The organism is Streptomyces sp. NPDC059787, from assembly GCF_042732315.1.
GTDB classification, from domain to species: Bacteria; Actinomycetota; Actinomycetes; order Streptomycetales; family Streptomycetaceae; genus Streptomyces; species Streptomyces atrovirens.
Genome location: NZ_JBHWHX010000009.1, coordinates 115344 through 171637 on the forward strand (window position 1 = coordinate 115344; position 56294 = coordinate 171637).

Sequence of the window (56294 nt, forward strand, 5' to 3'; positions counted from 1 at the left end):
AGGCCGCGGCCCAGGGCGAGGCCGTCGCCGTCGGCTGCGAGGACGGCGTCCTGATCTACAAGGACGGCGAGTTCACCAAGGTCGACGCCCCCGACGACTACGGCCGCATCGGCAACCAGGCGGGCAGCGACACCTCGCCGGTCCTCCTGGGCGACTACAAGACCGACCCCGAGGCCGAACTGGAGCGGCCCACCCGCATCTCCCTCATCGACACCAGGACCGCGAAGCTGCGCCTGGTCGACCTCGGCACCAGCTACTCCTTCCGCTCACTCGGACGCGGACCGCACGGCGAGGCGCTCGTCCTCGGCACGAACGGCACCCTCCACGTCATCGACCCCGGGACCGGCGAGGTGGAGAGGAAGATCCCCGTCGTCGACGCGTGGCAGGAGCCGCTGGACTGGCAGCAGCCCAGGCCCACCCTCTTCGTCCGCGACCACACCGCGTACGTCTCCGAACCGGGCGAGCGGGGACTCCACGCCGTCGACATCGAGACCGGCGAGAAACTGGCGTCGGTGACCCTGCCGAAGAGCACGAACGAACTCTCCGGCGTCACCGCAGGCCACTGACGGCCGACTCGGCAAGGCAGCAGCGCCCCGGCCCGCCGGCCCGATCCGGCACGGCCGGGGCGCCGCTGCCGCGGGCGACCTCGACCCGCTCGCCGAGCCCGCGCTCACGTCCGACATCCGGATCCCGCTCGCAATGTTTCGAAACTACCCGCACGAACACGCGGGTTGACCCTGCCGATCGGTCGTCGCCAGACTCGGACGGCCGATCGTTGAATCGATTCACTTCTGCGAGACCTCTTGTCCGACGAGCAAAGGAGCACCCGTATGGGCAGGGAATCCACCGTTCCCGGCACTCCCCGTGCCGGACGCACCGCGGTCACCGCGACCGGCCGGTCCCGCTTCCGGCTGATCGCCGTCTGTATCGCCGTCCTGTCCCTGGCCGCCACCGCGTTCACCGGTCCCGCCTCCGCCTCCGGCGGCCACCGGCCCGACCGGCCGCTGCGCCAGATGGAGAACCTCGACCGGGCGCCGGTCGCCGTGCGGACCGAGGACGGTGTCTTCGTCGGCTGGCGGATGCTCGGCCTGGACCCGGAGGGCGTCGCCTTCCACGTCTACCGGGACGGCCGCCGCATCACCCGCACCCCGGTCCGCGGCGCGACCAGCCTCACCGACCCGCGCGGCACCGCCGACTCGGTCTACCGGGTCGAGGTCCTGCGCGGCAGCCGGGTCACCGAGCGCACCGACAGGTTCGGCGTCTGGTCCCAGCAGTACCGGGAGATCCCGGTCGACCGGCCCGCCGGCGGTGTCACGCCGGCCGGGCAGTCGTACACCTACCACCTCAACGACGCGAGCGTCGGCGACCTCGACGGCGACGGCCGGTACGAGATCGTCCAGAAGTGGGACCCGAGCAATTCCCAGGACAACTCCCGGAGCGGCTACACCGGGAACGTCTACCTCGACGCATACACCCTGGACGGCGAGCGGCTCTGGCGCATCGACCTGGGCCGCAACATCCGCGCCGGGGCGCACTACACCCAGCTGATGGTCTACGACCTCGACGGCGACGGCCGCTCCGAGGTGACGGTGAAGACGGCCGACGGCACGGTCGACGGCACCGGCGCCGTGATCGGCGACCCGGCGGCCGACCACCGCAACAGCAGCGGCTACGTGCTGACCGGCCCGGAGTACCTGACGGTCTTCGACGGCAGGACCGGTGCCGCCGTCGACACCGTGGACCACGTTCCCGGGCGGGGCGACACCTGCGCCTGGGGCGACTGCTACGGCAACCGTGTCGACCGCTTCCTGGCCGGAGTCGCCTACCTGGACGGCGAGCGCCCCTCGGTCGTCTTCGCTCGCGGCTACTACACCCGCACCACCCTGACCGCCTTCGACTTCGACGGCGAGAAGCTGAAGCAGCGCTGGGCGTTCGACTCCGACGACCTGGGCGCCGAGTACAAGGGCCAGGGCAACCACAACCTGTCGGTCGCGGACGTGGACGGCGACGCGAAGGACGAGATCGTCTACGGCTCGCTCACCGTGGACGACGACGGATCGCCGCTGTACAACACCGAGCTGGGCCACGGCGACTCCCTGCACGTCTCCGACCTCGACCCGAACCGCCCCGGCCTGGAGGTCTTCGCCGCCCACGAGTCGATGGCGGCCTCCGGCAACCGCGGAGCGACGTTCCGGGACGCGGCCACCGGCGAGATCCTCTACGACATGCCCGCGACCAGGGACATCGGACGCGCGGCGGCCGGTGACATCGACCCCGCCCATGCGGGCGCGGAAGCGTGGGCGGTCACCGCGACCGGCGCCTGGAACTCGCGCGAGGGCGAACTGAGGGCGGCCGACGGCACGTTGCTCGGCACGTCCATCCCGTCGGCCAACCACATGATCTGGTGGGACGGCGACCCCCTACGGGAGATCCTCGACCACGACTTCAACGAGTCGACCGACCCGGCGGGCCGGCCGTACGTCGCCAAGTGGGACGCGAGGACCGGCACCCAGAACACCGTCTTCCAGCCCGAGGGCGTGTACACCAACAACTGGACCAAGGGAAACCCCGTGCTCCAGGCAGACCTGTACGGGGACTGGCGCGAAGAGGTGATCTACCGCGCCCAGGACGAGTCGGCGCTGCGGATCTACACCACGACCGCCGAGACGGACCTGCGGCTGCGCACCCTGATGCACGACCCGCAGTACCGCCTCGGGGTGGCCTGGCAGAACGTCGCCTACAACCAGCCGCCGTGGACCGGCTACTTCATCGGACAGGACATGAAGCGGCCGGCCCGGCCGGCCATCCGCTACACCCGCTGACCAGCGTGCGTCACCTGTCGTGACGCACGGCTGAGCGACCGTCCGGCGGCCGGGCCCCCGGCCGCCGGGCCCGGTCCGAGCCCCCGGCCGCGTCGACCGGCGGCCACTTCGGGCACAACCCGTCGTCAGCACGTCGCGTCGGAGAGGAGCCGGCGGGCCGTGGGCCGACATCGGTGACGAGCCTTCTGTCATGACCATTGCCGACAGCAACGCACCTCGCTATGTTAATCGAAAATCACATCTGTGCGACGAGGTCCATCACGCATTGGTCGCGCAACCGGCAAGTCTGCGAAGGCATCTGGAACCATCTGGCCCATCAGGGAAGCAGGTAAGTCAATGGAGAACCTCAGCAGGCGAAAGGCGCTGTCACTAGGTGTCGCACTCGGCCTCGTGGGCGTGGCGAACCCCGTCCGGGCGTGGGCGTCGGAGGGCTCGGTGACGGGGGCCGCCGCGGGAACCGGTCCGGAGTGGATCTGGGACGACGCGGCGGACCCCCTGATGGCTTCGATGCTCGACGACGGACACGTTCCGGCGATCAACACCGCGTGGGCGTCGTGGGTGAACAACGACGACCCGCTGCCCGGCGGCCTGCCGGCCGAATTCGCCGCGTACCTGCGACAGGTGAACCAGCTGCCCTCCTGGGCCGACCCCGTCAAGCTGGCCCGCGCCGCCGACTTCAACCGGCGCAAGGACACGTACCTCTTCATGCTGTACGGCCTCGGCAGCGGCATCATGAGCACCGTGATCCCGCGCGAGGCCAAGAGCGTCTACTGGTCCGCGGGCGGCGCCGACATGCAGGACCGCGCGGCCAAGACGTTCACGTTCGGCTACGACCTGTCCCAGCTGGGAGCCTTCAAGCCGACGGGACAGTTCGTCGTCACCGCCAACAAGACGCGCGTGGTGCACGCCGCGGTACGTCACCTGCTGCCGCAGTCGCCGCACTGGCGGGCGGTCGCCGACGAGACCGTTCCGATCAGCGCCGCCGACATCCTCGTCACCTTCCACAGCCTGGGCACCTACGTGCACCGGAAGCTGCTCGACTGGAGGATCCCGTACCCCGCGGCGGACCAGGAGGCGTTCCTGCACTCGTGGCAGGTCGCCGTCCACCTGCTCGGTGTGCCGTACGAGCACATCCCCAGGACCTGGGCGGCCGCCGAGAAGCAGTCGGCGCAGGTGCTCACCCCGATCCTCACCCCGTCGACCGAGGGCATCGAGCTGGCCGAGGAACTGCTCGGCCTGACCGCGCAGATCGACCTCGGCGTCACACGCGGGTTCCTGAACGAGTTCGTGCGCTACGTCCTCAGCGACGAGGTCGGCGACTGGCTGGGACTGAAGCGCGACTACGCGGCGGCGGCCCTGGTCCGCACCGCGTGGCCGGCGTTCATCCTGTTCCGTGAGGGGCTGTCGCCCGTCATGCCCGGCACCTTCTACATGTTCGACCAGTTCGTGCGCGCCCTGGCCATGCTGTTCCTCAACAAGGGCTCCTCCGGGACCACCACCCCCATCACGATCCCCACCGGGAACAGGCCGGGCTGAGCCGCCGAACCGGTCCCGCCCGTGCCCGCCCCGCGGCAGACGGACCGAGGGGCGGGCACCAGGTGGCTCCCGCACGAGGCGCCTCCCGGCGCGGAGCCTCGCCGCTGCCGGGTTCCGGCGGCCGTTCAGAGACCCAGAGCGCCCACGACCAGAGCGGTCACCGCCGCACGACGGCCGGGGCTGTCCCGCCACCGCAGTCTGCGTCCCGCCTCGACCACCACACCGAACCCCGCGTGCACCAGCACCCGGGCCTGGCGCGGGTCCAGCTCCGGACGGACCAGCCGCAACTGCTGCTCCCAGACGGCGATGTGTTCCCGCTGGGCGAGGAGCAGGGGCCGCCGCAGGTCGGCCGGCAGGCCGGCGAGCTCGGCCTCGGCGACGCTGTTGAGTTCGGTGTACTCGAAGCTGTAGGCCACATACGTCGCCGCCAGCATGACGACGGCGTCGTGCGGGCCGGCCACCTCGTGCAGACTCCGCTCCACACCCTGGGCCAGCAGCCCCGCCGCCTGGAGGCATGCCGCCGCCAGGATGTCGATCTTGCCGGGGTAGTGCCGGTAGAGCGCGGACGGGGTCAGCCCCACCGCCTGAGCGATCTGTCCGTTCGTGACGTTGGCGAATCCGTCCCGGGCGAACAGCGGGACGGAGGCCGCGAGGATCTCCGCGCGCCGTGTGCGCGGCACCGGCCGGGCGGGCAGCTCGACGGGGCGCGTGCCCGGCCGGCCCGCCGCCGGATCGGTCGCGGCCACCCGCAGCGCGGACGCCAGCAGCAGCTCCTCGGCCCGGCGCCCGGCGATGGAGGTGCGGTGCATCGTGATGGACCCGATCGCACCGAGGGCCGCCATGGCCCGCAGTCGCTCGTCGGGCAGCGGGCGCTCGTGCTGCACCGCCTCGTCGACCCGCTCGACGAGACGGCCGAACTTCACCGCGAGACGCCGGCGGTCCTCACGGTCGAGGTACCGGGCCTCCCACCGGTACACGCCGCCCGACGCGCGATGAGCGACGGTGACCCGGGTGACGGCGGTGAGCACGTCCGTCAGGGACGCCCCGGACGGCACCTCGTCGAGCGCGGCGACCAGCCCGTCCACCATGACGTGGGCGCACGCGGCGAACAGCGCGTACTTGTTCGGGAAGTGCCGGTACAGAGCGGTCGCGGTGATCCCCACACCGGCGGCGACCTCCTCCATGGACGCCTTGTGGTAGCCGCGCTCGCTGAAGACCCGCCCGGCCGCGTCGACGATGAGCTGCTTGCGGTTGCGGGGCCGGGTGGCCGCGGCCGGACGGGCGGGCGGGGAGGCGGGAGCCATGCCGATCAGTCAATCACACGCCGTCAGCAGGCCGGGCTCCCTCGGCGCGGACCGGCAGGACGCGAGCGGGCACGCCGTCCGGCACCGCCGTTCCCGGTGCCGGAGCGGCCGGCCGGGTGAAGGTTCAGGCGAAGGTGAGCACCGGCTTGACCACGCTGCCGTCCCCCATGGCGGCCACAGCCGCGCCGATGTCCTCGAACGGGAAGGTGGTGACCAGCCGCTCGACCGGGAAGAGGCCGCGCCTGTGCAGGCCGATCAGCTCGGGGATGAAGCGGCCGGGGTCGGAGTCCCCCTCGATCACCCCGTGGACGCGGACGCCCTTGGCGAGCAGGGCCGTCATGTCGAACGTCACCTCACCGCCGAGGCCGAGGAGGGCGAGTTCGCCGCGCGGGCGCAGCGCGCCGACGGCCCGGCGGGCCATCTCCGGACGGCCGGTGGTCTCGACGACGTGGTGCGCGCCACCGCCGGTGAGGTCGCGCAGCGCCGCCACCAGGCCGTCCCCGGGGGCCAGGGCCGCCTTGGCGCCGAGTCCGGTGGCCAGGACACGGCGGGAGGCGACCGGGTCGACGGCCACCACCGGGTCGCAGCCCACGGCCACCGCGGCCATCAGCGCGCTCAGCCCGACCCCGCCCGCACCCAGGACGACCAGCGAGGAGCCCGGTCCGGGGCGCAGCCGGTTGAGCACGGTGCCCGCGCCCGTCTGGCCGCCGCAGCCCAGCGGCGCGGCGACCGCGGCCGGCAGGCCGGAGGGCACCTTGACCACGCCGCGTTCGTGGACGACGGCGTGCGTGGCGAAGCTGGACTGGCCGAAGAAGCCGGCGTGCAGCGGTGCGCCGTCGAGGGAGAGCGGGGTGGTGCCGTCGTCGCGTCCACCGGAGAAGTTCCGGGCCCGCGCGGCGTGGCAGTAGGCCGGATGGCCCGCCGCGCACTGCTCGCAGGCGCCGCAACTGGCGAAGGTGAGGCAGACATGGTCCCCCGGTACGAGGCCGGTCACCTCCGTGCCCACCGCCTCGACCCGGCCGGCGCCCTCGTGGCCGAAGACCATCGGGGTGAGGTGCCGGGGCCAGGTGTCCCGCATCCCCAGGTCGGTGTGGCAGACGCCGACCGCGGTCATCCGCACCAGCACCTCGTGCGGCCGCGGGTCCTCGAGGTCCGCGTCCCGGACGGTGAACGGGGCGCCCGGCGCCTCGGTGACCGCGGCGCGGACACGCCTCACGAGCCCTCTTCGGTACGGGGAGCCCCGTGCGGGGCATCGGGGGCGCGATGGAGGAAGAAGTAGTAGAAGGGGCCTTCGGCGGGGACGCCCTTGGCGTTCATGATTCCCATCAGTGTGGTGTCGTCCACCCGCTTGAAGTGGTCGAGGACCGGCCGGCCGTCGTAGACCATGGTGGCCGTCGACTCGCCGCGGAACTCGACGGTCCACAGGCTGGCCTCGCCCATGCCGAGCTCGCGGTTGGAGTACAGCTCGCCCTTCTCGTTCCGGCAGATCAGCGGCTTGGCGTCGTGGACGGCGGCGAACGTCTTGCCGTACCAGCCGGCCTTCGCCAGCGTGCCGTTGAGGGGGTGGCCGGTGTCGAACTCGCCGCCCTTCCACTCACCGAGGATCTCCTCGGGGCGGACGGTCGCCAGCACCGCCCAGATCTCGTCGAGTTCGGAAGGGTCGACCGGGCCGTCCTTCTCCCGGAGCTCCTGGAACCGGGCGCGGGCCTCGAGCACGTCCATGTGGGCTGTCCTCTCGTCGGTGCTGGAACCATGGGGGTGGAACGTGGGGATGCGGCCGGTGGGGCCGTACGGCGGTGCCGTGCCGCGTCACCGGGAGGCGCGCGGAGCCGGACCCCGGGAGGCCCGGGTCCGCGCGGGGGAGAAGTGCCGCGGGAGTGCGAGGGCGGGGTCTCCGGTGACCGCGCCGGGGTGGCCCACGGTGCCGAGGCTCAGCAGCACATGGCGTTCGGCGACCTCCTCCGCGGTGAGCGGGCCGTCCTCGCGGAACCAGTTGGCGACCCCCTGGCACATGATGAGCACCGCACGCACCGCGTCGGCCGGGACCGGCGTGGTGAACACGCCACGGGCACGGCCCGCCTCGACCGTGTCCAGCAGCATGTGCTGGAGATAGTCGCGCAGGGCGACGTAGCGGGCCCGGTTCTGCGGCTCCAGGCTGCGGATCTCGGTGTCCAGGAAGGCCAGTTGCTGACGGTGTGCCATGTAGAGCACGATCGACTCGACCATGCCGCAGAACCGCGCCAGCGGATCGTCCCCGGCCTCCCCGGCCGCGGTCCGGCAGCGGTCCAGGACGTCCTTGATGGAGGTCTCGAGGAGCGTGGCCAGCAGCGCCTGCTTGTTCTCGTAGTGGTAGTACAGCGCGGGCACGGTGACGCCGACCCGGCCGGCGATGTCCCGGACCGAAGTGCCGTGGTAGCCGTGCTCGTTGAAGGCCTCCATGGCGTGGACCAGGATCGGGTGCAGGTCGAGCGGCCCGTAGGAGCGCCAGTGCTCCGTCGAGGGCGTGGTGTCCTGGCTCGGCTCGGTGCTCAACGGCTCTCCTCAAGACGGGCGGCGATCGGCGACATCGTACGGCCGTGAGTCCGCGTCATCTCCTTCCGGCAGCTTAGCGATCGATCAGGGAAACGGGGAGACCGGCGTCCGGCTCGATGTCACTTCCCCGGTGCGGGGCCGCAAAAACTCCCGCAGTTCGGGTAGTTGACCGTCCGCCCGCGCTCTCCTACGTTCTTAGCGAACGCTCAGTAAGGTCCCGGTCGAGCGGCGGCGAGCCCGCCGCGCACCGAGAGAGGAACCCATGAGCCAGCACCCTCCCGACCCACCCGGCCGCCGCATGGCGGGCCCGCTGGACGGCGTGCGCGTGGTCGAACTGGCGGGGATCGGCCCCGGTCCGTTCGCCGTGATGCTCCTCGCCGACCTGGGCGCCGACGTGGTGCGCGTGGACCGCCCCGGTCCCTCGCCGCTCGGCGGCGATCCCGCCCGTGACGTGACCAACCGCAACAAGCGCTCCGTCCTGGTCGACCTCAAGTCACCCGAAGGGCCGCGAACGGTAAGGGCGCTGGCGGCGCGCGCCGAGATCCTGGTGGAGGGGTACCGGCCCGGTGTCGCGGAGCGGCTCGGGGTCGGCCCCGAGGAGTGCATGGCCGGCAACCCCGCGCTGGTGTACGGCCGGATGACCGGCTGGGGCCAGCGGGGACCCCTCTCCTCCCTGGCCGGGCACGACATCGGCTACATCGCCACCGCCGGCGCCCTGTCCATGATCGGCACGCCGGACGGGCCACCCGCCGTCCCCGTCAACCTGCTCGGCGACTACGCGGGCGGCTCCCTCTACCTGACCACCGGCGTCCTCGCCGCGCTGCTCACCGCCCGCGCCACCGGCCGCGGCCAGGTGGTGGACGCCGCGATCGTGGACGGCACCGCACACCTCACGGCCATGTTCTGGGGCATGCTCGCCGAGGGCACCTGGCAGGACGCCCGCGGTCGCAACCTGCTCGACGGCGGCTGCCCCCACTACGGCGTCTACGAGACCGCCGACGGCGGCTGGATGGCGGTCGGAGCCCTGGAACCGCAGTTCTACACGGTGTTCGTCTCCCTGCTCGGCCTGGTCGGCGAGGACCTGCCGGACCGCGCCGACCCGCGCAACTGGCCCGAGCTGCGCGCCGTGTTCACCGCCCGGTTCAAGACCGCCACCCGTGCGGAGTGGACGGCTCTCTTCGAAGGCACCGACGCCTGCGTCGCGCCCGTGCTCTCGCTGCACGAGGCGGCCGGTCACGGGCACCTGACCGGACGAGGCACCTACACAAAGGCGTACGGCATCACCCAGCCCGCCCCCGCCCCCCGCTTCTCCGGCACCCCCGGCACCCTCCGCCTCCCCCCGGCCGCCCCCGGCGCGCACACCACCGACGTGGCCCGCGACTGGGACGTACCCGAACTGATCGAGGACCACCGCTGATGGAACTCTCCTCACCCCTGACGTACGCCGGCGACCCGCGCGCCGCCGCGGACCGGGCCGCCGCCCTGGAGTCCGCGGGGCTCGACGCCGTCTGGGTGGCCGAGGCCTACGGCTTCGACTCCCCGACGGTCATGGGATACCTCGCCGCGAAGACCGAGCGGATGCGGATCGGCTCGGCGATCCTCAACGTCTACTCCCGCAGCCCCGCGCTGATCGCCCAGACCGCGGCCGGACTCGACGCCCTCACCGGCGGACGCGCGATCCTCGGCGTCGGCGCCTCCGGACCCCAGGTCGTCGAGGGCTGGCACGGCCGCCGCTACGACCGCCCGCTGGGCCGTACCCGCGAGGTGATCGAGCTGTCCCGGCGGATCTGGCGGCGCGAGGTGATCGAGCACCACGGCATCACCGACCTGCCCCTGCCGGCCGAGAAGGGCGGCACCCTCGGCAAACCGCTGAAACTGCTGAACCACCCGGTCCGCGACACCGTCCCCGTGTACGTCGCCGCGCTCGGCCCGGCCAACGTCCGCATGACCGCCGAACTCGCCGACGGCTGGCTGCCGTTCCTCTACGTCCCCGAACACGCCGCCAAGGTCTGGGGCGGACCGCTCGCCGAGGGCACCGCACGGCGCGACCCCGCGCTCGGCCCGCTCTCGGTCGTGGCGGGCGGCCCGCTGGCCATCGGCGACGACGCCGAGGCCGTCCGTGACCTGATGCGCCCCACCGTCGCCCTCTACGTCGGCGGCATGGGCGCACCCGGCCGCAACTTCTACCACGACCTGGTCTGCTCCTACGGCTACGAGTCCGCCGCCGCCACGATCCAGGAGCACTACCTCGCGGGCCGCAAGAAGGACGCGGAGGCCGCCGTACCGGCCGAACTGCTGGAGCTCCTCTGCCTGGCCGGCCCCGAGGGCCATGTCCGCGACCGCGTCGAGGTGTTCCGCGAGGCGGGCGTCACCATGCTCAATGTCACCCCCGTCGGTCCCGATCCCGCCCGGCTGATCGAGCACGTGAGGAGTTGGCTGTGACCTTGGAACGCGACCTGTACGGCCCCGACCACGAGGCCTTCCGCGAGACCGTCCGCGCCTTCCTCGCCAAGGAGGTGGCCCCGCACCACGAACGCTGGGAGAAGGACGGCGTCGTCGACCGCGAGGTGTGGCGCTCGGCGGGCCGCCAGGGCCTGCTGGGCATGGCCGTCGACGAGGAGTACGGCGGCGGCGGGACCGACGACTTCCGGTACAGCGCCGTCCTCATCGAGGAGTTCGCCCGCGCGGGTGCCTCCGGGCTCGCCCTGAGCCTGCACAACGACATCGTCGGCCCCTATCTGACCCGGCTCGCCACCGAGGAGCAGAAACGCCGCTGGCTGCCCGGATTCGTCTCCGGCGACCTCGTCACCGCCATCGCCATGACGGAACCCGGCGCCGGCTCCGACCTCCAGGGCATCCGCACCACCGCCACCGACCGGGGCGACCACTACCTGCTCAGCGGCACGAAGACCTTCATCTCCAACGGCATCCTCGCCGACCTCGTCGTCGTGGTCGCCCGCACCACTCCCGAGGGCGGCAGCGGCGGGCAGAGCCTGCTCGTCGTCGAGCGCGGCACGGAGGGCTTCGAACGGGGCCGCAACCTCGACAAGATCGGCCAGAAGGCCCAGGACACCGCCGAGTTGTTCTTCGACGACGTACGCGTCCCCAAGGAGAACCTGCTGGGCGAGGAGAACCGGGCCTTCACCCACCTCATGGGCAACCTCGCCCAGGAACGGCTGGCCATCGCGGTCGGCGCCGCCGCCGCGGCCGAGGAGATCCTGGACGTCACCACGCGGTACGTGAAGGAACGCGAGGCGTTCGGGAGGCCGCTGGCCAAGCTGCAGCACATCCGCTTCGAGATCGCCGAGATGGCCACCGAGACCGCGGTCACCCGCACCTTCCTGGACCGCTGCGTCACCGAACACAGCCGGGGCGGACTCGACGCCGTACACGCATCGATGGCCAAGTGGTGGGCCACCGAACTGCAGAAGCGGATCGCCGACCGCTGTCTGCAACTCCACGGCGGATACGGCTACATGACCGAGTACCGGGTCGCCAGGGCGTTCGTCGACGGCCGCATCCAGACCATCTACGGCGGCACCACCGAGATCATGAAGGAGATCATCGGCCGCTCCCTGCTCGCTTGAGCGCCGACCGACCTCCCCGACCACACCCGTGTCGCGTTCGCGGCCTCCTCCAGACCCGACCCGGAAGGCACCCAAGGTGACCACCGAAGCGTACGTGTACGACGCGATCCGCACCCCGCGCGGTCGCGGCAAGGCAGGCGGGGCCCTGCACGGCACCAAGCCGGTCGACCTGGTCGTCGGCCTGATCCACGAGACCCTCCGCCGCTTCCCGGACCTCGACCCGACGGCGATCGACGACATCGTCCTCGGCGTGGTCAGCCCCCTGGGCGACCAGGGCGCGGACATCGCCCGCACCGCCGCCGTCCTCGCGGGTCTGCCGGAGACGGTGGCGGGCGTCCAGGAGAACCGCTTCTGCGCGTCCGGTCTCGAAGCCGTCAACATGGCCGCGGCGAAGGTCCGTTCGGGCTGGGAGGACCTGGTCCTGGCGGGCGGCGTGGAGTCCATGTCGCGGGTCCCGATGGGCAGTGACGGCGGCGCCTGGGCGCTGGACCCGCGGACCAACCACGACACCGGCTTCGTCCCCCAGGGCGTCGGCGCCGACCTGATCGCCACCCTGGAGGGCTTCTCCCGGCACGACGTGGACTCCTACGCCGCGCTCTCCCAGGATCGGGCCGCCGCCGCGTGGAAGGAAGGACGCTTCGACCGCTCCGTCGTCCCCGTGCGGGACCGGGGCGGGCGGCTGGTCCTCGACCGGGACGAGCACATGCGGCCCGGCACGACGGCGGAATCGCTGGGCAGGCTGAAGCCGTCCTTCGCCGACCTCGGCGAACTGGCAGGCTTCGACGCGGTGGCACTGCAGAAGTACCACTGGGTGGAGCGGATCGACCACGTCCACCACGCGGGCAACTCCTCCGGCATCGTCGACGGCGCCGCCCTGGTCGCCATCGGCAGCGAGGAGGCCGGCGGGCGTCACGGCCTGACCCCGCGGGCCCGGATCGTCTCCGCCGCGGTCTCCGGGGCCGACCCCACCATCATGCTCACCGGGCCCGCGCCCGCCTCCCGCAAGGCGCTCGCCAAGGCCGGCCTGACCGTCGACGACATCGACCTGGTCGAGATCAACGAGGCGTTCGCCGCCGTCGTCCTGCGCTACGTCAAGGACATGGGGTTGAGCCCGGACCGGGTCAACGTCAACGGCGGCGCCATCGCCATGGGGCACCCGCTCGGCGCGACCGGCGCGATGATCCTCGGCACCCTCGTCGACGAACTCGAGCGCCAGGACAAGCGGTACGGGCTGGCCACGCTGTGCGTCGGCGGCGGCATGGGCATCGCCACCGTCGTCGAACGCCTCTGAATCCCGGCGACCCGCCACCTCACTCACGGAGACTTCCTCATGACCGAGAGCACCACCATCCGCTGGGAAGAGTCCGACGACCACGTGGTCACCCTCGTCCTCGACGACCCGGACCAGTCCGCCAACACCATGAACGCCGCGTTCATCGACTCGCTGGACATCGTCGCGGCACGGCTGGCGGAACACCGCGAGACCCTCCGGGGCGTCATCGTCACCTCCGCCAAGAAGAGCTTCTTCGCCGGCGGCGACCTGCGCGACCTGATCTCCGTCACTCCCGGGACCGCGGAGGCCTCCTTCGAGGCCGGGATGCGCGTCAAGCGCTCGCTGCGCGTCCTGGAGACACTGGGCAAGCCGGTCGTCGCCGCGATCAACGGCGCGGCGCTGGGCGGCGGTTACGAGATCGCCCTGGCCTGCCACCACCGCGTGCTGCTGGACGGCCCGGCCGCCCGCGTCGGGCTTCCCGAAGTCACCCTGGGACTGCTGCCCGGCGGTGGGGGAGTGACCCGCACGGTCCGTATGTTCGGTGTGGCGGACGCCCTGCGGAAGGTCCTCCTGGAGGGCACCCGGTACGGACCGGCGCGCGCCCTGGAGGCCGGCCTGGTCGACGAGATCGCCGCCGACCCGGACGAACTCCTCGCCAAAGCACGGGCGTTCGTCGACGCCCACCCCGAGTCCACGCAGCGCTGGGACGCCCCCGGGTACCGCATCCCCGGCGGCACCCCCTCGAGTCCGCAGCTGGCGGCCCGACTTCCCGCCCTCCCCGCGATGTTGAGGAAGAAGACGGGTGGCGCCCCCTACCCGGCCCCGCGCAACATCCTCGCGGCGGCCGTGGAGAGCTCCCAGGTGGACGTGGAGACGGCCTTCGTGGTGGAAGCCGGGTACCTGACGGAACTGGTCACCGGGCAGATCACCAAGAACATGATCCAGGCGTACTTCTTCGACCTGGGGGCCGTGAACTCCGGCGCCGGCCGTCCCCGGGGCGTCGAGCCGCGCAGGGTGACCAAGGTGGCCGTGCTCGGCGCGGGCATGATGGGCGCGGGCATCGCCCACTCCTGCGCGCTGGCCGGGATCGACGTCGTGCTGAAGGACGTGTCGGCACAGGCGGCGGCCAAGGGCAAGGGTTACTCGGAGAAGCTGTGCGCCCAGGCCGTGTCGCGCGGTCGCACCACGCGGGAGAAGGCCGACGCCCTGCTGGCCCGCATCACCCCGACCGCCGACGTCCGGGACCTGGCCGGCTGCGACGCGGTGATCGAGGCGGTCTTCGAGGACACCGGCCTCAAGCACAAGGTGTTCCAGGAGATACAGGAGGTCGTCGCGCCCGACGCGCTGCTGTGCTCCAACACCTCCACCCTGCCCATCACCGTCCTCGCCAAGGGGGTGCAGCGGCCGCAGGACTTCGTCGGCCTGCACTTCTTCTCGCCGGTCGACAGGATGCCGCTGGTGGAGATCGTCAAGGGCGAGAAGACGGGGGACGGGGCCCTGGCGCGCGCCTTCGACCTGGTGCGGCAGATCCGCAAGACGCCGATCGTGGTCAACGACTCGCGCGGCTTCTTCACCTCCCGGGTCATCGGCCGCTTCATCGACGAGGGCGTCGCCATGGTCGGCGAGGGCATCGAGCCCGCCTCGGTCGAGCAGGCCGCCGCCCGGGCCGGCTACCCGGCCAAGGTCCTCAGCCTGATGGACGAACTCACCCTCACCCTCCCGCGCAGGATCCGCGAGGAGACCCGCCGTGCGGCCGAGGCGTCGGGCCGCCGCTGGGAGCCGCACCCCGCGGACGCGGTGGTGGACCGCATGATCGACGAGTTCGGCCGCCCCGGACGGTCCGGCGGCGCGGGCTTCTACGACTACGTCGACGGCAGGCGCGCCGGGCTCTGGCCGGGGCTGCGCGAGCACTTCACGGACCCCGTGAAGCAGCCCGCCGACCTGACCGAGATGGTGGAGCGGATGCTCTTCGTCGAGGCGCTGGACTCGGTGCGCTGCCTGGAGGAGGGCGTGCTGACCTCGGTGGCGGACGCCAACATCGGCTCGCTGCTCGGCATCGGCTTCCCGCCGTGGACGGGCGGCGTGCTGCAGTACATCAACGGCTACGACGGCGGCCTGCCCGGCTTCGTGACCCGCGCGCGTGAACTGGCCACGAAGCACGGCGAGCGCTTCGCCCCGCCCGAACTGCTGCTGCGCAAGGCCGAACGGGGCGAGACCTTCACCGATTCCTGACCCGCTCCGAGGACCCGCGACGTTCCGTATCTCCTGAGCACCGGCCGGTTCCGTGGGCGGGGCCGTCCGTCTCCGGCCGGCATCCGCTCCGGGGGCTGTGGCGTCGCGTATCTCCTGAGTACCGGCCGGTTCCGTGGGCGGGGTTCTCCGTCCCCGGCCGACCGGACCCACGGGCGGCCCCCACCTCCCCCCAGCTCCGCCCGACACGCCGGCAGGGGCATTCCAGCGCCCCGGTCTCCCCAGATGTTCCCTTCCGACCCGCAAGGAGGCCCCGATGACATCAGCACCCCGCACCACCGGCGACCTGTCCGACGACCCGGCCGGCCGGACCCTGCCGCAGCTACTGGCCCGAAACGCACGCGAGTACCCGCAACTCCCCGGCCTCTCCTGGCAGTCGGCGGACCCGGACGGCGACGGCGACTGGACGACGCTCCGCTGGGCGGAGATCCACGAGCACACCCGGAGCCTCGCCGCCGGCTACCGGGCCCTCGGCGTCGGCCGAGGCGACCACGTGCTGATGATGATGTCCAACCGGCCCGAACACTGGCTGTCGGACCTGGCGCTGGTCCGCCTCGGCGCGGTCCCGGTCAGTGTCTACGGCACCGCGGCCCCCGAGCAGATCACCCACATCGCCCGCAACTGTCGGGCCCGCCTCGCCGTCGTCGAGGGGGCGGCGCAGGTCGCCGTGTGGGAGCCGTTGCTGGCCGACACCGACACCCCGCTGGAGCGTCTGGTGGTGGCCGAGGCGGGCGCGGAGGGCGGCCACGTCCCGTACGCCGCCCTGCTCCGCGAGCCGGCGCCGGAGCGGTTCGCCAAGGAACTGGACACCGCCCGCCCCGAGGATCCGCTGACCGTCGTCTACACCTCCGGCACCACCGGCGAGCCCAAGGGCGTCGTCCTCACCCACCGCGAGGTGATGTCCAACGCCCTGGCGCTGGACGCCGTGGTGGAGCTTCCCCCGCACGTCGAGCACATCTGCTACCTGCCGTTCGCCCACATCGCCGAGCGGATGCTGGGCATCTACCTGCCCTGCCACCGTGCCTCGCACGTCCACCTCTGCGCCGACCCGACGCGCGTCGGCGAGGTGGTGCGCAAGGTGCGCCCCGCGCAGTTCTTCGGCGTGCCGAGGATCTGGGAGAAACTGTCCGCCGCCGTACGGGCCGTCCTCTCGCTGATGCCGGCCGAGCAACGGACGGTCATCGACCGGGCGTTCGAGGTCGCCCGCGAGCACGTCGGGTACCGCGAGCGGGGCGAGACGCCGCCCGCCGAGCTCGAGGACCGCTATGTCCGCGCCCGCGAGGACGTACTGCTGCCGTTGCTGGCCGCGGGCGGTCTGGACCGGGTGACCTGGGCGGCCAGCGCGTCGGCGCCGATGTCGGTCGACGTGGTGAGGTTCTGGGCCGGTTTCGGCATCGTCATCATGGACGCCTGGGGGCTGACCGAGACCACCGGCGTGGCCACCAGCAACAGCCCGAAGACCGGCTTCCGGATCGGCTCGGTGGGACGCCCGGTGGAGTCCGTGGAGATCCGTACCGCCGAGGACGGCGAGATCCTGGTGCGGGGCTCCTCCGTCTTCTCCGGCTACCTTCGGCCGGACGGCTCGGTGCGGTCCGCCCTGGACGCCGACGGCTGGCTGGCCACCGGCGACATCGGCCGGACCGACGAGGACGGCTACCTCTGGCTCACCGACCGGAAGAAGGAGATGATCATCACCTCCACCGGCAAGAACGTCTCGCCGGCCCTGGTGGAGAACGCGCTCAAGGAACACCCGCTGATCGGCCAGGCGATGGTGCACGGCGACAACCGCTCCTACCTCGTCGCCCTGCTGGTGCTCGACCCGGAGGCCGCCCCCGCCTGGGCCGCGGCCAACGGCGTCCGGGCGGACGGGGGACCGGCCGGGCTGGTGCGGCACCCCGCCGTCCGGGCGGAGGTGGACCGCGCGGTGGCCGCCGCCAACACCCGGCTCAACCGCACCGAGCAGGTCAAGCGGTACGAGCTGCTGGCGGAGGAGTGGGGCCCGGCGACCGGCGAGCTGACTCCGTCGCTGAAGATGCGGCGCCGGGTCATCCGGGACAAGTACGCCGACGCGCTGACCGGGCTCTACGAGGACTGAGCCGGGCCGCGTTCCTTCCGCGACCCCGCGCTTCCCCCGCACGAAGGACGGCCGCCCGCCCCCTGTCCGGGGGCGGGCGGCTTCCGTGTCCGGCCGTCTCAGAGGCCGTAGGTCCTGCCGATGACGTCCCGCTGGATCTCGCTGGTCCCGCCGTAGACCGTGGAGACGACCGCGGCCCGCAGATGGCGCTCCATGTCGAACTCCGTGGTGTAGCCGTAGCCGCCCATCATCTGCATGCCCTCCAGGGCGGCCCGCTTGGCGATCTCGGTCGCCTTCAGCTTGGCCATGGACGCCTCGCGCGGGAACAGCCGGTCCGGCCGCGCGTCGCAGTCCAGCGCCACCTCGCGCACCAGCAGCCGGGTGCACTCGATCTCCGTGGCGAGATCGGCGATCCGGTGCCGCAGCGCCTGGAAGGAACCCACGGGCCGCCCGAACTGCTCGCGTTCGCGGACGTAGGCGACGGTGTCGTCGAAGGCGCGGCGGGCCAGGCCCAGCATGTTCGCGGCCAGGAAGAGCCGCTCGTAGTTCAGGCCGGCCATCAACTGCCGCCATCCGCCGTCCACTTCACCGACGACGGCGTCAGCGGGCAGCCGTACGCCGGTGAGGAAGACGTCGTTGACCTCCCGGCCGCGCATGGTCTCGATGCCCCGCACCTCCACGCCCGCGGTATCGGCGGGCAGATGGAACATGGTCAGACCGCCGTGCTTGTCCTCACCGGTGCGGGCCACCAGCAGAATGCTCTTCGCGCAGTGCGCGTTGGAGATCCAGGTCTTCTGGCCGTCGATCACCCATGTGCCGTCCCCCTCCCGCCGGGCGCGGCAGCGCAGCGCGCCGACGTCGGACCCGGCGCCGGGCTCCGACATGGCGATGGCCAGGACATCGCCGTGCACCGCCCCGGTGAGCACCTCGCGCCGCTGCCGCTCCGTGCCGAACCGCTCGTACGCCTTCGCGGTGATGACGGTGGTGACGAAACCCCCGCACGGGACCATCCCGTACGAGGTCTCCTCCAGGAAGAGGCAGGCGTCGGCCAGTCCGCCGCCGGAGCCGCCGTACTCCTCGGGCAGGCACACCCCGAGCCAGCCCAGCTCGGCGAGCCTTCCGTACAACTCGGGGTGGTGGGCCTCGCGGCCGTCCCCTGCCAGCGCGTCGCGCTGCTCTCGGGTGCCGCACTCGCGCTTGGCGAAATCGCGCACGGCCGCGGCGAAAGCGGCCTGTTCCTCGGTGAGTCGACTGCCCATCAGGTCCTCCGGGATCCGGGTGCCGGTCGGCGGCTCGGTCAGGGTCGGGCACACAAGTGGGTTACAGAGATACGATAGATGTTTCCCAGTATCTCAGGGAAGTGTTCGCCGGTATCGTGAGGAGCACCATGAGAACTGACACGAACGACTCGTGGCTCGCCCGGGCCCTCGACCGGCCGGAGCCGGAGGACCGCATGGCGTTGCGGATCCTCGACGCGGCACTGGAACAGTTCACCCTGCTGGGTCTGCGCCGCTCCTCCGTGGACGACGTCGCCAAGCGGGCCGGGGTCTCCCGGGTCACCGTCTACCGGCGCTTCCAGACCAAGGACAAGCTGGTCGAGGACACCCTGCTGCGCGAGCTCAGCCGGTTCTTCCAGCGGCTGGACGCGGCGGTGGCGGCGCTGCCGACCATGAAGGAGCGGGTCGTCGAGGGGTTCGTGGTGGCCCTGCGCCACACCCGCGCCCATCCGCTCTTCGGCGGCCTGCTGCGTCTCGAACCCGAAGTGGTGCTGCCCTACCTGACCGTGCAGGGCAGCTCCTCGCTCTCCGCCACCGTCGAGTACCTGACGGTCCATCTGCGCCGCGCACAACAGGCCGAGGGCCGCCCCGACGAGGACCCGCGTCCGGTCGCCGAGCTGATGGTGCGGGTCGCCGTGTCCTTCCTGCTCAACCCCGCCAGCTGCATCGAGATGGAGGACGAGGACCAGGCCCGGGCCTTCGCCCGCCGCTACCTGGCCCCGCTGCTGGACGCCTGACCGGCCGGGACCGTCCGCTCGGACGGCCCCGGCCGGCGGGACGCCGCCCGGCCGTTCAGCGGCGCCGGTGCAGTGCCCGCGCCAGCCGCACGGCGCGCTCCCGCGTGGCGGCCGGAACCCCGAAGGAGGTCAGCGCGACCGGCGGGGTGAACCGCTGTACCGTCGTCGACTGCACGGAGGCGAAGGCGCGCAGCCCCTCCTCGCCGTGGATCCGCCCGAAGCCGGAGTCCCGTGAACCGCCGAACGGCAGCGCCGGCACCGCGGCGAAGCCCAGCACCGAGTTCACCGACACCGCCCCCGCGCGCAGCCGCGCCGCGATCGCCGCACCGGCGCGTCCGCCGCGGCAGAACACCGCGGCCCCCAGGGCGTAACGCGAGGCGTTGGCCCGCTCCACCGCCTCGTCCACGTCGGCCACCGGGTTGATCGCCACGACCGGCCCGAAGGTCTCCTCCGCCATCGCCGCCGCGTCCTCCGGAACGCCGGTCAGCACCACCGGCGCGACGTACGGAGCGCGCACCGACTCGGGCCCGCCCAGCAGGGCCCGCGCACCCGCCGCGACCGCACCGGTCACATGCCGCTCGACGACCGTGACCTGGCCCGGCAGCGTCATCGGGCCGTAGGAGGCGTCCGCCCCGGCACCCGGACGCAGCGCCCCGGCCCGCTCGACCACCCGTTCGCACAGCGCCGAGTGGATCTCACGCACCGCGTAGACGCGCTCCACCCCCGCGCAGGTCTGCCCCGCGTTGCTCAGCGCGCCCCACACGATCGCGTCGGCCGCCGCGTCCAGGTCCGCGTCCGCGGTGACGATCACCGCGTCCTTCCCGCCGCACTCGGCGAGGAACGGCGTCAGCGTCTCGGCGCACACCGCCATCACCTTGCGGGCCGTCCCCGGCGAACCGGTGAACGCCAGTTTGTCGACCCCGGACCGGGCCAGGGCGTCCCCGGTGGACGCCGCGCCGGTGACGGTGGTGAGCAGCCCGGCGTGCCCGGGCACGGCGGAGTCGAAGAGCCCGGCCAGCAGGACCCCCGTGCCCGGGGTCAGCTCGGACGGCTTGAAGACCACGGCGTTCCCCGCGGCCAGGGCGTAACCGATGGAGCCCATCGGCGTGTACAGGGGATAGTTCCAGGGGCCGATCACGCCGACCACGCCCAGCGGCCGGTGCACCAGCGAGGCCCGCTGGTGGACGGTGAACAGTCCCGTGCCCACCTTCCGCCGGCGCAGCACGCGTCCGGCGTTGCGGGCGGCCCAGCCCAGGTGCTCCAGCGTGAGGACGACCTCCAGCGCGGCGTCACCGGCCGGCTTGCCGGTCTCCTCGGCGATGGCGCGGGCCACGGCGTCCAGGTCGGTGGCGAGCGCCTTCTTCCAGCGCAGCAGATGGTCACGGCGCCGGGACGCGGGCAGCGCCGCCCAGCCGGCCTGGGCGGTCCGGGCCCGGGCCACGGCGCGGGAGACCTCCTCCGGCCCGTCCACGGGGTGATCGGCGACCGGCTCGCCGGTCGCGGGGGAGTACGTGGTGAAGGTCGCGGCGCGTGGTGCGGTGGCAGGGGTGGTGTCGGTCATCGGGTCTCCTGACGGGGAGCGCGGGAAGCACGGGGGGCGGACGGCCGCGCCGGAACGGGGGCCCCTTCCGGCGGTGTCCCGTCCTGGAGCGGGGCCGGCGGACGGGAGTGCGCCCAGTGCGGACCCAGGTCGTCCAGGGTCCAGCCGAAGGGGTAGGTGCGTGCCTTGGGCTTGCGCGGGAACCGCTCCGGCCGTCCGGGCAGCAGGCGGATCAGCGCGGCCCGGACGCGGAAGCCGCGGTGGACGGCGGCCCGCACCCAGCGCGGCTCCGGGCGGAAGCCGAGCGCCGTCAGCAGCGGTTCGTCCAGGACGCCGAGTACGATCCGGGACGCCGGCCTCCGTAGTGGGGCCGGGTACCAGGAGGCCAGAATGCGCAGGGTGGCCGCGGCGACCCTGCGGTTGGCGGGGTCGTAGGCGTACATCTCCCGCTCGTAGTCGTCGTGGAGCCGCTCGAACGCGGCGTAGGTGCCGGGCACGCCGGAGATGCCCATCATCTCGCCCATCCGCCGGCCCACCAGCGCCAGGCTCTCGGTCTCCTGCTCGGACAGGCGCCGCCAGCCGAACCGGTCGATCCACCGCTTCGGCCCCACCACCGTGGTGGCGAGGACGTAGAGGAAGTCCTCGTTGGGGATCCGGTAACGGCCGTGGATGCGGTTCAGGTGGCGGGCGGCTGCCCGGCCGTGCTCCGAGTCCATCCCCTCGCGGACCATCTCGTACGTGATCAGCACCGTGTCGTCGTACCGCTTCTGACCGGCGCGTTCGAACTCCTGGGTGCGGTCCAGGAGCCGGGAGACGCGCGGGACGCCGAAGTCGCGCAGGAACGCGACCGACGTCCCGTGGAGATAGTCGCGGGGGAACTCGTAGTGGACGATCCACCGGTAGATCTGCTCGAAGTCCCGCTGCGGATCCATCTGCTGGATGCGGCGGAGCCGGCTGTAGCGGCCCATGGGTGATCCCTCCTGTCGGAATCGCGGCCACCGGCTCGCGGCACGAGCGGTCGGATCGCAGAAGCGGACGGTCTCCGCGTCGACCGGCACCCTGCCGTACGGGTGGGGATGACGATGCCGCCGGTGAGCCGGATGACGTGGCTGCGCGGTGCCGTGCGGGTCGTGGGCTGTTCGTGGGCTGTGAGTCGAAGATACTGAAACTATTGACTTGTTTCACAGGGCGTCAATACCCCGGACGCGACGGAGGCACGGGCGTCCGGCCGGACCGCCGCCCCGACGCGGTGTGAGTCCTGGAACACCCGAAGCGGCCGACCGGACACGCGGCTCGTTGTAACCTCCGGAGAACGCCCTTGACCTGCAAGAAGCAGGCAGGGGGCAGACAAAACGGGGATTTCTCCATGCTTCGTACCATGTTCAGGTCCAAGGTCTAGCATTTAGGTGTTTCCGCAGGTCAGCGCCCTGACCGCCGCCTCCTGGTCAGCAAATGGTCAGCAAGCCGGACGGTGTCCGGCTTGCTGACCTGCGCCGCGGCAGTGGCCTACTGCGGGACCCGGCGCCCCCGCGCCTCCCGGCGACGGCCCGCCGCCCCACCCCTACGTCGAGGCCGGCGCGGGCGGGCCGGTCGACAATGGTGGTGACATAGGCATGGGCAGTGCCGACGGATGTGCCGAACCCGGTGGCGATCTGCGTGAGCGTGTCGTGCCGGCGAAGATGGACCAGGGCGACGAGAGCACGCTGGTGGGGCGGGAGCTTGCGGCGGCGGTCACCCTCATGGGTGACGATGAGCACGGTTACCCACTCGACCAGGGCGTGAGGCAGGTCGAGTGCGGCAGGAAGGGGAACCAACGAGGCCCCTGTGCTGATGAGTCGAGACGTCGAACACCTCTCTCAACGGCACAGGAGCCTTGTGCGTCGCGGGAGACCACCTCGTCACCCGACCGGTGGCCGCTCCGAAAACGCTCAGTGATGACCCGATAGCCCTGGGCCAACAGTTGATGTCCTGTTGAATGATTCCCGGGAGGGCTCGACACCGACTTTGGCGAGCACGGAGTCGAATCCGTGATCAGACAGTGCCAGGGCGTATACGAACGGCTTGGAGATCGATTGGATCGTGAACTCGATATCGATGTCACCGGCGCCATATGTCTTTCCGTCAAGCATGGCAAAGGCTGCGCTGAGGTGCTCAGGGTCCGCAGCCACGAGCCCAGGGGTGTGTCCCGCCGGCTCTCCGGACGTATCCGACTTCACATCTGCGAGTGCCTCGGCCGGATAGTCCTTAATTATTGGCCGCATTCGTCCTCCATGCGTAATTGCAATCTTCGCACTGTGGTGTCCGCGCCGCGTCCGCCGTGGTAAGAGGCCGTACCTGTCAGCGCTTCACCGCGTCACATTGCCGATGCATCGGGGAGATGACCTCACGCTTCACCGAGCGTGGCACGCGTGATCACGCCTATGTCGTCAGGTACCGGCTGGCGGAACACACCACCACTCGCGGTGAATTTGTCGCCGTGTACCCGCAGATGGCGAGCGAACATCGGACACAAGGGTACGGCGGTGGCATTTTCGCGAAGCCGTCCCGGCGCCGTGTTCCGACGGGCGGATCGAAACGACGTGGGTGAGAGCGGCGAGTGACTGTCCCGTCGACCGGGACGTCGGCCACGGCCTCCGAGGCCCTTGGCAGGAGACACCAGCCGACGCTCGGGGAGGCCCGCGGAATGCCTGGCCTGCCGGCCGGCCCCCTGACCCCGGACGAGTGGCTCGGCAATGGGCGCGTCCGTCGCGAACTCGGCCGGCGGCCCGCGCACCGGGACGTCCCTGCCGGGCTGGTGCGCGGGCCGCCGTCCCGTGATACGGGGAGCCGTATCCCCTCGCCCGGTCAGTCCGGCTGCTTCTCCATGTGGTCCAGGACGCGCTTGCTGAGCCGGGCGAGTGTGCTGAGCTGGTTCGGGGTCAGGGCCTCGACGAACAGCCGACGGACGTGCTCGACGTGCTGGGGTGCGGCCTCTTCGATCGCCTTGTAACCGGCCGGGGTGGCGACGATGAACGCTCCGCGTCCGTCGTCGGGGCATTCCTCCCTGGACACGAGCCCGCGTTTCGCCATCCGCGTGACCTGATGGGACATCCGGCTCTTTTCCCACTCCACGAGTTTGGCCAGGTCCAAGAGGCGCATCCGTCCGTCGCCCCTTTCGGTGAGGCTGACGAGCACGATGTAGTCGGAGGCTGACATCCCGGAGTCGGCCTGCAGGCGGCGGGACAGTCGTCCGATGAGTTTCTCCTGCATGCGGATGAAGTTGTCCCAGGCGGCCTTCTCTTCCGGATCGAGCCAGCGTGGCGGTGCGTCCATGAGGGCAGTCTAACGAAATTGTTGACAGCTCATCCACTCGCGGTGGCGACGTGACCCCCGGCGAGGCCGTGTCCGTCGTGGCCAAGATGCTTCGGCACGGACCGGGCCTTGGTGCGCGAGCCGGAAGGCGCCGGGAGCGATGCCTGCCGGGCGGGTGGGGAACGTGCCGAAGCCGTCCGGCGCCAAGGCGAGGACGAGCGGCGGGAGCCGCGCCTCCTGCGGGTCGAGTCACGGGACGTGTCGGCGGGTCCTCCCGCATCACGTGCTCGCTCCCTCGTCGACGGTTAAGTTGATACATCAACCTGATGGGGTTAGGTTGATGTCCCGGCTGACGGGATTCTGCCGAGTCGAACGGGATCAAACCCACAAGGAGGACACATGACGGTCGAAGTGAGCGACGCGCCCGAGGCGAAGCGCTACGAGGCCCATGTCGATGGAGAGTCCAAGGTGGCGGGCGTCGCGGAATACATCCGTACGACGGAGCTCATCGCGTTCGTGCACACCGAGGTCGAGGCGGAGTACGAGGGCGCGGGAGTCGGGTCCGCGCTGGTTCGTACGGCCCTTGACGAGGCACGCACCGCGAACCTGCGGGTGCTGGCCACCTGTCCCTTCTTCGCGGGCTGGATCAGCCGGCACCCCGATTACCAGGACCTGCTGTACCAGTCCCGCAGCAAGGTCAGTGACTGAGAAGCCGAGCACGACAGTGACGGAGGCGGGCATGAGTGGCGAATCCGAGCAGAAGACGTACCGGACGGAGGCGATCGCGGTGACCTTCGAGGCCAGGCGCTGCCTCCATGCCGCCGAATGCGTCCATGGCCTGCCCGAAGTGTTCGACCCGACGAAACGGCCGTGGATCCAGCCGGATGAATCCACGGCCGAACGCCTGGCGGAAGTGGTGCGGCGCTGTCCCTCGGGCGCGCTCCGGTACGAACTCGCAGAGGGCGGGACGGAAACCCCCGACCGGCCCACCACGATCATCCGCAGTGCCACCGGGCAGCTGACCGTGCGCGGGGAGCTGAGTGTGGACACGCCACAGGGCGCACGCGCCGAGACCAGGGTCACGCTGTGCGGCTGCGGGCAGAGCCGCCTCCAGCCGTACTGCGACCACGCGGGGTCCTGCGGTCAGTGACGCGGCCGTGCGGTTGTCCGAGTACGGCGCCCCTGACGGTGCTCACGGCTCCGTCCGGCTGATCGTTCAAGAACCCCGACATGACGAAGAGAGTGTGACGGCCATCATGACCACGACCTCCACCGCACTGGACCGTTACATGGGTCTGTCCGACCGGGCGGTCCATGACGAAGCGGCTCTGGACGAAGCGCTGGCACTCTTCGCGGCGGACGCGACTGTCGAGATCGGTCCGGAGCCGGCGCACGGCAGTGAGGCCGTCGCAGCCTTCTACCGTGCCCACTTCGCCGCCCACGCCGAGATGAAGCACTTCTGGAACACCACGGTCCTTGATGACGGCACGCTCAGGGCCGAGTGGGTCTGCGCGGCACGCAAGACGGACGGCGGCCTCATCACCGTCGCCGGGGTGGAACACGCCACGCTCGATGCTCAGGGTCTCATCAGCCGTCTCCGCAACGAGTTCACCCGTCTCCCCGGCTGAGCCGGCCCGGTCGTCGTGGCTCCAGGCGTCCATCAGTCCGAGCGGCCGCGGGTTGATGAGCGGAACGACATTGAGGCCGGCGAGAGTCATGTGGGACAGGTGTGCAGCCCGAGGGGAGAAGGCCGGCGATGCGGAATCCGACAGTGGCCCAGCAGATGGTGGACGTTCTGCGCCAGGCGGGCGTGGCACGGATCTACGGCGTGGTGGGTGACAGCCTGAACTCGGTGGTCGACGCGGTGCGTCGTACCGACGGCATCGAGTGGGTGCATGTACGGAACGAGGAGGCCGCCGCCTTCGCCGCGGGCCGGACAGTGCTCGACGGCGGCGTCGGCAAGATGCTCGACCTGGCCGGCGCCAACCCGCGAAACCTGCCCCGCCCCTGAGGCGGTCCCCGTCCACAACGAGACCGGGACCGGTTTCGTTGTGGACGGCCGCCTCTACTTGTCGTGAAGCGGCGGTACGGGGTGCTTGCTCATGATCGACACACGATTGAACGCGTTGATGGTGACCGCCACCCAGATCGCGGCTGAGATCTGGTCCTCGGAGAGAACCTCCCGGGCGGCCTCGTAGGCGGATGCCTGGGCCGTGGCGTTCACCGGATCGGTTGTGGCCTCGGCCAGGGCCAGGGCGGCGCGCTCCGAGGGAGTGAACAGGCCGGTGTCCCGCCATGCGCTCAGAATTCCGAGTCTCCGCGGTGATTCACCGGTGCGCAGGGCCGCTCCGGTGTGCACGTCGAGGCAGTAGGCGCAGCCGTTGAGTTGCGACACGCGGAGGTTGATCAGTTCCACGGTGGTGCGGTCGAGCCCGGCCTCGGAGGCTGCTGCTCGGACCGCCTCCGAGACCTGCACCAGGGCATGGAAGGCCTTGGGGCTCTGTTTGTCGATGAAGACCCTGCGGGGCGGGGAGATGTGGGTGCGGTCGCTCATGTCGGGGCCTCCTTCGGGCCACGTTCGAAGTGGCCTGTGCTCGTGCGGGTGCTTCGGCCAGCGGCCTGCCCTGTGGCATCATAGTTGATGTGACAACCAAATTATGTGAGAGGTGCTCTCGGTGAGCAACGCGGAAGCCGAACGCCGTCATCACGCCGCGCCGGAACCCGCCGGCCTGCTGACCTCCCCTGTGAAAGGCACACCATGAGCGAACCCTCCATCACCGCGGTCGTCGAGCGTGCGGACGCCGGTCGCCGGTACGAGATCCTGGTCGACGGCCGACGTGCCGGTCTGACCGCCTACCGTGACCTGGGCGTGCGACGTGTCTTCTTCCACACGGAGATCGACGAGACCTTCGCCGGCCAGGGGCTGGCCCCACGGCTGGTCCAGCAGGCACTCGTCGACGTGCGCGCATCCGGAATGCGGATCGTCCCGGTCTGCCCCTACGTCGCCAAGTTCCTCAAGCGACACGATGAGTTCGCGGACATCACGGACCCGGTCACACCCGATGTCCTGCGGTGGCTGAAGACGCAGCTCGGCTGAGCGGACCTGACCTGCCGACTCCTTCCCCTCCCGGCAGAGGGGCCACGACCGGGTCGGCCCCGGCCGGGCAGGCGCAGTGGACGACACGGACGGTTCGTCCGTGTACCGGGCGCACTTCACCCCACCCGCCCCGAACCCCGCCGCTTCGTGGCCCCGGTCCGAGTCCGAGGTGGGCGTACGAGCTGGCAACAACCTTTCACATCAATGGTGTTGCGGAGCGCGGGGGTGTACGCATCTAGTTGACACGTCAAGTTTCGATGTTAATGTAGATGACACATCATCAACTCGACCGGACGGGCCGCCGCCGAGTATGCGAGCCGTCTTCATGCGGAGGCCGAGCCCGCTCGTGACGCGATGTCAGCCGATGCGGCGTGGTGATCGGCCGAATCGGCCTCGGGGTGACCGCGCGGACGCGTACGGCTGTGTTCCGGCATCGATATCGACAGCGTCCGTCCGAGTGCTCCGAACCCACGGATACGAAGACCCGGAGAGGGACCCCATGAGCAACGAGACGAAGTCCGGACTGCAGGCGCTGCTGACGCCCGAGGAGAGCGTCGTCGTCCTGATCGACCACCAGCCGTTCCAGTTCGCCAACCTGCACAGCCACGAACCCACGATGATCGTGAACAACGCTGTCGGCCTGGCCAAGACCGCCAGGCTGTTCGACGTGCCGACCATCCTGACGACCGTACTGGAGGAGCGTGGCGGCCACCTCATCAAAGGGCTCCAGGATGTGTTCCCGGAGCAGAAGCCGATCGACCGCACGTGGGTCAACACCTGGCAGGACGAGCGCGTCGTCGACGCCGTCAAGGCGACCGGCCGCAAGAAGCTGATCATCGCCGGCCTCTGGACGGAGGTCTGTGTCGCGATGCCGGCGATACAGGCGGCGGGTGAGGGCTTCGAGGTCTTCGTCGTCACCGACGCCTCGGGCGGTGCCTCGAAGGAGTCTCATGAGATGGCCGTACGGCGCATGGTCCAGGCGGGAGTGGTACCGATCACCTGGCTGGCCGTGATGAGTGAGTGGCAGCGCGACTACGCGCGTGAGAAGACGCTCCCGGCCCTGACCGAGGTCCTGCTCCAGCACGGGGGCGCCACCGGCGTCGCCTTCGGCTGGGAGACGCAGCTGCTCGCCACGGGACGCGCCGGAAACGACGCCTGACACGGCTGAGGAGCAGGCGCCCGTCACTATCGGGTACCGCCTGTCGCTGACCGGCCCCCTCGTGGACAACGGCCGGTCAGCCCGCCTCGCCCGTGAGAGCCGGCGCGAGGATGTCGAAGCTCGCGGTGGACCGCCCGGCCGTCCGGCCGAGTTCGTCCGGTCACCGGTGGCCGCACCCGTTCCCGGATCAGCCCCGACCAGTGGGATCAGGATCCGGGCCGAGTGCTGACTCCGGAGTCGAACCGGCTGATGGACATGTCCTCCCGAGAGATCCGCATGCCCCTCGACGAGGTCGTGGCAGTCCTGCAGGACCTGAACGAGTTCGTCGTTTCCCTCGACCGACTCGGATCCCGCCAGGCATCCGGAACCGCCGACGAGTACACCGTCGGCACATTCGTCGCCGACCGGGATGTCGCTCGGCGATTGGCCCGCGCCCGACGCGTCATCGGTGTCGCGCTGGATGCGCAACTGAGCGAGGAGGACGACGCCGAGATCGACGCCCGGTGCGACCAGGGCCGCTTCCACGGCACGGACAGAGCCACCGGTCCCTCCACCGGCCGGTCCGGCTGAGACGGCGAGCGCATCGGACGATCAGCCGTCAGCCCCCACGGCGCCACGAGTCCGACCTCGGTGGAGACACGGTTTCGGACGCACGGATGACGACCGACGGGTCCGGCCCGGGCCCTTGTCCGTGCGGTGCCGCTGACGGACGGGGCTTCCTGCCCAGTCGCTCACGGTCGGGGGTTCGTGCGGCGCCACCGGGGACGGGCGTCGCTGCCGCGGCGTCCTGCGACAGAGGCACAGCGGGGGCACACGCGCCGGACGCGGTCCGCCGCGCCTCCGGATTCGGGGAAGGTGTCCTGCCAGACCACATGCGAAAAACGGATCAGTTCCGAGCGGCTCAGGGACAACCCGCAAACGGTCTGGTTCAGGCCCGGCTCCCAGGCGTGCACCTCGCCCGCGGGCAGCCGGCGGCGGCCCTCCTCCCGGTCCGTCCACTGTCCGGTGGCGGCTACGGCGTACTGCTTCACGCGCGTCATGGTGTTCCCTCCTGACCGTCCGTGGTACCCGAACCGCCGGGCGTCACCCGTGCCGTGGTCGTGTCCCGCAGCGGCGAGTCCGCCCCGTCTCTCGGCCCCGCGACGGCCTGTGGCCGGTTCCGGCTGTCCCGCCCCGGCCCCGCCGGCACGCGGTCGTCCGCCGTGCGGACGAGCCGGGTCAGCTCCCGCCCCGGCGGGCCGCCGTGCGGATCGCCAGTTCGGCCGCTGCCAGACCGTCGATCGGGGCCGGGCCCTCGAGCCCCGGCACACACACCACCTCGCCGGTGTCCAGCGCGGCCAGTGACGCGTCGACGACTTGGTCCACGGGCATGCCGCCGTCCTCGTGCACGGACTGGTTCCGCCCCGGGACGGGCTTGTCGCCACGCGACCGATGGAACTCGGTGGCGGTCAGCCCGGGGCACAGCACCTGGATCCGCAGCGGGGTGCCGGCCAGTTCGGCGGCGAGCGTGCGGGTGAAGGTGACCACGTAGCCCTTGGTGCCGCCGTACACCGCGCGTTCGGGCAGCGGATGCGGCGGCAGCGCGCCCGCGAAGGCCAGCTGTGAGGCCACGTTGACCAGGGTGCCGCGCCCGCGTTCCAGCATGGCCGGGACCGCGGCCCGCGTGAGCGCGGTGACGGCGAGGACGTTGAGGTCGAGGATCTTCGTCATGAGCTCCGGTTCGAGTCCGGCGAACGGACCGTAGCCGTTGATCCCCGCGTTGTTGAGGAGGAATCCGATGTCGTCGCCCGCCGCACGCCGCGTCACCCGTGCCAGGTCGTCGGGTTCGGACAGATCGGCCACGAGGGTCTCCACCACGGTGCCCGTCGCCTCGCGCAGTCGCTGCGCGAGGTCGTCGAGCCGCCGCGCCCTTCTGGCCACGAGGACGGTGTCCCACCCATGGGAGGCCAGCCGTCCGGCATAGGCCGCGCCGATGCCGGAGGAGGCTCCCGTCACCAGGGCCGTGCCACGTCGTGTGCTCACTGGTGTACCGCCTTCTGTGCCGACGGTCCGCGGATGTCGTGATCGGTGACAGGTGTCCCGGGCGAAAGCCCCGTACACGAATGAAACCGAAGGCCACGCACGAGTACCCGCCGCACCGGGTGCCGGAACACGGCACCTGAAGGAAACTCCTGACGGGCAAGGGCGTCCTCGGCGCCGGCGCCGGACGCGGTCCGGAGACGGACACGCCCGGGAGGCCCTCGCCGACGGCCGACGGCCGACGGCCGCTTCGGACACATCTACGCTCCGGTCGACAACGCCGGGAACTCCTTCGCCGGCCACTTCGCAGATGCGCCGACGGACCGAGACGAACCTCCGGAGCGGCGCGCCGACCACACCGTCGAGCTCCCCTCCCTCGCAGGTCCTGTCGCCTGTAAGTCCGACGTGGAGGACCGGGCGGAATCCCTGCGCTTCGGTGACGAGCCGACGGTGCCCCGCCCTCCCGTGTGCCCCCGGAGCGTCATGCGCCGTCGGTGCGCGAGCGCCGAGCGGCGCGGTGCCGCAGGCGTAGCGGCAGCGCGTACCAGCACAGGCCGAACCACAGCATGACCGCGCCGACGAGTACTTCGGCGAGGACGCCGGGGACCACGAAACGGAGGATCAGCAGGAGTGTGCAGCCGATGGTCAGCGCGAGGAGGACCATGCCGCACATCATCAAGCGGCAGGCGGCCTCGACCACCTCGTCCTTCATGCGCTGTCCGGACAGGAAGCGGTGGATGGAGACGGGCGCTATGAGAGATCCGGTGGCCGCGGCGCCGAGCACCACGGTGGTGACGTAGATGGCGTGGTCCAGTGTCCCCAACTCCCGGAACAGCGGGGTGAAGGCCACACTGAGCAGGAACCCGAAGAGGATCTGCACGCCGGTCTGGGTGACCCGCGTCTCCTGCAGGATCTCGTTCCAGCGGCGGTTGACCCGCTCACGCGGTGTTTCCGGCGCTTCGGCACCGGCTTTCGGACCGTGGCTGTCGTGGCGCGCGCAGCAGGCGGTTTCCTCCCCAGCCGTCTCGACCGGCTGCTCCGTCATGGTCATGGCATCCTCCATATGTCCAGGCGGCTCGTCTGCCCCGTCCTCACTCCCTTCATGCAGGTCATGGGCGCGGAAGGGCTGATCCGGTGCGGCGGGCGGCGGAAGCGCCGGGTACGACCGACGGCTCCGTGTGAAAAGGGCCAAGAGCGTCTGCCGGGGCGCGGCACAGGAGCGTGCCGTAGGCGCCGGCCGATGCCACGGACCGTGGACGTCCGGCCCGTCCTGGAAGAAGAAGCGGGACTCCTCCGGATTTCGTCCCGGTGCTCGCGGCAGCCACCCGTTGTCGCGCCGCCCGGCGCCGTCCGGATCGTGAACGTCAACCACGTCGTGGCCGACCACGTCCACCGGGTGCGCCGGCAGATCCACTCGAACACGCACAAGCCGGCGAACAGGAGTCCGTCACTCCCGGACCACACCAGCCCCGCGAACTGCGGAATCAGGATGAAACGGTCCCACTGGTCGTTCGCGGTGTTCGCCGTACCTGTCCAGTACCTGAGCGGCGAGCGTCGTCCAGGACGTCACGCAGTGCCCAGTAGGCGGGTTTCACCTCGTACGTCGCGTCCCAGGGAAGAGCGTTTCCCGGACTCGGGGGATAGTGCCGCAGGTCAGCCGTGGAGCCGTACTTGTCGGTGAAACCCCAGGTCGAGAACGAGGTGCAGTTGGGTTCTTCGCCGCAGACTGCGAGTTTCCCCGCCAACTGGCGGGCCTGGACGTCCTCTTCGTCCTCGTCGACGAGGACGTCCGCCTCCGAGACCCGGGCCTTCAGGCCGAGCCCGGCCAAAGCCCGGACCTTGCGTCGGAAGACCTCGGGGTCGGTACGGTCACCGACGGCGTATTCGTGGTCCTGGAAACCGACGCCATCGATCGGAACGCCCCGCTCCTTCAACCGGATCAGCAGCGCGTAGAGGGCATCCCAGCGTGGACCGTCCTCCTCCACCCCGTACTCGTTGAGGTACAGCACCGCGTGCGGGTCGGCCTCGCGGGCAGCACGGAAGGCGATGTCGATGTACTGCTCACCCATCGCTTCGAACCACAACTGTGGCCGCACGCCCCGGTTGCCGTTGGAGTAGTCCTCATCCTCGTCGGACATGGGCTCGTTCACCACGTCCCATTCCGCCACCTTCCCCCGGAAGTGGTCCGCTACCGCGCGTATGTGCTCCACCATGACGCGCCTGCGTTGCTCGTGCGTCATCTCGGTACGCATCCATGCGGGCAGGGCTTCGAACCAGACGAGGGTGTGGCCGTGCACCTTCATCCTGTTGGCCTCGGCGAAGTCCACCAAGGTATCGCCTTCCGCGAACGCGAACACGCCGCGTCGAGGCTGGACGAACTGCGGCTTGAAGTCGTTCTCCGGCGTAAGCATGGAGAACTCCTCACCCGCCGTCCGGCGGTAGGCGCTGTCAGTCAGCAAGGGGCCCGCGGCCAGGGCGGTTCCCATACGGATCGGGCGTGGGAGAACCGCCGCCAGATCACGCATCGCATCGCTGGACCGGGGCACTTGCAGGCCAGGCGCGTCCACGACGGACATCCGGCCCCGTCCCAGTGACCGCGCGTGGAGATCGCTGAGGGTCCAGCCCTTCCCGAGGGCTCCCGCATCCGCGCCGAACCAGATGCGGCCACTGCCGAAGACGTCCCGTGCGGGAACGGTTCCCACGACCCTGCCGTCGGCCTCCAGCACAAGCCTGTTCGCGCGGACTTCGACGGCGAGGCGGACTTCGAGCCCCAGGCCGCTCCCGAAGGTCCGGGTCATCGCAGGTCTGTCGGAGTCCCCGTCCCAGCGGTCGATCCGGAGCCTCCCGCCGACCACGCCGATGCGCACGCCGCGCCGTTCGTGGCGCCATTCGTCGTAGACGACCGGCGTCTCACCGTACAGATGCAGGTAGGCATCCGTGTCATCCGTACGCCGCAGGCCGGCTTCGATCCGGACATCCCCTCGGAACACCAGGTGGGGACCGCGCAGGTTCACCGGTGGGTTCGGCTGTCCGCCGGTACCGTCCTGGCGTGTGATGCGCCGGTCGAGGGGTGTGACCCGTACCCCTGTGTGCGTGGGCTTCCCGCCGGCGAAGTGAGCCCAGTCCCTGCCGTTCAGGAGGTCCTCCACAGGTCCCCCTGCGGGCGCGGAGGTGCCGGCACGGTCCCCCGATACACCAGCGACCAAGGCACACACAACCGCGATGACAGCGCTCTTTCGAAACCGCATGAACAGCAGCACTCCGTATCCTCAGCCCGTCTTCCGACGGCATCGCCGCCCTCAGCCACACTGTCGCCGAGCACCGTCCTCCCCAGCCGCGGCAAGAACGGTGCGCAACCGATCGCGCCGCCCCGCTGTGCCTGATCGCCATTGTTTCAGGTGCGAGTGGGGGGGATCGTCGGTCACCTCTGGACCCGGTGTTCGCGAGGACGAGGAGGGCCCGCAGGAGGGTGGTCGCGTGGCGGGCGTTCGCGCGGACCCTGGTCGGGATGCGCCAGGAGTTGAGGTGGGCGAACCCGTGCTCGACGGCGGCGCGTTCGCGGCTGATCAGCCGGTTCGCTTCCTTGATCTCGCTGGACCGGCCGGGCCGGGCGGAGGAGATACCGGCCGGCTCCGTGCGCGACAGCTCCGCACGTTCCTCCAGCTCAAGCCGCTGCTGCACCGTCCACGTCAGCACATCCGTCATGCCGCGGAACCTACGCGGCCGGCCGCCGGGCCCGCCTCGGACCGCCCGACCTCACCCGTGACAGACGATCACGTCCTGCCGATCTCGCCCCCGACCAGCCGGAGCCCACCGGCCACGACCCACACCAGGGCCCATGACCTGCGATTCTCAGGATGGAACGCGCTCAATGGGAGATGCCCGAGGGAGGAGTGTGCGGCGCCCGACTCGTACGTACGACAGGGGAGCCCCGTATCCGCCATGCCGCCTCCCGGCAGCGATACCGGATGCATGGACGCGACGATCACCGCCCCCCGTGCCGAGGTGCTGCGGGATCGCTATCGACGTCCAGGCCGCCTCCCGCCACCGCTCCACCGCAGACCTCGAATCCCTGGGCCGCCGTCGCGCCCACGACGAGTTCGACCTCGAAGACCTCCGGGACCGGCTGATCGGCGCGGACTGGTACGAGGACGAGGACTGCACCGTGTACGGGCTCACCTCCCGGCAGATCGAAGAACTCAAGGCGTGGGCGCTGGAGTGGGCGGAGGATCCGGGTGCGCGGATCCATGACGAGAACGCCCGGGGCGAGGGCGAGGGCGAGGGCGCGGAAACAGGAACGGTCCGGGTCAGCGGGCGTTGCTCCAGCCGCCTGCGCCGGCGGAGTACGAGTCGAGCAGGTCCACCACGAAGACCAGGGTCGAGCCCGCCGGGATCAACGGCGAGGGCGACTGGTTGCCGTAGCCGAGACGCGGGGGAACGACGATCTCGCGCCGACCGCCGACCTTCATCCCCCTCAACCCCCGGTCCCAGCCCTTGATGACCCTGCCGCTGCCCAGTGCGAACTTGAAGGGCTGGTCACGGTCCCAGGAGGAGTCGAACTCCTTCCCGGTCTCGAAGGTCACCCCGACGTAGTGGACCCTGACCACCGTGCCCGGCTTCACCTCGGCCCCGTCCCCGACGATCAGGTCCCGGACGGTCAGTTCGGCAGGCGCGGCACCCTCCGGGACGTCGACCTCGGGCTTCGTCAGTTCACTCATCGCAGTTCCGTCACTCTCCGTCGCAGACCCTCGTGCGGGCCGACCCGGCCCATGGACACTCCATGCGGCAGAGGATCACGCTAACGCGCATGCCGGTTTCCGGAGCGCACCGGATCAGTGGCCGCGCATGGCGGTCCGCCGCACGAGCCCTCGCACACTCGGGCGGGACGCGGTGGCTCGGGTCGCACGGCAGCCGCCCGGGCGGGAAGCGGCGCAGAGGGTCAGGGCCGACGCGCGCCGTTCAGCCGACTGCGTCGAGCCGCGCCGCCGCCCGCAGGTCCCTGAGCAACGGTGACGGCAACGTCAGCGGACAACTGCTGTGGCGGGCGAGTCGTCAGGGCCGTCGTCGGTTGAGTTGAGGGCGATGCCGAGGGTGTCGACGGCTTGGCGTTGCAGGCGGAGTCGGACGTGGGCGTAGGCGCCGGTTGTGACGCCGATGTGGGCGTGGCCGAGTCGCTCGTTCTCCACCTCTCCCGTTCCTGATGTCCCGTCAGGTAAGTCGGCACCTGATCGGCACCAGTCCCCGAACTGTCCGAGACGGCTGCCCGGACAAGCGCCCGGTCTGCGGCGTCACCACAGCCTGCCTCGCACAGAAGCCCAGGCGGGAAGCCTGCTCGGTACGGTGCACGATGTTCCGCAAGGTCTTCGACCGGGAGGCGTGCCCGTGTACGGTGAAGACCGCCCTTGACCTGGACAAAGCAGGCAGGGAGCCGTCTTCCAGGAGTCCAAAGTGCTGCGAACGATGTTCAAGTCCAAGATCTAGCATCTGGGTGTTTGTGCAGGTCAGAGGCGTAGTAGGGTCGCTCGGGTCAGCAAATGGTCAGCATCGGGTGCGAGGGCGTCCTGGCTTGCTGACTTGGTGACCGCCGTGGCGGGGGGCCTGGGCGCAAAAGCCCGGCTCCCGCTCGGAAGGTGCGTCACGTGGCTCGTCAACTTGCTTGCGGTATGGGCTCGTTCTTCACGGACTGCGGCTGTGTCAGGCCGACGCGGTGCCTACGCCCGTACACGATCCGCTTCCGCAACGGTCTGGGGAAGCAGGTCGAGGAGGGCGGGTTCGACACGCAGGACGATGCGATCGAGCGCTTGACGCAGATCTGTGCGGAGAAGAAGCGCACGGCGCCGTCTGTCGCGGAAGCGCGCCGGGGACTGGGGCAGAAGACGGTCGCGGAATACGCGAAGCAGTGGCTGCCCCGCAGCGCCGGATGACCGAATATTCAACGGGCGAGCACGTCAACAGCTCACAGAAGCAGGCATGTGGGAAGCGGCCTGATTCGATGCTGAGGTCAGCAGGTTCTTCGTTTGCTGGTGGTGCACGCTCGCCGTCGCCACTGACCGGCGACAAAAAGGGTGCAATCGTCTGCTGCTGAGCCGACTTGGTCCGGACCTTGGTCCATGATCTGTGGTGTTGGCGTGCGAGTCCTGCGCTACGACATGGCATAGGTGGTAGAGACCGTCCGCGGGCGTTCTGGCCAGCCCTGGACGAGCGCGTCATACCCGGTCAGGGCGTTGCAGACCCGGGGGAGCGACGCAGTCGGTGACAGGAGCGTGACAGCGGTGTCCGACGAGTAGGCCCGCAGGCTGCCGTCCGGGAGGCCAGGACACGACGACGACACCCGGTCCGTAGAGCTGCCGCCGTTCAACGCACCGTGCGGTCGAGGCCGAGCGGTGGCCGACGAAGCACTCGGCGGTTTGCGGCGTCCGGCGCGGTGTTACCCCTACGTGGACGGCATCAGTCGTCGCTGGACACCGCTGGAGGCTTCTGTCGTGACCACTGCTGTCCGGGCACGCTCGATACCCGTGCTGCCGATTCGGGCGGGTGGACCGGGAGAAGTGCCACGGCGCGGACAGCAGCCGCGCGGACGAGTGCGCCACCGTCTGCAGAGCCGGGCGACGAGTGTGAGCGCCAAGTCGGCCGGCACGAGCACTGTTGCATGGGCGCCGAGCGTGCAGTCGCTGCGAGCAGGCGTGTCCACTCCACCGCATTCGGGATGAACGGGCCCGACAGTGGTGGGGCGGCAGCCTGCTGGTCCCCGGGTCCGCCCGTGCCGCACACGAGCCGGCGGGTAAGCGGCCGGATGGTCCGTGAAGGAATGCCCGCTACACCCCGGGGGTACGCGGCGCGCCAGTCATGTCCCGAGGAGGCATCGCATGGCCGTGAGTGAGAGGACGTTGGCGCACGCGGGGCGCGGCGACCGGATCCTGCCGGGCTCGTCCGGCCGTTCGGTCGCCGCCCGGGCGGGTGAGGGCGCATGAGCGGCACGACGGCGGCCCTGTCGCTGCTCGGCATCGCCCTGATCGCCGTCGGCGGTGTGTACGGGGCGGCGTGGGCGGCGCGGATCGGTTCCGGCACGCCGGACGCGGCGCCGTTCGGGTCCGGGCTGGAGCCCACGGAACACGCGGTGAGCCGGTTCCATGTGCGCTGGTACACGGTGACGATGCTGTTTCTCACCTTCGACATGGAGATGGTCTTCATGTATCCGTGGACGCGCGTGATCTCCGCCATGGGGCCGAGCGCGGTGATCGAGATGTTCGTCTTCCTCGCCGTCCTGGTCACCGGGGTCGTCTACGCGTGGCGGGAGGGCGCGCTGCGATGGACCTGACCGGCCTGGCCCTGCGTGCCACCGCGGCGCGACCGCGCGTGCTGCTGGCGACCGTGCCGGGCGGGGCAGCGGTCCGGCTGGTTGCTGAGCGACTGCTGAGAGCGCGCGACTGGCCACAGGCGTCCACTCCGGCGCAGGCCGATCTCCTCCTCGTGGCCGGCCCCGACCTCCTGGAGTTGCGGACGGCGCTGGAGCGGCTGTGGCGTGACATGCCCGCACCGCGTGCCCGGGTGCACGCCCGTACGGCTGATGAGGTGGAGGCCGCGCTGGACGCCGGCCGTGCCCTCCTCGGTTCACCGGCCGTCCAGCACGAGTCGGCCGCACCCCCGGCCGAAGCGGGCGGACACCGGGAGGCAGAACACGGCCCGCGGGAGCGGCACGAAGGTGATGACCAGGCTCCCGGCCACGACGGTGACGGTGTCGGGGAGGGGGAGGCCGGCCGGGCGGATGACGCCCACGGCGGGCCCGACGGCGAGCACGCCCCGCACGCGGCCGGCCAGGACGAGGCAGCGGGGCACGGTGACGGGGGCCAGCCCCACGACGGCCAGGACGCCGACGGTCACGGTGACCACGGGGGACACAGCGGTCATGGCGGTCACGCCGGCGGACAGACGGACATGCCGGGCGGGCTGCCGATGGCAGAGCAGGGCGCGGACCGTGACGGCCTGACGCTGGATCAGCTGCATCTGCCGCTGGGGCCCTTCCTGGCCGACTGGACCGCGGGCCTGACGGTCCGCCTGGTGCTGCAAGGCGACGTGGTCCAGCGGGTCGACGTCGACGAACCGGCAAGGCCATCTGACGACGCAGCGGCCGAAGCCTTCTGGGTGCAGCCGTGGCTCCGGGCGTCCTCGGGTGAGCCGGTACCCGTGGGGGAGGCGGTGCGCCGGCGCGCGGCAGCGCATCTCGACAGCCTGGGGCGGCTACTGGCGGTGGCGGGCTGGCCCGCCGAGGCGGTGCGGGCCCGGCGGCTGCGGGACGACCTGCTGTCCGGCGCGCCTCGTGCCGCTGTGGCGCCTCGGCTGGAGCGCTTCACCCGCAGGGTCGGCAGGTCCCGCACCTTGGCGTGGCTGACCCGCGGCATCGGCGTCGTCACGGCGCGGAAGGCGCGGGAGGCCGGGGTGGGGGGTCCGGCGGCGCGGGCCGGCGGAGATGTGACCTCCCGCTACCGGCAGTGGCTTGCCGACATCCGGCACGACCTGCCGCGGCTGGAGGACCCCGCGCCTCTGGATGTGGCGGTGGAGGACAGCCCGCGTGGTCCCTGGAGTGCCCAACACCCGCCGTCGGCCGCCCTGATCGCGCTGCTGCCCCGGTTGCTGGAGGGAGCCGAGCTTGCTGCCGCCCGCCTCGTCGTGGCCAGTCTCGACCCCGACCCGGACGAACTGGTCTCCCGCGGCGTGGTGGAGGTGGCGCGTGGTTGAGGCGGGGGAGTGGTGGACGCTGCTGGCCGCTCCGGGACTGCTGGTCGTCCTGGCGGCGCTGGCGGTGGCCGGGAACGCGGTGCTGGACGCGAGGGACGCGGGCCGGCCCGTCGGCGTCGCCGGCGCGGTGCGACCGTTTCTCGGTGTGCCACGGGCGCTGGTGGCGCAGCCGCGGCGGCTGCCCGCCCAGGACCGGCTGCTGTGGCGGACGGGTGTGGTGACCGTGCCGGTGGCCGCCGTGCTGTCGACGCTGGTCATCCCTTTCGGCGGCCATGCGGTCGCCGATCCGTCGGTCGGGATCGTGTGGTTCAACGCCATGGAGGTGCTGGTCTGGGCCGGGCTGTGGCTGGCCGGCTGGGGGCCCAACGCCGCGTTCTCCCTGATCGGTGGGTACCGGTTCCTCGCTCAGGGCCTGGCCTACGAGCTGCCGCTGATGTTCGCGCTGATCTCCGCCGCCACCGGTGCCGAGTCGCTGCGGGTGGGTGACATCGCCGCCGCGCAGGACGGGCTGTGGTACGCGGTGTGGATGCCGGTCGCCTTCGCCGCCTATCTGGCCGGTGTGCTGGCGTTCAGCTTCCTGGGCCCGTTCGCCTATCCGGCGGGCCGCGACCTGGCCGGCGGTGTCCTGGGCGAGGTGTCCGGGGCGGACCGGTTGCTGCTCCAGGCCGGCCGGTGGCTGTGGCTCGCGTCCGGCGCGGCCATGGCCGTGCCGCTGTTCCTGGGCGGTGGGGCCGGGCCGGGCTTGCCGTCCTGGGCATGGTCGCTGGTCAAGACGCTGCTGGTACTCGGTCTGCTGGTGTGGGTGCTGCGGCGGCTGCCGGTGGTCCGCGCGGACCGGTACGTGGAGTTCGCCTGGGTGGTGCTCATCCCGCTGACGATCGTGCAGGCCCTGGTGCCGGCTCTGGTGAATCTCCACCGATAGGACAAGGGAAGGACCGCTTCATGGGCACGACCGACACCGTGCTGCTGGTGGCTCTGGGAGTGCTCGCCCTGGTCTTCGGCGTGCTGGTGTTCACGCTGAACTCGATGGCCCGGGTCACCTTCTCACTGCTGGCGTCCCTGGTCTGCGTCGGCGGCGTCACGGCCGTACTCGGCCTGCCCTATCTGGGCGTGGTCATCGTGCTGATGATGGTCATGGAGATGGTGATCATGGCCGTGTTCATGATCGCCTACATGATGAACCCGGCCGGTCTGATGCCGATGTCGATGCTGCACAACAAGCGCGGCGCGCTCGCCGTCAGCGGCGCCGTCTTCGCGGCGCTGGTCGCCGGGATCTTCCTCGTGCCCTGGCCGGGCCGCACCGGGTCCCGGCCCCGGGACACGACCTTCCAGGTCGGCAGGGCGCTGATGGCCGAACAGATGCTGACCATGGTCATCCTGGGGTTCGTGCTGCTGGCCACCATGGTCGGCGCCACCGTCCTCGCCACGCACCGGGGCCGTTACGACCGCTTCGGCGACGGCCTCGACCAGCGGCCGGCCAAGGACCCGGCCGGCGGAGGGGTGGGCCGGTGACCTTCGAACTGATCCTGGTGCTGGCCGCGGGCCTGTTCTCCACCGGCCTCTTCGGTGCGCTGTCCCAGCAGTCCATCGTCATGATCATGATGGGGGTCGAGCTGATGATCGGCGGCGTCATCGTCGCGGCCGCCGACTTCTGGCACTTCCTCGCCCCCGGGGCGCCGAGCGGCCAGGTGGTGATCGTGGCGGCCGTGGTCGCGATGGCGGTGGAGATGGCCATGGGATTCGCCGTGACCACCGCGATCTACCGCGCCCGTCAGGTCGACATGACCGACATGGCCGACGAGCTGAAGGGATGAGCGCGGTGATCTGGCTGCTGATCTCCCTCCCCCTCGGCGCGGGAGCGGTCCTGGGCGTGACGGGAACCCGCTGCAACCGGCTGGTTCCCGCTCTCGGTGTGGCGGTGGCCGTGGCGACGCTCGGTGTGGCGGTCGCCGCCTCGGTGGCCCGGCCTCAATCGAGCGCGCCGCTGTTCGCCGGGCTGCGGGCGGGTCTGGCGGTGGACGGGCTGTCCGCGTTCATGGTGGTCACGGTGGCGGCGGTCACCACCGCCGTCCTGGCCTTCGCCGCGGGCGAGTTCGGACCGGACGAGAACCGGGGGCGGCTCTTCGGCCTGATGCTGGTCTTCTCCGGGTCCATGCTGGCCACGGTCACGGCGACCACGCTGCCGTTGCTGCTGATGGCCTGGGAGGTGATGGGCGCCACCAGCTGGGCGCTGATCGGCTACTGGTGGCGCCGGCCGGAGCGGGCACGGGCAGCGGACACCGCCTTCCTCACCACCCGTACCGCCGACCTCGGCCTGTACCTGGCCGCCGGCGCGGCGATCGCCGGCGGTGCCGGCTCGCTGGACCTTCAGGTTCTCCCGGACGCCACCTCGCCATGGCTGCACGTGATCACCGGAGGCGTGGTCATGGCCGCGCTGGGCAAGTCGGCGCAGCTGCCGTTCTCGTTCTGGCTGTCGCGGGCCATGCAGGGCCCGAGTCCGGTGTCGGCGCTGCTGCACTCGGCGACCATGGTCGCCGCCGGCGCCTACCTGCTGCTGCGCCTTCATCCCCTGCTGGCCGCCACGGGCTGGGCCGGCCCGCTGGTGGCCTGGACCGGCGCCGTCACCGCCCTCTGCCTGGGCGTGGTCGCCGTCGCCCAGCGGGATCTGAAGCAACTGCTCGCGGCGTCCACCTCGTCCCAGCTCGGGTTCATGGTGCTGGCCGCGGGCAGTGGCGGCATCGCCGCCGGCACCACCCAGCTCATCGCGCACGCCGCCACGAAGTCAGGGCTGTTCCTCGCCGCCGGCGCCTGGCTGACCGCGCTCGGCACCAAGCACCTGCCGGCCCTGCGCGGCGCCGCCCGCACCTACCGTCTGGTCGGCGCCGCCTTCGCCGTCGGCGCGCTGGCACTGGCCGGACTGCCGCCGCTGTCGCTGTGGGCGGCCAAAGACGAGGTCCTCGCCTCCGCGTACGCCGAGAGCACCGGCCTGTACGCCGTGGGGCTGGCGGCGGCCGCCGTGGCCGCCGTGTACAGCATCAAGGCCCTGTGGTACGTCACCCGGCCGCTGCCCGAGGACCCCGGGGCCGGCTACGACACCGAGCGGGACGGCACCCGGCGTACCGCCCGCACGACCCCTGCCCCGCTGCTCGCTCTCACCTTCGCCGCCGCCGTGCTGGGAGTACTGGCCCTGCCCGGACCGGCGTCCTGGCTGAAACGGCTGGTCGGGGCGCCGGACGAGCCGGCGCCGAAGCCGTGGGAGGTGGGCCTGAGCGCCGGAGTCGCGTTCGCCGCCGCGGGCCTGGCCTGGGCGTGGGCATCCCGCCCGGCGCCCGTGCCGCGTCCGGTGGTGCGATGGGCGATGGGATGGCTGCACCTGGAGCGGGCCGCGCACGCGGTGGTGGTACGGCCCGTCCTGGGGCTGGCGCGGGCACTGGCCGCCTTCGACGACCGCGTCGTCGACGGCGCGGTGCGCCAGATCGCGCGCGGCGGACTCGCCACGGCCAGGATCGCCGGCCGGGTGGACGACGACGGCATCGACGCCGCGGTACGGCAGACCGCCCGCGGCGGGCTCGCCGGCGCCCGGCTCGCCCGGCGGGCGGACGACGGCGGCATCGACGCCGCCGTGGACGCGGTCGCCGCCGGCGCCCGCGGTCTGGGCCGGGCGGCACGCCGGCCGCAGACCGGGCTGCTGCACCAGTACTACGCCCAGGCCGCCGTGGGCTTCGCCGTACTCGTCCTGATCGTGCTGTTGGTGAGGTAGCCCTGTGCTGAGTGTCGTCACGTTCCTGCCCCTGCTGGTCTGCGCGCTCCTGCTGCTCCTGCCGCGGACGCTCTCCGACAGGACGTACATCCGGGTGTGGATCGCCACGGCCGCCGTCGACCTCGCACTGGTCGTCGCCGTCTGGACCGGTTTCGACCCGGGGCAGGGGATGCAGTACCAGCAGCGGGTGCGGTGGATCCCCGGCGCCGGGGTCGGCTACCACGTCGGAGTCGACGGCCTGTCCCTGCCCCTGGTCGCGCTGACCTGCCTGCTGTTCCTCGCCGTCGCCGTGTACTCCCTCAAGGAGCGGCAGCGGGTGCGCAGTTACGTGTGTCTGTTCCTGTTCCTGCAGACCGTCAGCCTGGGCCTGTTCGTCGCCCAGGACCTGATCCTGTTCTTCGTCTTCTTCGACCTGTCCATCGTCGGCATGTTCTTCGTGATCGCCGGATGGGGCCACGGCGAGCGGGGCAGGGCGGCGGCGCTGAAGTTCTTCCTCTACACCTTCATCGGCTCGCTCGCGCTGCTGCTCGGCTTCATCGGCCTGTACCTCGCCGCCGAACCCCACACCTTCGACCTCGTCGACCTCACCCGCGCCAACCCGCTCGCCGGCCGCGGCCCGTACGCCGGCCTCGTGCTGCTGGCCATCGGCGTCGGACTGGCGGTCAAGACCCCGACCGTGCCGTTCCACACCTGGCTGCCGCCCGCCCACACCGACGCCCCCGCCGCCGGCTCGGCGATCCTCGCCGGGATCCTGCTGAAGATGGGCACCTACGGATTCGTCCGCATCGCCATGCCCCTCCTGCCGGGCAGCTGGCGCCGGTACGCCCTGGTCTTCGTCGTCGTCGGCGCCGTCTCCGTGGTCTACGGGGCGCTGGTCGCCCTGGCGCAGACCGACTTCAAGCGGATGATCGCCTACACCTCGGTCAACCACATGGGGTACGTCGTCCTCGCCGTCGGCGCCGCCGGGACGCTGGCCGGCACCGACGCCCAGGCCCGCTCCCTCGCGGTCACCGGGGCGGTCACCCAGATGGTCAGCCACGGCCTGATCACCGGCGCCCTGTTCCTGCTGTCCGGCGTGCTCTACGACCGGGGGCGGACCTACGCGATCGACGCCTACTCCGGTCTGGCCGCGCATGCCCCGCGGTTCGCCGGCGTCACGGCCGTCGCGGCGTTCGCCAGTATCGGCATTCCCGGCTTCTCCGGGTTCATCGCCGAGTTCCAGATCTTCACCGGCTCCCTGGCCTCCCGGACGGTCGCCACCGCCATCGCCCTGACCGGCATCCTGATCACCGCCGCCCTGTTCCTGCGCGCCCTGCGCACGATGTTCCTCGGCGTCCCGCGACTGCCGAGCACCATCCCCACCGCCGGTATCAGCGACCTCGAACGCGCCGAGACCCTCCCGACGGTGACGCTGCTGGCGGTGGCGCTGGTGATCGGCGTCATGCCGCGCTGGCTGCTGGACGTCATCGAACCCGCCAGCCGCACGGTGATCGAACTGGTGGCCCGGTGAACGAGAACCTCGCCGCCCTCGTCCCCGAACTCGCCCTGCTCGGCACCGCCGTCACCGGCCTGCTCGCCGGTTCCTGGCTGCCCCGCCGACGGCAGTGGATCATCGCCGTCCTGGCGGCAGCCGCCTGCGCGGCCGGTCTGGTCGCCACCGGCGTCACCCTGGCCACCGACCGTGAACAGACCGTCTTCGCCGACGTGTTCGCCGTCGACACCGCCACCGGCTTCGGCCGCCTGACCGTTCTCGGCGCCCTGCTCCTGATCGTCGGCATGTCCGTGGAAACCGTCCGCGGCCACAAGCGCGAAACCGAATACTGGGTGCTCCTCCTGCTCACCGGAGTCGGCACCCTCGCCCTGATCGGCGCGAACGACCTGCTGACGCTGTTCGCCGCCTACCTGCTCGCCAGCATTCCCGCCTACGCCCTCGCCGCCTACGCCAAGGACGAACGCGGCACCGAAGCCGCCCTGAAGTACTACCTCATGGGCGCCCTGCTCGGCACCACCATGCTCGCCGGCACCGCTCTCCTGTACGCGGCCGGCCACGCCACCCTCTACCGCGAACTGAACAGCGCGCTGCCCACCGCCGCGTACGGGCTGGTCGCTGTCGGGCTCATCGGCGTCCTGGCCGGCCTCCTGTTCAAGGCGGGGGCGGCACCCGCGCACTTCTGGGTCCCCGACGTCACCGAGGGCGCCCCCACCCCCGTCGCCGCCTACGTCACCACCCTGCCCAAGATCGGCGGCCTGATCGCCGGCTTCCGCCTGCTCCACCAGGCCCTGCCCGGCACCGAGATCAACTGGCCCCTGCTTCTGGCCGTCATCGCCGCCGTCACCATGACACTGGGTAACCTGGCCGCGTTCTTCCAGAGCTCCGTCACGCGCCTGCTCGCGTACTCCACCATCAGCCAGGTCGGCTACCTCCTGATGGCCCTGGCCGTCGCCACCCGCAGCGACCTCGCCCAGAAGAGCCTGCTGTTCTATCTCGCCGCCTACGCCGCCACCAACCTCGCCGCCTTCGCCGTCGTCACCGAACTCCCGCACGCCCGCACCCTCGACGACTACCGCGGCCTCGCCCGCCGCCACCCCGGTCTCGCCGCCGTCCTCGTCGTCTGTCTCCTCGGCCTGGTCGGCACCCCGCCCACCGGCGTCTTCCTGGGGAAGCTGGAGATCTTCAGCGCGGCCGTCGACGGCGGCTTCACCTGGCTCGCCGCCCTCGCCGTCGCCAACACCGTCGCTTCCCTCTTCTACTACCTGCGCTGGCTCGCTCCCTTGTTCCGGCTCACCCCCGCCGAGCCCCCGGCCACGGCCTTCGCCGTCTCCGGCCGCTGGTCCGCGGCCACCGCCTACACCGCAGGCGCCGCCTCCCTCGTCCTCGGCGTCGCGGGCGGGGCCGTCCTCCCACTCACCACGGGACCACTCCTGCCCTGACGTGGGCTGAGCCGCTGCGCGCCGGGGCCTTGACGTCGGTTCCGGAACACGGGTCATGCGGCTTGAGTCAGTGGGTGGTGTCGTTCGGAAGGAGCTCTCGCAGGAGGTCGGGCTGTGGTGTCCGAGACGGGAGTGACGGCATCGGGTGTTCCTCCTCCGGCTCGCGGACCTGCTTGCACAGGACGGCGTTCTCCGCCTCCCACATTGCCGGTCACGAGTTGGGTAGGAAGTCAACTCATTGCCAGCCTGATCCGGCCAGGTTGGGCGCTGGTTCGGACGAGGTCATCCGGCCGCGGTCGGGACGTGCCGGCGTGCCGGGATCGATGGGACGGTTGCGCAGTGCTGTCCCGGGCGGTGGCCTGACTCATGAGATCTAGGGACTGCTGCGCGATCGGGTGACAGTCGGGGTTTACGCAGCGAGTGCTGCGTGAGGGGCCATGATGGTTTCGTACTCGACGGGCGTCAATCGGCCCAGGCGGACCTGGCGCCGTCTGCGGTGGTAGGTGCGCTCGATCCAGGTCACGATGGTGATCCGCAGTTCGTTCCGGGTCCGCCAGGGTCGGCGGTCGAGGACGTTCTTCTGCAGCAGCGCGAAGAAGCTCTCCATGGCCGCGTTGTCGCCGGCCGCACCGACTCTTCCCATCGAACCGATCATGCTGCGACGTGCGAGAACGGCCACGAACTTCCGTGCACGGAATTGAGATCCGCGATCGGAGTGGACGATGCATCCGGCGACCTGGCCGCGGCGGGCGACCGCGGATTCCAGGGCAGCCACCGCGAGGCGGGACTTCATCCTCGAGTCGATGGAGTAGCCAACGATCCGGCCCGAGTACACGTCCTTGACCGCGCACAGGTAGAGCTTGCCCTCGCCGGTGGCGTGCTCGGTGATGTCGGTCAGCCACAGCCGGTTCGGCGCCGGGGCGGTGAAGTCGCGCCGGACCCGGTCGTCGTGGATCGGCGGGCCCGCTTTGGCGTTCTTGCCGCGGCCTTTGCGTTTGCCGAACACGCTCCACCAGCCGTTGTCGCGGCAGATTCGCCATCCGGTCCGCTCGGCCATCGCCTGGCCGGCGGCCCTTGCTTCGTCGACGAGGAAGCGGTGGCCGAACTCGGGATCGTCGCGGTGGGCGTCGAACAGGGCGTTGGCCCGGTGGGCCTCGGTCAGTTCCGCGTCGGTGACCGGACGGGCCAGCCACCGGTAGTAGGGCTGGCGGGCCAAGTCCAATACCCGGCACGTCACCGCCACCGGCACCCTTGCAGGGGCATCGGCGGCGGCCGGCTCGCGGACGAGCGGGTACATCATTTTGCCGACAGGTTCGCCTGCGACAGGTAGGCCGCGGCCTTCCGGAGCACCTCGTTCTCCTGCTCGAGCATCCGGATCCGCTTGCGGGCCTCGCGCATTTCGGCCGACTCGGCCGGCGCCGTCGCGGGCCTGGTGGCGGCGCAGCCACTTCGTCAGCGAGGCCGGGTGGACCCCGAAGTCGGCGGCCACCTGTTCCAGCGTCACGCCAGGCTCGCGGTTGCGCGCGACACGCACGACATCCTCGCGGAACTCCTTGGGATACGGCTTGGGCATTGCTCCGTCCTTCCAGCCCGCCTGACGGCGAGCCAGGTCAGATGTCACCCAACCCTGCAGCAGTCCCCCGGCGCCAAGGCCGACGGATCCGGGGCCGACGGCAGGGCCGACGTCATCTTCTGGTCCAACGGCACCGTGTACATCTGGGAAGTGAAGCCCACGGCCTCCAAGAAGCCGAAACCCGGCGACCAGGCGGCGGCGAAGAAGCACAAGTACGCCTTCGAGGACGGCCCCGACCAGCTCACGCGTTACGTCGACAAGCTGGAGGACCACCTGGACTCGAAGGGCGACACGCGCAGAGTCGCCAGAGGACCCGCACTCGCCACGGCGAAGTTCGCCTTCGGTAAGGACCGCACGGGCACCGTGTGGAGCGACAAGGACAGCGCCTACGAAGGCATGCGCTACTACGGAGTCGATCCCAAGCGCAAGAGAACGCCGTCGCCCTCGCCGGGACCCGGCCCCAACCCGGATTCCTCGACGGCCTCACGCCCGTCGGCGAAGTCGGGGGCCGAGCCCAAGCCGTCGGCCACCGGCATGGCGAATCCCCCCGAGCCCGGCCAGCCCTGGTGGAGCTCGGAGTGGGGCAAGGTGGTGGTCGCCGTCGGCTCTCCGCTCCTCCTGTTCGCGGCGCCGAGCGGTGGCGGCGGGGTGGCCGTGGGCACTTCGGTGACCGTCGGCGGCATGGTGCTCTACGAGCTCGCGGCATAGGCATGCCCGCCACCGGCCGGGACGACCCGGCCGGTGGTTAGGCTGTGCGGAAGACCGTCCGGGAAAGGAGCGCGCGGCGTGAGCCTGCGGGCCATTGCAACGTTCGATGTCAGCACCGGCGGCGGAGTCGGTCACGGGCTCGCCGCCTGGTTCGGCGCGGCCCTTGCCGGGCCCCTGCGCGGCCGGCTGGAGCAGGAACAGCAGGGCACCGCCTTCTTCTCGGCGAGCACACGGGCCACCGAACGGGCGCCGCGCCAGGAGTACCAGCCCCTGGCCACGGGCTGGGAAGCCATGCGCCAGGAGCTGCTGAGCGAACCGGAGACCGCGCATGTGCTCTATATGCGCGAGCACCTGGGGAAGCCGCTCGTCCATGTACGCAGTTCGACCATCAGGGTCCGCCGCCCGAACGCCGAGGCGCAGCTGCTGTTCGGCGCGGACTGCGGCGGCCTCGACGACGCCGGGTTCTGCGCCGGCGCGGTGGAGTTCCTGGTCGCCGCGCTGGACGCCGTGAACCCCGCTTTCGCCTGGCTGGGTGCCGACGCGCCCGCCTCGGAGGAGACCAACCTCGACTGGGTGCTCAACCGCCGGGTGCGGGACTCGGTGCGCGAGGCCAGGAAATTCCTCCGGGGCTACTCCTGGACCACGGTGTGCCCCGAGGAGCTGTCCGTGCGGCTGGGCGGCCCCGGGGCGCTGGCCGCGACCGGGGCGTTCCACCGGGTCGTCCCGCTCTCGGCGGGCGGTGTGGTCCTCCAGGCGACCGAGACCGCGGCGGCGTACACCGACAATGCCGTACGCGGTGTCTTCGAGGCCCTGCACCCCGTCCTGCCGCCCGGTGTCCCGCAGTTCGACCCGGCCCACCCGGAGCTGCGCTACTTCCCCGCGGACGCGTCCCGCTTCGGCGGGTGACGGGCCGGTGCGGGCATGCTCGTGGTGGTGGGCGAGCGCGGTTTGGTCAGCCGCATCGTCAGGTAAGTCAGCGTCCGGTCAGCATGAGTCTCCGCACACTCCGAGACAGGTGCTTGGTCGGCGATAGCGAAACAGCCTTTTTCTTCTCGTAAGCGCAGGCGAGGAGCATTCTTGCCCGAGTGGGATCGATGTTCCCCGGAATCTTCGAGTCCGAGGAGTGCCGGTGTACAGTGAAGACCGCCCTTGACCTGGACAAAGCAGGCAGGGAGCCGTCTTCCAGGAGTCCAAAGTGCTGCGAACGATGTTCAAGTCCAAGATCCATCGCGCCACCGTCACCCAGGCCGACCTGCACTACGTGGGATCCGTGACGATCGACGCCGAGCTGCTCGACGCCGCCGATCTGCTGCCCGGCGAGCTCGTGCACATCGTCGACATCACCAACGGGGCGCGGCTGGAGACGTACGTCATCGAGGGGGAGCGCGGCTCCGGGGTGATCGGGATCAACGGGGCCGCCGCCCATCTCGTCCAGCCCGGCGATCTGGTGATCATCATCAGTTACGCTCAGGTGACCGACGCCGAGGCGCGGGCGCTGGAACCCCGGGTGGTGCACGTGGACGGCGACAACCGCATCGTGTCCCTGGGGGCCGACCCGTCCGAGCCGGTGCCGGGGTCGGACCAGCAGCGCAGCCCGGGGGCCGTCACCACGGCCTGACCGGCGCAGACCGAGGCAGGAGCGTGACGTGACCATGGGTGACATCGAGATCCGTGACGACCGGACGGCGGGCCGGCTCGAGGCGGTGGCGGACGGCGGGGTCGTCGGGCGGATCGAGTACTTCGTCCTCGACGCCCCCGAGCGCGCGCTCGTGCCGGTGCACACCGTCGTCGAGCCCGCCCACGAGGGCAAGGGCATCGCGGGCTCCCTCGCCCGCGAGCTCTACGCCGTCGCCGCCCGCGAGGACAGCGCCGTCGCCCCGCTCTGCCCGTACGTCGCCAAGTGGGCCGAGCGCCACGCCGAGCACGCCCCGGCGGCCGGGCCGGAGCTGATCCGGGCGGCGAAGGAGTGGCTGGCGGCGCATCCCGGGCGGTTCTGAGGTCCGCGTCGGCATGACGCACACCGTGTGCCACCTGCGGGACGGCGACCGCGTCTTCGAGACGTACCGGACGACCCGACACGGCGTGGAGGCGATGGACTCCAGCCACGCGCTCATGGATCTCACCGTGCACGGACGCCAGGAGCCGTGGGAGGAGTCGCCCCTCCGGCCGGCCCACCGTTCAGGGCACGCCCGTCGATGCCGTCCGGCTGCGGAGCGACGGACGCCCCACCGCCCCGTGGCCGCGTACCGAAGCCGGCCGCTCCGACGCCCTCACCCCCGCGCCTGAGCTCCGCCCCGGACCGGAGCCACCCGGCCCCGGCCAGTCACTCGGGCGGGTGACTGGAGAGACGCCCGTCGGGTAGGCGGGGGAGTAGTCCAGAGCCGACGTCGACCGACAGGCCGGAGGACACGCGCCATGACGAACCCGTACCCGGACCCCGTCCCGCCGGGCCCCACTCCAGGACCCACTCCGGGCCCGGACCCCTCGCACCCCGAGCCCTACCCCGACCCGGACCCCACCCCTCCGCCGCCGGGCCCCGGTCCGGAGCCGACCCCGCAGCCGCCGGGCCCGGGACCGCAGCCGCCCCCGCCGCATCCGGGTCCTCCCGAGCCGTCACCGTCGCCGATCCCGCCGGGCCCCGAACCGGTGCCGAACCCGGAACCAGGACCGCCGCTGAGCTGACACGGCCGCCACGACACCGAAGGGCGGTGGACGGCCGCGAGGCCGCCCACCGCCCTTCCCGTCCGTCCTACGCGGTCACTTCCGAGCGGTCCCCGCCCCACAGCGTGTGGAACGAGCCGTCGCGGTCCGTGCGCCGGTAGGTGTGCGCGCCGAAGTAGTCGCGCTGGCCCTGGGTGAGCGCGGCCGGCAGACGCTCCGCGCGCAGGGCGTCGTAGTAGGCGAGGGCCGCGGCGAAGCCGGGGGTCGGCACACCCTGGCGGGTCGCCGCGATCAGCACCTCGCGCCAGTCGTCCTGTGCGTCGGCGATCTCCCGCGCGAACGTCTCGTCCGACAGCAGGCTCGGCAGGTCCGCGCGGGCGTCGTAGGCGGCGCGGATGCGGTCCAGGAAGGCCGCGCGGATGATGCAGCCGCCGCGCCAGATCGCGGAGACCGCGCCGAGGTCGATGTCCCAGCCGTACTCCTCGCTGCCGGCCGCGACCTCGTGGAAGCCCTGGGTGTACGACACGATCTTCGACGCGTACAGCGCCTGCTCCACCCGGTCGGCGAACGCCGCCGCCTCCGCCTCGCCCAGCGGCGCGGCCTTCGGGCCTGCCAGGGAGCGCGAGGCCTCGCGCAGCGCCGCGTGACCTGACAGGGAACGCGCGAAGACGGCCTCGGCGATGCCGGACACCGGCACGCCCAGGTCGAGCGCGATCTGCACGGTCCAGCGGCCCGTGCCCTTCTGCTCCGCCTGGTCCACCACCACGTCCACGAACGGCTCGCCCGTGGCGGCGTCCACGTGCGACAGCACCTCGGCCGTGATCTCGATCAGGTAGGAGTCCAGCCGGCCGGTGTTCCAGGTGCGGAAGATCTCCGCGATCCGCGCGGGGGAGTACCCGGCGACATCGCGCAGCAACTGGTACGCCTCACCGATCAGCTGCATGTCGGCGTACTCGATGCCGTTGTGCACCATCTTCACGAAGTGTCCGGCGCCGTCCGGGCCGACGTGCGTGACGCAGGGGGAGCCGTCCTTCGCCTTCGCGGAGATCTTCTCCAGCATCGGGCCGAGCGAGTCGTACGACTCCTTCGGGCCGCCCGGCATGATGCTCGGCCCGTTCAGGGCGCCCTCCTCGCCGCCGGAGACGCCCATGCCGACGAAGTGGATGCCCTGCTCCCGCAGCGCCTTCTCCCGGCGGCGGGTGTCCGCGAAGTGCGCGTTGCCACCGTCGATGATCATGTCGCCGGGCTCGAGGAGTGGCGCGAACTCCTCGATCACGGCGTCCGTCGGCTCACCCGCCTTCACCATGACGACCAGCCGCCGCGGTCGCTCCAGCGCCGCCACGAACTCCTTGGCCGTCTCGGCCGCCACGAAGCTCCCCTCGTGCCCGAACTCCTCCACCAGCGCGTGCGTGCGTGCCGCCGTCCGGTTGTGCACCGCGACCGTGTAGCCGTTGCGGGCGAAGTTACGTGCGAGGTTGCGGCCCATGACCGCGAGTCCCGTGACGCCGATCTGCGCTGAACTGCTCATTGGGGTGGCTCCTCATGACCTTGGTATCGGTACTGCCGAGTCTCGGTGCTGCCGGTCGATGCCCGCCAGTCCTGCCGTCGACCATCCTGACGTGCCGCACTTGCGCCCGCACGCGCGGGTCGTCGCGACCCCGCTCAGGCACATACGCGCGGATGCCCCTCGCGCACTCAGCGGGCGCACGCACCCGCGTGCCCCCGCGGACGGACACACCCGCCCGCGCACACTCCCCACGGAGCGCCAAGGGGGGCGCAACGGGCGAAAACTCCCGGCCACTTGGCGCATCCGTGCGGCTGATAGCCGCCTTGTCACGGCCAGTTCGCAACGCTTACTTTTGCCCCTCCTGACGCGTTGTCGAGGGGGATTTCCATGGCCGTGCGCGGCCGGCACCGCCGGTATCAGCCGAACAGGATCAACCGGGCCTCGCTCACCGTCACCGCGGGCGGCGCCGGAATGGCGCTCCCGCTGCTGGGCACCGGCCCCGCCCAGGCGGCCGACGTGGAGACCTGGGACAAGGTCGCCGCCTGCGAGTCCACCAGCGACTGGGACATCAACACCGGCAACGGGTACTACGGCGGGCTCCAGTTCACCCAGTCGACCTGGGAGGCGTACGGCGGTACCCGGTACGCGCCGCGCGCGGATCTGGCCACCAGGGACCAGCAGATCGCCGTCGCCGAGAAGGTCCTCGACGGGCAGGGGCCCGGCGCCTGGCCGGTGTGCTCGGTACGGGCCGGGCTGACCCGGGGCGGCGACACCCCCGACATCCGGCCGGCCACCGACAAGCCGGACGGAGACAAGAAGAGCGGCAAGAGCGACAGGAAGACCGGTGGGTCCTCCGTCGAGGACGTCAAACCGCACACCACCCCCCAGTCCCGCGCGGGCCGCGCCGAGATGTACACCGTCGTCCACGGCGACACCCTCTCCGGCATCGCGTCGGACGAACGGGTCGGCGGCGGCTGGCAGAAGCTGTACGACGCCAACCGCTCCACCATCGGCGGCGACCCCGACCTGATCATTCCGGGCCAGCGGCTCGCCCTGCCCGACGGGACGACGAAGACGGTCGGGAAACCGGCCGAGTCGGACGGGAAGAAAGCCGGAGAAGCCGAGAAGGCCGAGAAGAAGCCTGAGAAGAAGCCTGAGAAGAAGGCCGAGAAGAAAGCCTCCTCCCAGCGCACCGAGGACCGTGCGGACCGTGCCACCAAGACCACCGGCGGTCTGGTCGCCCCGGTCAGCGCCGCGCTCGGCACGCCGTACCACAAGGCCGGATCCGCCTGGTCGAAGGGCTACCACACGGGCGTCGACTTCCCCGTTCCCACCGGCACGTCCGTGAAGTCGGTCGGAGCCGGCACCGTCGTCAAAGCGGGCTGGGAGGGGTCGTTCGGCTACCAGGTGGTGGTCCGGCACGCCGACGGCCGCTACAGCCAGTACGCGCACCTGTCGGCGATCTCCGTGAGGAGCGGGCAGTCCGTCGGCGCGGGCCAGCGCATCGGCCGTTCCGGTTCGACCGGAAACAGCTCGGGCCCGCATCTGCACTTCGAGGTGCGGACGGGGCCCGGCTTCGGATCGGACGTCGACCCGGTCGCCTACCTGAGGGCGGGCGGCGTCAGGATTTGACCCGCGTCCTGTGCCGGTCCACCACCGCCACCGGCACGTACGGGCCGCCGTAGAAGGGCGCGTACGACACCAGCGGCACCGGGGCGGAATCCGCGTCGTCCGGCGCGCCGCCCGGTGCCGGCACGGGGGACGGCAGCCGCACGTCCTCGGGGAGTTCGAGTGCGGCCAGCAGCCGCTCGGCGGGGTCGGCGGCCGGCTGCTCGTCGGCCCCCGCGGGAACCGCCTCGGGCGCGGACTCCGCCGCGGAGCCTTCCGCCGTCCGCGCCTCCTGGTGCTCGCGTGACAGCCGTTCCGTCGTGAGCAGGATCAGACCGCCGGCCGCCACCACGCCACAGCTCAGTGCGAGCACCGTGCCCGTCGTGCCGTAGCGGAAGGTCTCGCCGAACATCGTGATGCCGACCGCGGCCGCCACCACCGGGTTCACCACCGTCAGCGTGGCCAGCGGGGCCGCGAGGCCGGCGCCCCGGTAGGAGGCCTGGGAGAGCAGCATGCCGGCCGTGGCCAGGACGCCGATCACCGCCAGGGACGGCAGGTCCGCCGCCGAGACCCCGCCGGTCCAGTCGACCGCGACGGTCTTGGTGAAGACGGAGGACATGCCGAACGCGACACCGGACGCGGTGGCCAGCAGGATGCTGCGCACCGCGGGATGCCGGTGCACGGCGCGGGCCGCGACCATCAGCGCCACGACCGCCCCGGCCGTCCCCAGCGCCGCCGCCACCCGCTGCGCGGTGTCCAGCGACTGCGCGTCGGACGCGCCGACCAGGGAGAGCAGTCCCGCGAGACCCACCGTCGCCATGATGGCGCCGCGCCACGCGGTCGCCCCGGCCTTCCGGCCGACGAACAGCGCGGCCATGGGCAGGGCGAAGACGATGGTCAGCGCGCCCAGGGGCTGGACGAGGCTGAGGGGGCCGTAGGCGAGCGCCACCACGTGGAGCAGTCCGCCGAGGCCGTTGAGCGCGACCGCCGCCCACCAGCCCGGCCGGCGCAGCGGTGCGTACTGCTGCGCGCCGGGCGAGGAGACCGCGACCTGCTCCTGCACGATCGCTCCTCCGGCGTACGCCACGGCAGAGACGAACGACAGCAGCACGGACAACGCGAGGGCGCTCATCGGCTGCTCCTCTGCGTGAGGCCGGGGCGGTGGACCCGGCACGGCGAACGGTCGGCTTTCATAACCAACACGATGCCGTGTCAGAGTGTTCCCGTCGTCGTCCCTGAGCACTCAATGAGTCCTACTGCCGATGGAGTACGACGGCGGCCCCGTCATCCCCAGGGTGGGTGCCCCAGGAGGGAGGGCCCCTGGTCGCCGCCCCTAGGGGCCTTGGTACTACTGCACGTCGTGGACCTCGACCCGTCTCTCACCGCCCTTCACCGCCTCGGTGGTTTCTTCGTACTGCGCACGACGGGAGTGGCCGACCGCCGCCTGCCCACGCTCGCCCAGGCATACGGGCCGCGCCCCCCGGACGTTCAGGGCGACTTCCTGACCGCGCGGGTCCGCCGGGTCGCCGGCGCCCTGCGCACCCCCGAGGCGCGGGTCGCCGCGTCGGTGGCCCAGCAGGGGCTCGCCGCCCGCCTGTGGTCCGTGGCACTCGGCTCCGCCGCCCTGTACGGAGCCGTCCCCGACCTCGCCCCGCCGCTGCTGCGCTGGGACCCCGAGGGCAGCGCCCCCGACGACCTGTGGCTGACGGAAGTACGGCCGCTGCCCGGTGACGCGGCGACGATCGCGGAGCTGGTGCTGCACGGCCACCTCGACCCCCTCGCCGCGGCCCTGCGCTCCCGTCACCGCCTCGCACCGGGTCTGCTGCGCGGCAACGCCGCCTCCGCGCTCGCGGGCGCCGCACGGGAACTGGACCGCTGGGGACGCCGCCACGGCCGTACGGACGTCGCCGCCCGCGCCGCTTTCCTGGCGGCCGAACTCCTCGCGCACCCCCTGCTCACCGGCACCGGAACCCTCACGGGCACCGCCTTCCGGCGCCGCAGCTGCTGTCTGTACTACCGGGTGCCCGGCGGGGGCGTCTGCGGCGACTGCTGCCTCGCACGGCCGCCCCGCTCTTCCCCCCGCGCCCCGTCTGGGTGACCATGAAGGGAACGTCCGCTCAGACAGGGGGTTCACGGGTGCGAGTGGGACTGCTGACACGGGAGTACCCCCCGGACGTGTACGGCGGCGCGGGAGTCCATGTGGAGTTCCTCGCCCGGGAACTGCGGCCCCTGGTGGACCTGGAGGTGCACTGCTGGGGCGAGGGCAAGGCGGACGGCGTGCTGCGCCACCGCCCCTGGAGCGCGCTCGACGG

The 56294-nt window shown here is 71.4% G+C and carries 52 protein-coding genes and 2 pseudogenes (2 of these 54 cut by a window edge); 34 read left to right on the plus strand and 20 right to left on the minus strand.

Annotated elements, in window-relative coordinates; genetic code table 11:
* From aztD to ACFV5H_RS11060, 3 genes are all read left to right on the plus strand, one after another.
* A protein-coding gene (gene aztD, locus ACFV5H_RS11050; RefSeq protein WP_385194157.1) for a zinc metallochaperone AztD crosses the window boundary here: on the plus strand, window positions 1–566 show its 3' portion. Its footprint begins 640 nt before the window's first position; only the last 566 of its 1206 coding nucleotides appear in the window; its start codon lies off the left edge, out of view; it ends in the stop codon at window positions 564–566.
* Between the two features lie 264 nt (window positions 567–830).
* Window positions 831–2822 (plus strand): rhamnogalacturonan lyase, encoded by a 1992-nt coding sequence (locus tag ACFV5H_RS11055; protein WP_385194159.1) that lies wholly within the window; start codon window positions 831–833, stop codon window positions 2820–2822.
* Window positions 2823–3158: 336 nt separating this feature from the next.
* The gene (locus ACFV5H_RS11060; RefSeq protein WP_385194161.1) at window positions 3159–4358 is read left to right on the plus strand and encodes an oxygenase MpaB family protein; all 1200 of its coding nucleotides are present in this window, start codon (window positions 3159–3161) and stop codon (window positions 4356–4358) included.
* A gap of 125 nt (window positions 4359–4483) precedes the next feature.
* Here ACFV5H_RS11060 and ACFV5H_RS11065 read toward each other — a convergent pair whose 3' ends face one another.
* The 4 genes from ACFV5H_RS11065 to ACFV5H_RS11080 form a co-directional block, all read right to left on the minus strand.
* Window positions 4484–5662: a TetR/AcrR family transcriptional regulator gene (locus ACFV5H_RS11065; protein ID WP_385050953.1), complete on the minus strand. Its 1179-nt coding sequence runs from the start codon at window positions 5660–5662 to the stop codon at window positions 4484–4486.
* Window positions 5663–5786: 124 nt separating this feature from the next.
* Complete coding sequence (locus tag ACFV5H_RS11070) at window positions 5787–6878, minus strand: NAD(P)-dependent alcohol dehydrogenase (protein ID WP_385194163.1); 1092 nt, start codon at window positions 6876–6878, stop codon at window positions 5787–5789.
* The gene (locus tag ACFV5H_RS11075; protein ID WP_385050949.1) at window positions 6875–7384 is read right to left on the minus strand and encodes a DUF4334 domain-containing protein; all 510 of its coding nucleotides are present in this window, start codon (window positions 7382–7384) and stop codon (window positions 6875–6877) included. The genes ACFV5H_RS11070 and ACFV5H_RS11075 overlap by 4 nt, the downstream gene beginning before the upstream one ends.
* A gap of 87 nt (window positions 7385–7471) precedes the next feature.
* Complete coding sequence (locus tag ACFV5H_RS11080) at window positions 7472–8194, minus strand: TetR/AcrR family transcriptional regulator (protein WP_385194165.1); 723 nt, start codon at window positions 8192–8194, stop codon at window positions 7472–7474.
* A gap of 262 nt (window positions 8195–8456) precedes the next feature.
* On the opposite strand from ACFV5H_RS11080, the gene ACFV5H_RS11085 reads away from it, so the two are divergent.
* From ACFV5H_RS11085 to ACFV5H_RS11110, 6 genes are all read left to right on the plus strand, one after another.
* A complete protein-coding gene (locus ACFV5H_RS11085) occupies window positions 8457–9611 on the plus strand; it encodes a CaiB/BaiF CoA transferase family protein (protein WP_385050945.1) in 1155 nt (384 codons plus the stop codon).
* Entirely contained in the window at window positions 9611–10636 is a 1026-nt protein-coding gene (locus ACFV5H_RS11090) for an LLM class F420-dependent oxidoreductase (protein ID WP_385050943.1), read from the plus strand. The genes ACFV5H_RS11085 and ACFV5H_RS11090 overlap by 1 nt, the downstream gene beginning before the upstream one ends.
* Window positions 10633–11781, plus strand: coding sequence for a long-chain specific acyl-CoA dehydrogenase (locus ACFV5H_RS11095; RefSeq protein ID WP_385194167.1), 1149 nt, complete (start codon window positions 10633–10635; stop codon window positions 11779–11781). Before ACFV5H_RS11090 ends, ACFV5H_RS11095 begins: the two co-directional genes overlap by 4 nt.
* Before the next feature lie 76 nt (window positions 11782–11857).
* Entirely contained in the window at window positions 11858–13072 is a 1215-nt protein-coding gene (locus tag ACFV5H_RS11100) for an acetyl-CoA C-acetyltransferase (protein WP_385194169.1), read from the plus strand.
* Between the two features lie 39 nt (window positions 13073–13111).
* On the plus strand, window positions 13112–15286 hold the full coding sequence (locus ACFV5H_RS11105; protein WP_385194172.1) for a 3-hydroxyacyl-CoA dehydrogenase NAD-binding domain-containing protein: 2175 nt from the start codon (window positions 13112–13114) through the stop codon (window positions 15284–15286).
* Between the two features lie 274 nt (window positions 15287–15560).
* Entirely contained in the window at window positions 15561–17399 is a 1839-nt protein-coding gene (locus ACFV5H_RS11110; RefSeq protein WP_385194174.1) for an AMP-dependent synthetase/ligase, read from the plus strand.
* 98 nt (window positions 17400–17497) lie between these two features.
* Here the strand turns inward: ACFV5H_RS11110 and ACFV5H_RS11115 are convergent, their stop codons facing one another.
* On the minus strand, window positions 17498–18637 hold the full coding sequence (locus ACFV5H_RS11115; protein WP_385050934.1) for an acyl-CoA dehydrogenase family protein: 1140 nt from the start codon (window positions 18635–18637) through the stop codon (window positions 17498–17500).
* A 128-nt stretch (window positions 18638–18765) separates the two neighbouring features.
* Here ACFV5H_RS11115 and ACFV5H_RS11120 point away from each other — a divergent pair, with 128 nt between their 5' ends.
* Window positions 18766–19392, plus strand: coding sequence for a TetR/AcrR family transcriptional regulator (locus tag ACFV5H_RS11120; protein WP_385050932.1), 627 nt, complete (start codon window positions 18766–18768; stop codon window positions 19390–19392).
* A gap of 55 nt (window positions 19393–19447) precedes the next feature.
* Here ACFV5H_RS11120 and ACFV5H_RS11125 read toward each other — a convergent pair whose 3' ends face one another.
* The 5 genes and pseudogenes from ACFV5H_RS11125 to ACFV5H_RS11145 all read right to left on the minus strand — a co-directional run bounded on the left by ACFV5H_RS11125 (window position 19448) and on the right by ACFV5H_RS11145 (window position 24244).
* Complete coding sequence (locus tag ACFV5H_RS11125) at window positions 19448–20953, minus strand: aldehyde dehydrogenase family protein (protein WP_385194176.1); 1506 nt, start codon at window positions 20951–20953, stop codon at window positions 19448–19450.
* Window positions 20950–21900: an oxygenase MpaB family protein gene (locus ACFV5H_RS11130; protein ID WP_385194178.1), complete on the minus strand. Its 951-nt coding sequence runs from the start codon at window positions 21898–21900 to the stop codon at window positions 20950–20952. The genes ACFV5H_RS11125 and ACFV5H_RS11130 overlap by 4 nt, the downstream gene beginning before the upstream one ends.
* A gap of 627 nt (window positions 21901–22527) precedes the next feature.
* Window positions 22528–22746: pseudogene (locus ACFV5H_RS11135) on the minus strand (transposase family protein); the annotation flags it as partial.
* Between the two features lie 114 nt (window positions 22747–22860).
* Entirely contained in the window at window positions 22861–23193 is a 333-nt protein-coding gene (locus ACFV5H_RS11140; protein WP_385194180.1) for a glutaminase, read from the minus strand.
* A 583-nt stretch (window positions 23194–23776) separates the two neighbouring features.
* Window positions 23777–24244 (minus strand): MarR family winged helix-turn-helix transcriptional regulator, encoded by a 468-nt coding sequence (locus tag ACFV5H_RS11145; protein ID WP_385050924.1) that lies wholly within the window; start codon window positions 24242–24244, stop codon window positions 23777–23779.
* Window positions 24245–24622: 378 nt separating this feature from the next.
* Between ACFV5H_RS11145 and ACFV5H_RS11150 the strand changes: the two genes are divergently transcribed.
* The 4 genes and pseudogenes from ACFV5H_RS11150 to ACFV5H_RS11165 form a co-directional block, all read left to right on the plus strand.
* Window positions 24623–24931: a GNAT family N-acetyltransferase gene (locus ACFV5H_RS11150; RefSeq protein ID WP_385050922.1), complete on the plus strand. Its 309-nt coding sequence runs from the start codon at window positions 24623–24625 to the stop codon at window positions 24929–24931.
* A gap of 31 nt (window positions 24932–24962) precedes the next feature.
* Window positions 24963–25373 carry a (4Fe-4S)-binding protein gene (locus ACFV5H_RS11155; RefSeq protein ID WP_385050920.1) on the plus strand — a complete coding sequence of 137 codons (411 nt, stop codon included), beginning with the start codon at window positions 24963–24965 and terminating at the stop codon, window positions 25371–25373.
* A 106-nt stretch (window positions 25374–25479) separates the two neighbouring features.
* Window positions 25480–25851 carry a nuclear transport factor 2 family protein gene (locus tag ACFV5H_RS11160; protein WP_385050918.1) on the plus strand — a complete coding sequence of 124 codons (372 nt, stop codon included), beginning with the start codon at window positions 25480–25482 and terminating at the stop codon, window positions 25849–25851.
* Window positions 25852–25979: 128 nt separating this feature from the next.
* Window positions 25980–26156 (plus strand): annotated as a pseudogene (locus ACFV5H_RS11165) (thiamine pyrophosphate-binding protein); the annotation flags it as partial.
* A gap of 132 nt (window positions 26157–26288) precedes the next feature.
* On the opposite strand, the gene ACFV5H_RS11170 reads toward ACFV5H_RS11165, so the two are convergent.
* Window positions 26289–26777, minus strand: coding sequence for a carboxymuconolactone decarboxylase family protein (locus ACFV5H_RS11170; protein ID WP_385050917.1), 489 nt, complete (start codon window positions 26775–26777; stop codon window positions 26289–26291).
* A 204-nt stretch (window positions 26778–26981) separates the two neighbouring features.
* Here ACFV5H_RS11170 and ACFV5H_RS11175 point away from each other — a divergent pair, with 204 nt between their 5' ends.
* The 3 genes from ACFV5H_RS11175 to ACFV5H_RS11185 all read left to right on the plus strand — a co-directional run bounded on the left by ACFV5H_RS11175 (window position 26982) and on the right by ACFV5H_RS11185 (window position 29049).
* Window positions 26982–27320, plus strand: coding sequence for a GNAT family N-acetyltransferase (locus tag ACFV5H_RS11175; protein WP_385194182.1), 339 nt, complete (start codon window positions 26982–26984; stop codon window positions 27318–27320).
* Window positions 27321–27819: 499 nt separating this feature from the next.
* On the plus strand, window positions 27820–28479 hold the full coding sequence (locus ACFV5H_RS11180; protein WP_385050913.1) for a hydrolase: 660 nt from the start codon (window positions 27820–27822) through the stop codon (window positions 28477–28479).
* Window positions 28480–28755: 276 nt separating this feature from the next.
* Complete coding sequence (locus ACFV5H_RS11185; RefSeq protein WP_385194184.1) at window positions 28756–29049, plus strand: hypothetical protein; 294 nt, start codon at window positions 28756–28758, stop codon at window positions 29047–29049.
* A gap of 161 nt (window positions 29050–29210) precedes the next feature.
* Here ACFV5H_RS11185 and ACFV5H_RS11190 read toward each other — a convergent pair whose 3' ends face one another.
* The 6 genes from ACFV5H_RS11190 to ACFV5H_RS11215 all read right to left on the minus strand — a co-directional run bounded on the left by ACFV5H_RS11190 (window position 29211) and on the right by ACFV5H_RS11215 (window position 35684).
* Entirely contained in the window at window positions 29211–29519 is a 309-nt protein-coding gene (locus tag ACFV5H_RS11190) for a hypothetical protein (protein WP_385050909.1), read from the minus strand.
* Window positions 29520–29697: 178 nt separating this feature from the next.
* The gene (locus tag ACFV5H_RS11195) at window positions 29698–30501 is read right to left on the minus strand and encodes an SDR family NAD(P)-dependent oxidoreductase (protein WP_385194187.1); all 804 of its coding nucleotides are present in this window, start codon (window positions 30499–30501) and stop codon (window positions 29698–29700) included.
* Between the two features lie 478 nt (window positions 30502–30979).
* Window positions 30980–31549, minus strand: coding sequence for a DUF6328 family protein (locus tag ACFV5H_RS11200; RefSeq protein ID WP_385050905.1), 570 nt, complete (start codon window positions 31547–31549; stop codon window positions 30980–30982).
* A gap of 433 nt (window positions 31550–31982) precedes the next feature.
* Window positions 31983–33758: an endo-1,4-beta-xylanase gene (locus ACFV5H_RS11205; RefSeq protein ID WP_385194189.1), complete on the minus strand. Its 1776-nt coding sequence runs from the start codon at window positions 33756–33758 to the stop codon at window positions 31983–31985.
* A 1047-nt stretch (window positions 33759–34805) separates the two neighbouring features.
* On the minus strand, window positions 34806–35216 hold the full coding sequence (locus ACFV5H_RS11210; protein ID WP_385050901.1) for an FKBP-type peptidyl-prolyl cis-trans isomerase: 411 nt from the start codon (window positions 35214–35216) through the stop codon (window positions 34806–34808).
* Window positions 35217–35519: 303 nt separating this feature from the next.
* A complete protein-coding gene (locus tag ACFV5H_RS11215) occupies window positions 35520–35684 on the minus strand; it encodes an integrase (protein ID WP_385194191.1) in 165 nt (54 codons plus the stop codon).
* A 477-nt stretch (window positions 35685–36161) separates the two neighbouring features.
* Here ACFV5H_RS11215 and ACFV5H_RS11220 point away from each other — a divergent pair, with 477 nt between their 5' ends.
* The 9 genes from ACFV5H_RS11220 to ACFV5H_RS11260 all read left to right on the plus strand — a co-directional run bounded on the left by ACFV5H_RS11220 (window position 36162) and on the right by ACFV5H_RS11260 (window position 45925).
* A complete protein-coding gene (locus tag ACFV5H_RS11220; RefSeq protein WP_385050897.1) occupies window positions 36162–36422 on the plus strand; it encodes a hypothetical protein in 261 nt (86 codons plus the stop codon).
* A gap of 1043 nt (window positions 36423–37465) precedes the next feature.
* A complete protein-coding gene (locus ACFV5H_RS11225; RefSeq protein WP_385194193.1) occupies window positions 37466–37816 on the plus strand; it encodes an NADH-quinone oxidoreductase subunit A in 351 nt (116 codons plus the stop codon).
* On the plus strand, window positions 37807–39234 hold the full coding sequence (locus tag ACFV5H_RS11230; protein WP_385050893.1) for a hypothetical protein: 1428 nt from the start codon (window positions 37807–37809) through the stop codon (window positions 39232–39234). Before ACFV5H_RS11225 ends, ACFV5H_RS11230 begins: the two co-directional genes overlap by 10 nt.
* Complete coding sequence (locus ACFV5H_RS11235; RefSeq protein WP_385194196.1) at window positions 39227–40156, plus strand: NADH-quinone oxidoreductase subunit H; 930 nt, start codon at window positions 39227–39229, stop codon at window positions 40154–40156. Before ACFV5H_RS11230 ends, ACFV5H_RS11235 begins: the two co-directional genes overlap by 8 nt.
* 20 nt (window positions 40157–40176) lie before the next feature.
* The gene (locus ACFV5H_RS11240; protein ID WP_385194198.1) at window positions 40177–40746 is read left to right on the plus strand and encodes an NADH-quinone oxidoreductase subunit J; all 570 of its coding nucleotides are present in this window, start codon (window positions 40177–40179) and stop codon (window positions 40744–40746) included.
* Window positions 40743–41048 carry an NADH-quinone oxidoreductase subunit NuoK gene (locus tag ACFV5H_RS11245; RefSeq protein ID WP_385194200.1) on the plus strand — a complete coding sequence of 102 codons (306 nt, stop codon included), beginning with the start codon at window positions 40743–40745 and terminating at the stop codon, window positions 41046–41048. Before ACFV5H_RS11240 ends, ACFV5H_RS11245 begins: the two co-directional genes overlap by 4 nt.
* Complete coding sequence (locus ACFV5H_RS11250; protein WP_385194203.1) at window positions 41045–42994, plus strand: NADH-quinone oxidoreductase subunit L; 1950 nt, start codon at window positions 41045–41047, stop codon at window positions 42992–42994. Before ACFV5H_RS11245 ends, ACFV5H_RS11250 begins: the two co-directional genes overlap by 4 nt.
* Window positions 42995–42998: 4 nt before the next feature.
* On the plus strand, window positions 42999–44504 hold the full coding sequence (locus ACFV5H_RS11255) for a NuoM family protein (protein ID WP_385194205.1): 1506 nt from the start codon (window positions 42999–43001) through the stop codon (window positions 44502–44504).
* Window positions 44501–45925, plus strand: a complete 1425-nt coding sequence (locus tag ACFV5H_RS11260; protein WP_385194207.1) for an NADH-quinone oxidoreductase subunit N — start codon at window positions 44501–44503, stop codon at window positions 45923–45925. The genes ACFV5H_RS11255 and ACFV5H_RS11260 overlap by 4 nt, the downstream gene beginning before the upstream one ends.
* Window positions 45926–46334: 409 nt before the next feature.
* Here the strand turns inward: ACFV5H_RS11260 and ACFV5H_RS11265 are convergent, their stop codons facing one another.
* Window positions 46335–47498 carry an IS3 family transposase gene (locus ACFV5H_RS11265; protein ID WP_385194210.1) on the minus strand — a complete coding sequence of 388 codons (1164 nt, stop codon included), beginning with the start codon at window positions 47496–47498 and terminating at the stop codon, window positions 46335–46337.
* Window positions 47499–47633: 135 nt separating this feature from the next.
* Here ACFV5H_RS11265 and ACFV5H_RS11270 point away from each other — a divergent pair, with 135 nt between their 5' ends.
* The 5 genes from ACFV5H_RS11270 (at window position 47634) to ACFV5H_RS11290 (ending at window position 50492) form a co-directional block, all read left to right on the plus strand.
* A complete protein-coding gene (locus ACFV5H_RS11270) occupies window positions 47634–48206 on the plus strand; it encodes a hypothetical protein (RefSeq protein ID WP_385194213.1) in 573 nt (190 codons plus the stop codon).
* Window positions 48207–48284: 78 nt separating this feature from the next.
* A complete protein-coding gene (locus ACFV5H_RS11275; RefSeq protein ID WP_385050880.1) occupies window positions 48285–49112 on the plus strand; it encodes a hypothetical protein in 828 nt (275 codons plus the stop codon).
* 289 nt (window positions 49113–49401) lie between these two features.
* Complete coding sequence (gene panD, locus ACFV5H_RS11280; protein ID WP_385194216.1) at window positions 49402–49824, plus strand: aspartate 1-decarboxylase; 423 nt, start codon at window positions 49402–49404, stop codon at window positions 49822–49824.
* A 34-nt stretch (window positions 49825–49858) separates the two neighbouring features.
* Complete coding sequence (locus tag ACFV5H_RS11285; protein ID WP_385049541.1) at window positions 49859–50203, plus strand: GNAT family N-acetyltransferase; 345 nt, start codon at window positions 49859–49861, stop codon at window positions 50201–50203.
* 13 nt (window positions 50204–50216) lie between these two features.
* Complete coding sequence (locus ACFV5H_RS11290) at window positions 50217–50492, plus strand: DUF899 family protein (protein ID WP_385194219.1); 276 nt, start codon at window positions 50217–50219, stop codon at window positions 50490–50492.
* Window positions 50493–50955: 463 nt separating this feature from the next.
* Here ACFV5H_RS11290 and gndA read toward each other — a convergent pair whose 3' ends face one another.
* Window positions 50956–52395, minus strand: coding sequence for an NADP-dependent phosphogluconate dehydrogenase (gndA, locus tag ACFV5H_RS11295; RefSeq protein WP_385049495.1), 1440 nt, complete (start codon window positions 52393–52395; stop codon window positions 50956–50958).
* A 366-nt stretch (window positions 52396–52761) separates the two neighbouring features.
* Here gndA and ACFV5H_RS11300 point away from each other — a divergent pair, with 366 nt between their 5' ends.
* On the plus strand, window positions 52762–54006 hold the full coding sequence (locus ACFV5H_RS11300) for a transglycosylase family protein (protein ID WP_385194221.1): 1245 nt from the start codon (window positions 52762–52764) through the stop codon (window positions 54004–54006).
* On the opposite strand, the gene ACFV5H_RS11305 is transcribed toward ACFV5H_RS11300, so the two are convergent.
* Window positions 53996–55114 (minus strand): DMT family transporter, encoded by a 1119-nt coding sequence (locus tag ACFV5H_RS11305; RefSeq protein WP_385194224.1) that lies wholly within the window; start codon window positions 55112–55114, stop codon window positions 53996–53998. The genes ACFV5H_RS11300 and ACFV5H_RS11305 overlap by 11 nt on opposite strands.
* Before the next feature lie 210 nt (window positions 55115–55324).
* Between ACFV5H_RS11305 and ACFV5H_RS11310 the strand changes: the two genes are divergently transcribed.
* Entirely contained in the window at window positions 55325–56080 is a 756-nt protein-coding gene (locus ACFV5H_RS11310) for a (2Fe-2S)-binding protein (RefSeq protein WP_385049486.1), read from the plus strand.
* Window positions 56081–56118: 38 nt separating this feature from the next.
* Window positions 56119–56294, plus strand: partial view of a glycogen synthase gene (gene glgA / locus ACFV5H_RS11315; protein WP_385049483.1) — the 5' end (the start) only. Its footprint extends 976 nt past the window's final position; the window shows 176 of its 1152 coding nt (coding positions 1–176); it begins with the start codon at window positions 56119–56121; its stop codon lies off the right edge, out of view.

What these genes read in the sequence shown, in the direction of transcription:
- ACFV5H_RS11055 (WP_385194159.1), top strand. Translation starts at nt 831, where the DNA reads ATGGGCAGGGAATCCACCGTTCCCGGCACTCCCCGTGCCGGACGCACC.
- ACFV5H_RS11060 (WP_385194161.1), top strand. Translation starts at nt 3,159, where the DNA reads ATGGAGAACCTCAGCAGGCGAAAGGCGCTGTCACTAGGTGTCGCACTC.
- ACFV5H_RS11065 (WP_385050953.1), bottom strand. Translation starts at nt 5,662, where the DNA reads ATGGCTCCCGCCTCCCCGCCCGCCCGTCCGGCCGCGGCCACCCGGCCC.
- ACFV5H_RS11075 (WP_385050949.1), bottom strand. Translation starts at nt 7,384, where the DNA reads ATGGACGTGCTCGAGGCCCGCGCCCGGTTCCAGGAGCTCCGGGAGAAG.
- ACFV5H_RS11085 (WP_385050945.1), top strand. Translation starts at nt 8,457, where the DNA reads ATGAGCCAGCACCCTCCCGACCCACCCGGCCGCCGCATGGCGGGCCCG.
- ACFV5H_RS11090 (WP_385050943.1), top strand. Translation starts at nt 9,611, where the DNA reads ATGGAACTCTCCTCACCCCTGACGTACGCCGGCGACCCGCGCGCCGCC.
- ACFV5H_RS11105 (WP_385194172.1), top strand. Translation starts at nt 13,112, where the DNA reads ATGACCGAGAGCACCACCATCCGCTGGGAAGAGTCCGACGACCACGTG.
- ACFV5H_RS11110 (WP_385194174.1), top strand. Translation starts at nt 15,561, where the DNA reads ATGACATCAGCACCCCGCACCACCGGCGACCTGTCCGACGACCCGGCC.
- ACFV5H_RS11115 (WP_385050934.1), bottom strand. Translation starts at nt 18,637, where the DNA reads ATGGGCAGTCGACTCACCGAGGAACAGGCCGCTTTCGCCGCGGCCGTG.
- ACFV5H_RS11120 (WP_385050932.1), top strand. Translation starts at nt 18,766, where the DNA reads ATGAGAACTGACACGAACGACTCGTGGCTCGCCCGGGCCCTCGACCGG.
- ACFV5H_RS11125 (WP_385194176.1), bottom strand. Translation starts at nt 20,953, where the DNA reads ATGACCGACACCACCCCTGCCACCGCACCACGCGCCGCGACCTTCACC.
- ACFV5H_RS11130 (WP_385194178.1), bottom strand. Translation starts at nt 21,900, where the DNA reads ATGGGCCGCTACAGCCGGCTCCGCCGCATCCAGCAGATGGATCCGCAG.
- ACFV5H_RS11140 (WP_385194180.1), bottom strand. Translation starts at nt 23,193, where the DNA reads ATGCGGCCAATAATTAAGGACTATCCGGCCGAGGCACTCGCAGATGTG.
- ACFV5H_RS11145 (WP_385050924.1), bottom strand. Translation starts at nt 24,244, where the DNA reads ATGGACGCACCGCCACGCTGGCTCGATCCGGAAGAGAAGGCCGCCTGG.
- ACFV5H_RS11150 (WP_385050922.1), top strand. Translation starts at nt 24,623, where the DNA reads ATGACGGTCGAAGTGAGCGACGCGCCCGAGGCGAAGCGCTACGAGGCC.
- ACFV5H_RS11155 (WP_385050920.1), top strand. Translation starts at nt 24,963, where the DNA reads ATGAGTGGCGAATCCGAGCAGAAGACGTACCGGACGGAGGCGATCGCG.
- ACFV5H_RS11160 (WP_385050918.1), top strand. Translation starts at nt 25,480, where the DNA reads ATGACCACGACCTCCACCGCACTGGACCGTTACATGGGTCTGTCCGAC.
- ACFV5H_RS11170 (WP_385050917.1), bottom strand. Translation starts at nt 26,777, where the DNA reads ATGAGCGACCGCACCCACATCTCCCCGCCCCGCAGGGTCTTCATCGAC.
- ACFV5H_RS11175 (WP_385194182.1), top strand. Translation starts at nt 26,982, where the DNA reads ATGAGCGAACCCTCCATCACCGCGGTCGTCGAGCGTGCGGACGCCGGT.
- ACFV5H_RS11180 (WP_385050913.1), top strand. Translation starts at nt 27,820, where the DNA reads ATGAGCAACGAGACGAAGTCCGGACTGCAGGCGCTGCTGACGCCCGAG.
- ACFV5H_RS11185 (WP_385194184.1), top strand. Translation starts at nt 28,756, where the DNA reads ATGCCCCTCGACGAGGTCGTGGCAGTCCTGCAGGACCTGAACGAGTTC.
- ACFV5H_RS11190 (WP_385050909.1), bottom strand. Translation starts at nt 29,519, where the DNA reads ATGACGCGCGTGAAGCAGTACGCCGTAGCCGCCACCGGACAGTGGACG.
- ACFV5H_RS11200 (WP_385050905.1), bottom strand. Translation starts at nt 31,549, where the DNA reads ATGACCATGACGGAGCAGCCGGTCGAGACGGCTGGGGAGGAAACCGCC.
- ACFV5H_RS11210 (WP_385050901.1), bottom strand. Translation starts at nt 35,216, where the DNA reads ATGAGTGAACTGACGAAGCCCGAGGTCGACGTCCCGGAGGGTGCCGCG.
- ACFV5H_RS11220 (WP_385050897.1), top strand. Translation starts at nt 36,162, where the DNA reads ATGGGCTCGTTCTTCACGGACTGCGGCTGTGTCAGGCCGACGCGGTGC.
- ACFV5H_RS11225 (WP_385194193.1), top strand. Translation starts at nt 37,466, where the DNA reads ATGAGCGGCACGACGGCGGCCCTGTCGCTGCTCGGCATCGCCCTGATC.
- ACFV5H_RS11230 (WP_385050893.1), top strand. Translation starts at nt 37,807, where the DNA reads ATGGACCTGACCGGCCTGGCCCTGCGTGCCACCGCGGCGCGACCGCGC.
- ACFV5H_RS11240 (WP_385194198.1), top strand. Translation starts at nt 40,177, where the DNA reads ATGGGCACGACCGACACCGTGCTGCTGGTGGCTCTGGGAGTGCTCGCC.
- ACFV5H_RS11250 (WP_385194203.1), top strand. Translation starts at nt 41,045, where the DNA reads ATGAGCGCGGTGATCTGGCTGCTGATCTCCCTCCCCCTCGGCGCGGGA.
- ACFV5H_RS11265 (WP_385194210.1), bottom strand. Translation starts at nt 47,498, where the DNA reads ATGCCCAAGCCGTATCCCAAGGAGTTCCGCGAGGATGTCGTGCGTGTC.
- ACFV5H_RS11285 (WP_385049541.1), top strand. Translation starts at nt 49,859, where the DNA reads ATGGGTGACATCGAGATCCGTGACGACCGGACGGCGGGCCGGCTCGAG.
- ACFV5H_RS11290 (WP_385194219.1), top strand. Translation starts at nt 50,217, where the DNA reads ATGACGCACACCGTGTGCCACCTGCGGGACGGCGACCGCGTCTTCGAG.
- gndA (WP_385049495.1), bottom strand. Translation starts at nt 52,395, where the DNA reads ATGAGCAGTTCAGCGCAGATCGGCGTCACGGGACTCGCGGTCATGGGC.
- ACFV5H_RS11300 (WP_385194221.1), top strand. Translation starts at nt 52,762, where the DNA reads ATGGCCGTGCGCGGCCGGCACCGCCGGTATCAGCCGAACAGGATCAAC.
- ACFV5H_RS11305 (WP_385194224.1), bottom strand. Translation starts at nt 55,114, where the DNA reads ATGAGCGCCCTCGCGTTGTCCGTGCTGCTGTCGTTCGTCTCTGCCGTG.